The sequence below is a fragment of the Stutzerimonas sp. LR2 genome (assembly GCF_055755175.1).
Genome location: NZ_JBVTRR010000001.1, coordinates 731,339 through 786,487, shown reverse-complemented (window position 1 = coordinate 786,487; position 55,149 = coordinate 731,339). Strand labels below are relative to the sequence as shown.

Here is a 55,149-nt window from a genome sequence, read left to right as displayed (position 1 = left end):
GGCGAGCGCCCGGCGCTCTTGACCCATGACGAGGTCACCACGCTGTTCCACGAATTCGGCCACGGCCTGCACCACCTGCTGACCCAGGTCGAGCACGCTGGTGCGTCGGGCATCAACGGCGTGGCCTGGGATGCGGTGGAGCTGCCCAGCCAGTTCATGGAGAACTGGTGCTGGGACCCCGAAGGCCTGGCACTGATCTCCGGTCACTACCAGACCGGCGAAGCCCTGCCACAGGACAAGCTGGACATGATGCTGGCGGCGAAGAACTTCCAGTCCGGCATGATGATGGCGCGCCAGCTGGAGTTCTCCCTGTTCGACTTCGAACTGCACGCCACCCACGGTGACGGTCGCAGCGTGCTGGAGGTGCTCGAACACATCCGCGATGAGGTTTCGGTGATGCGGCCGCCGGCCTACAACCGCTTCCCCAACAGCTTCGCGCACATCTTCTCCGGCGGTTACGCCGCCGGTTACTACAGCTACAAGTGGGCCGAGGTGCTGTCGTCCGACGCCTTCTCGCGCTTCGAGGAGGAAGGGGTGTTCAACGCCGAGACCGGCCGCGCCTTCCGCGAGGCCATCCTGGCGCGTGGCGGCTCCCAGGAGCCGATGGTACTGTTCGTCGATTTCCGAGGCCGCGAGCCGTCTATCGACGCCCTGCTGCGCCACCTCGGGCTGGTAGCGGAGGCCGCGGCATGAGCAACGAAGTATCCCGAGTCACCACCAAGCGCTTCATCGCCGGGGCCGTATGCCCGGCGTGCAGCGGCACGGACTGCATCAAGATGTGGGATGTCGACGGTGTCCCGCACCGCGAATGCATCGACTGCGGCTATGCCGACACCCTCAACGCCCAGGGCCAGTCGGTACCCATGGAGCTGGGCACACGAGTGAACAAGGTCCAGCCCAAGCCGGCCAACCCGCAGGTGCAGTCGGTGCAGTTTTTTCCTAATCCGAAGTTGAAGAAGCCGGAGTAAGGGTGCTGCACCTGACCTGCGGTGACCTGGCCGGCGATGGTGTTCGCAACCTGCTGGCCGACCGCGAACCGGGTGCGGAGGTCCGGGTGCTGCGCGATGACCTGGCAGTCGGCCCGCTGAGCGATGTGGACAGCCCGCCGTGCGCCGCCCGTGTCGCCTTCTGGGAGCAGCTGTGGCCTGACGAGCTGACGCCGCGCCCACTGTTCGCCCACGACCTGGCCGCCGATGCGCGCTGGCTGGCAGAGCTCGCCGGACAAGCCGACAACGTGATCGTCTGGCATGGCGACAGCGCGTCCGAACAGCTGCTGCTGGCACGGGTCTGCGCGGCGTTGCAGGGCTGCCGGTTGCAAGAAGTGGCCTGCGGTACAGGCGACAGCCGCGCCGGCCGGCGCAAAGCGGTATCCATGCATTCGCCCGAGGCGCTGGCGGCGCTCTACCGGCCACAGGCCGTTTCGGTGTCCCGCCAGACCGAGCTTGCCGCGCTCTGGCATCAGCAATGCGCCGGCACCTATGGCATTCGGCGCTGGGACAATGGGACCTTTAGCGGCGAAGACTATCAATTGATCGACGCGGCGCTGATCGCCGCCAGCCCGGATGAATTCGCACCGCTGGCGCGTGCGATGGCCGAGGTCATGGGCCATTGCGACGGTTTCTTCGCCACCGATCTCTTCCTCTACTGGCGCGCCCGCGAGCTGGCTACCGCGGGGCATCTGGAAGTACGGGGCGACCCCGCCGCCGGTTATCGTGATCTGCAGGTGCGCCGGAGGTGAAGGCGCACGCCGAACGATTCTGCTTCGCGGCCTCACGACAGACCGCGGTCACCGCCACGCCAGCGCTTACGCAGCCGCACCGCTGATAAAAAAGAACCCGCCGAGTGGCGGGTTCTTTTTCGGTGCAAGGCTCGCTCAGCCCTCAACCTTCGGCGTCGCCCGTCCCGGCTGCGGTGGCGAGGCAAACAGGCGCTTGAGCTTCATCGCCGGCGCTTCGATCAGGTGCCAGGACAGCGCGGCGAGGATCAGCGTCGGCACGAAGGCGATCAGCGTCAGGCCGAGCACGCCGACCTGCGGGCCGAACAGGTAGACGGTGAGCTGCTGGAACGGGAAGGCGTAGATATACAGGCCGTAGGAGAAGTCGCCGTACTTGCCGAAACGCGACACCCAGGGCAGCGGCGCGTAGGCCAGGTAGAGCACCAGGTACGGCAGCGCGACGAAGTACACCAACGGGCCGATGTCGGTGCGGAAGGTCGCCACCAGCGCGGCGAACAGCAGCGCCGCGATCCAGCCGCGCCAGGGAATGTCGTCGCGATAGAGGAACAGTGCCGAGCCGCTGTAATACAGCAGACCGAGCTTGAAGATGTTCTTGATGAAGTAGGACTCGATACCCAGCTTGCCCAGCAGCCAGAAGTGCCCGACCGCCAGCACCACGATCGGCAGGAAGATCAGGCGGCGCTTGAGAAAGCCGGTCAGGCCGAGAATCATCACGCCGATGTACATCAGCACTTCCAGCGGCAACGTCCACAGCGAACCGTTGACCACATCGGGATAGATGTTGCCGGTGAACACGCCAGGCAGTTCGTAGCGCGTCACCAGCAGGATGTTCTGCAGGTAGGTCCAGGTACCGTCGGCGGCCAGATAGCGACCGAGGCTGAACTGCGTGACCATCGGTCCGATGACGAAGACCGACAGCAGCACCGCGACGATCAGCGCCGGGAAGATGCGCAGTGCACGCTTGATCAGGAAGCTCTTCGGGCTGCTGCTGGCCAGCCAGGACGAGGCGATCAGGTAGCCGCTCATGACGAAGAAGATGCCGACGGCGATCGAGCCGCCCTTCTCATAGCCGGTCAGCAGCGTCAGTGGTTCGTCTTCGCGACGGCCGACCAGCGGGTAGCTGTGGGCGAACAGCACCAGAGCGGCGGCGAAGAAGCGCAGGAAATCGAAGTTGTTTTCCCGGGTGTGGAAGGAACCGGTGGGATGCATGGTCTGCTCCTGACTGTCGGCAGTGGCTGGAAGCTGGAGTGCACGGGAGTGCAATGCCGGTACTGCCGGATCGGTCGCCGGAGGCGCCCTGATCATCCTTTTGTTTGTTTGCCGGCCGGCTCCAATTCGGGAAGCGCGGAAACCACAGCGCTCACCCGATCAGCCTCCTTTGTCCGGACCTGTAAGCAAATGTTCCCGAGGCAACCGACGGGCGGTAGCGGTTGCCATCGATCAGTTGGGCTGGCGCGCGGTCGACGAGCTGTTTACTGTATATATAAACAGCATTTGGCCAAAAACATGACCCTGCCCATTTCCACACCACGCGGCCGCGGTACGGCGGTGAACCCGGACAACCGCTTCGCGCCCACGCGCAGCGAGGCCTACGACGATGGCTGGGAACAGGACGTCCCGCCGACCCGGGCCACAGAGGTGCGCCGCGAGATCGCCAAGTCGGTACTGACGCGCAACCAGTCGCCGGACGTCGGTTTCGATCGCTCGGTCAACCCTTACCGCGGTTGCGAACATGGCTGCATCTACTGCTTTGCGCGGCCATCGCACGCGTACTGGGATCTTTCGCCGGGCATCGATTTCGAGACCCGGCTGATCGCCAAGACCAACCTTGCCGAACGGCTGGAGGCCGAGCTGAGCAAGCCGGGCTACGTGCCGCAGCCCATCGCCCTGGGGGTGAACACCGACGCCTATCAGCCGCTGGAGCGCGAGCAGCGGCTGACGCGCCAGGCACTGGAGATCCTGCTGCGCTTCAGGCATCCGGTGCACATCATCACCAAGGGGTCGCTGGTGCTGCGCGACCTGGACCTGCTGGTGCCGCTGGCCGAGCAGCGGCTGGTGAGCGTGTCGGTCAGCCTCACGACCCTGGACGATGAACTCAAACGCATCATGGAGCCGCGCGCAGCCTCGCCTTCGGCGCGCCTGCGGGTATTGCGCACACTGCACGAGGCCGGCGTGCCGGTCAGCGTGATGTGCGCGCCGATGATCCCGATGATCAACGACATGGAGCTGGAGCGCCTGCTGGAAGCCGCCCGCGAAGCCGGTGCGCGTTCGGCCGGCTACGTGCTGCTGCGCCTGCCTCATGAGGTGGCCGGGCTGTTCGAGGGCTGGCTCGAGGAACACTTTGCGCAGCGCGCCGCCCATGTCATGAGCCTGGTGCGCCAGTCGCGCGGCGGCAAGGATTACGACAGCCGTTTCGGCAGCCGCATGCGCGGCGAAGGCCAGTTCGCCCAACTGCTCGCCCAGCGTTTCCAGCTGGCCTGCAAGCGGCTGGGCTTCAATCGGCGGGATCAGAATTACGGCCTGGATTGCAGCCGTTTCGTCGTGCCGGGACGGCAGATGCCGTTGCTCTGATTTCGCCGCGCCGGGATGCCAGTGCCATCATTGCGCTAGCGGGGCAATCGTCGCAAAGGCTCGTCCTAGAGCGGCTCGTTCAGTTTCAGTTAAGTCTCGCTGACTAGCCTCGAGGCAAATGTGACCAGCCAGTCACGCGGACCGCCTGCGGTCTGCGCGGCGCTGGCACGCCTTGCCCCTGCCCCAGGAGACCCAAGCCCATGCGTGAAATATTCACCGCCCGCGTCGAGCCCAGCAAAGCATCCGCCCAAGGCGGCCGGCATGCCCGAGACGAGAGCGCCGACGAATCCTTCGCCCACCTGGTCGATGGCTTTCGCCGCTTCCGTGCCGAGGTCTACCCCGAACAGCAGGCGTTGTTCGCCCGTCTGGCCAAGGCCCAGCAGCCGCGCGCGATGTTTATCACCTGTGCCGACTCGCGGATCGTTCCCGAGCTGATCACCCAGAGTTCGCCCGGCGACCTGTTCGTCACCCGCAACGTGGGCAACGTGGTGCCACCCTATGGCCAGATGAACGGCGGGGTTTCCAGCGCCATCGAGTACGCGGTGATGGCCCTCGACGTGCAACACATCATTGTCTGCGGGCATTCCGACTGCGGTGCGATGAAAGCGGTGCTCGACCCGGCCGGGCTGCAGCGCATGCCCACGGTGAAGGCCTGGCTGCGCCATTGCGAGGTGGCGCGCAGCCTGGTCGAGCAGAACTGCAGCTGCACGGCCGGCGAGGCCCTGGGCGTGCTTACCGAGGAGAACGTGGTGGCGCAGCTCGACCACCTGCGCACCCACCCTTCGGTCGCCGCCCGCCTCGCCGGCGGTCAGCTGTCGATCCATGGCTGGGTCTACTGCATCGAAACCAGCGAAATCCTCGCCTACGACGCCGGCACCGGCCGCTTCGCGCCGCTGGACGGCGACGGCCCGCTGCCGGTGGCAACGCCCGCACCGCGCTACCTGCAAGCCTGAACCAGCGGCCGCAAAGGCATTGGCTGTCACTCCCGGCGGCGCCGCTGGGCGTCGCCGCGTTGTCGAGGATTTCGAATGAATGCAGAAACGATCAAAGCAACATTGCCACGCGACCTGATGGCGTCCGTGGTGGTCTTCCTGGTGGCGCTGCCGCTGTGCATGGGCATTGCCATCGCTTCGGGCCTACCGCCCGCCAAGGGCGTCATCACCGGTATCGTCGGCGGGCTGGTGGTGGGCTGGCTGGCCGGCGCGCCGCTGCAGGTCAGTGGCCCGGCCGCGGGCCTCACGGTGCTGGTCTTCGAACTGGTACAGCAATATGGCGCCGCGATGCTCGGCCCGATCCTGCTGCTGGCCGGCGCGCTGCAGCTGCTGGCCGGGCGGCTGAAGCTGGGTTGCTGGTTCCGCGTTACCGCGCCGGCCGTGGTCTACGGCATGTTGGCAGGCATCGGCATTCTCATCGTGCTGTCGCAGTTGCACGTGATGATGGATGCGCAGCCGGAAGCCTCCGGACTGGACAATCTCGGCGCCTTTCCCGCCGCGCTGTGGGCGGCCCTGCCGTTCTCCGGCGGCAATGGCATGGCCGCCGCCTCCCTCGGCCTGCTGACCATCGCCTGCATGTGGACATGGGATCGGCTCAGGCCGCAGCGTCTGCGTCTGCTGCCCGGCGCGCTGCTCGGTGTCGCGGCGGCGACGCTGGTGGGGCTGTGGCTGGGGCTCGACGTGCGCCGTGTCGAGGTGCCGGACAACCTTGCCGACGCCATCAGCTGGCTGCAGCCGGCCGATCTGCTGGCGTTCGCCGATCCCGGCCTGCTGGTCGCGGCGCTGGCCGTGGCCTTTATCGCCAGCGCCGAAACCCTGCTGTCCGCCGCCGCGGTCGATCGGATGCACCAGGGCCCGCGTGCCGATTTCGACCGCGAGCTCACCGCGCAGGGCGTCGGCAACATGCTCTGCGGCGTGCTCGGCGCGCTGCCGATGACCGGCGTGATCGTGCGCAGCTCGGCCAACGTGCAGGCCGGCGCGCGTACACGGCTGTCGGCCATGCTGCATGCGCTCTGGCTGCTGGCCGCGGTGGTGCTGCTGGCCGCGCTGCTGGAGCAGATTCCGGTGGCGAGCCTGGCCGGTGTGCTGGTCTACACCGGGCTCAAGCTGATCGACCTGGACGCGCTGCGCCAGCTCGGCCGTTACGGCCGTATGGCCATGCTGATTCATGTCGCCACCGCGCTGACCATCGTCGCCACCGACCTGCTGACCGGCGTGCTGCTGGGCTTCGCGCTGACACTCGCGCAGCTGGCCTGGCAGGCGTCGCGACTGAAGATCGGCGTGGTGCGCGACGGCCGCCGGGTCGAGCTGCGCATGCAGGGTGCGGCGACCTTTCTTCGCGTGCCGCAGCTCGCCCGCGCACTGCAGGGCGTGCCGCAGGATGCCTGGCTGCATGTACCGATGGCGCACCTGCGCTACATCGATCACGCCTGCATGGAGCTGCTGGAGGAATGGCAGCGCGCCAACCAGGGCAGCGGCGCGCGGCTGATCATCGAAGCGCGAGCGCTGACCCGGCGGGTCGAAGGCCGGCGTCGACAGGCCGCACATCTCGCCGCAGCCGCCGCCGGGAACTAATCGGGGCGGCCAAGCCCTCATCCTTCAGGCATCAACATGTGCACCTTGCAGGCAGCGCATCGGGCGAACCGATGCGCTGCCTGCGCTTGCGGAGGATGAATTGGACGTCTTTATCGATCTGCTGCAATGGCCGGCCATGGCGGTCACGGTGATCGCCGCCTGGCTGATCGGCTCGCTGCGACCCGGCCGGCGCTTCGTCGGCTTCTGCTGTTTTCTGCTGAGCAACCTGCTCTGGGTGATCTGGGGCTGGCACGCCGAGGCCTGGGCGCTGATCGTCCTGCAGGTCTGCCTGGCGGCGATGAACATTCGCGGCGTGAAGAAGAACGACGACCCCGCACAGCCCGAGCCAGACACGCCCCGCGCTTAAATTGCGAGAGTGGGATCGCTGTCTATACTCCGAATCGTAGGCGTACCTGATTGAGTTCCGACTGCGCGTGCAAGCGTCCAGTCGGCCACCGGGCCTTCCGGTGGTCGTGCTGGGCAGAATCGGACTGATCGAGAACGTAGCTGGCATGACGGGAATGGTTTCCCCGGCCAGCCGATTCTCGGCGGTGCGATGGCGGTCGGCGGGATAACAAGAATCATAAGGGGAACCCGCAATGTCTCGACATCCATGCATCTGGATGGGGCTTGGGCTTTCGGCAGTATTTGGCCAGGCCCAGGCGGCCTGGGACGTGAACATGCGCTCCGGCGCCACCGACGTCAGTCGGTCGGTGTTCGATCTGCACATGACCATCTTCTGGATCTGCGTGGTCATCGGCGTGCTGGTGTTCGGCGTCATGATCTATTCGATGATCGCGCACCGCCGCTCCAAGCGTCAGCAATCGGCCAACTTCCACGAAAACACCCGCGTCGAGGTGCTCTGGACGGTCATCCCGCTGCTGATCCTGGTGGGCATGGCGATCCCGGCGACGCGCACGCTGATCCACATCTACGACTCCAGCGAATCGGACGTGGATGTGCAGATCACCGGCTACCAGTGGAAGTGGCACTACAAGTATCTGGGCGAGGACGTGGAGTTCTTCAGCAACCTCACCACGCCGCGCGAGCAGATCAACAACCAGTCGCCCAAGGGCGAGCATTACCTGCTGGAAGTCGACGAGCCGCTGGTGATCCCAGCCGGTGCCAAGGTCCGCTTCCTGATCACCGCGGCGGACGTGATCCACTCCTGGTGGGTACCGGATCTGGCGGTGAAGAAGGACGCCATTCCCGGTTTCATCAATGAATCCTGGACCCGCGTCGAGCAGCCGGGCATCTACCGCGGCCAGTGCACCGAACTCTGCGGCAAGGACCACGGCTTCATGCCGGTGGTGGTGGAGGTCAAGTCGCAGGAGGATTACGCCAGCTGGCTCGGCGAGAAGAAGGCCGAGGCCGCCAAGCTGGCTGAACTGACCAGCAAGGAATGGACGCTGGAAGAGCTCTCCGAGCGCGGCCAGAAGGTCTACCAGACCGCCTGCGCCTCGTGCCACCAGGCCGGGGGTGAAGGCATCCCGCCGATGTTCCCGGCCCTCAAGGGCTCGGCCATCGCCACCGGCGACGTCGAGGCGCACATCGACATCGTCGTCAACGGCAAGCCGGGCACCGCCATGGCGGCGTTCGGCAAGCAGCTGTCGGAGGTCGATCTGGCTGCCGTCATCACCTACGAGCGCAACGCCTGGGGCAACAACACGGGCGACATGGTCACGCCGAAAGACGTGCTCGACTTCAAACAGGCCGAAGAAGCCACCCAGTAAGAGGATCAGGTGATGAGTGCAGTGATCGACGACCATGGTCATGTCGGGCATGACCACCACCACGGCCCGGCGAAGGGGCTCTCGCGCTGGCTGCTGACCACCAATCACAAGGACATCGGCTCGATGTACCTGTGGTTCAGCTTCTGCGCCTTCCTGCTCGGCGGATCGATGGCCATGGTGATCCGCGCCGAGCTGTTCCAGCCGGGTCTGCAGATCGTGCAGCCGGAATTCTTCAACCAGATGACCACCATGCACGGCCTGATCATGGTGTTCGGCGCGGTGATGCCGGCCTTCGTCGGCCTGGCCAACTGGATGATCCCGCTGATGATCGGCGCACCGGACATGGCGCTGCCGCGGATGAACAACTTCAGTTTCTGGCTGCTGCCGGCGGCCTTCGGCCTGCTGGTTTCGACCCTGTTCATGGAAGGCGGCGGGCCGAACTTCGGCTGGACCTTCTATGCGCCGCTGTCGACGACCTACGCGCCGGAGTCGGTGACCTTCTTCATCTTCGCCATCCACCTGATGGGCATCAGCTCGATCATGGGTGCGATCAACGTGATCGCCACCATCCTCAACCTCCGCGCGCCAGGCATGACGCTGATGAAGATGCCGCTGTTCGTCTGGACCTGGCTGATCACCGCCTTCCTCCTGATCGCGGTGATGCCGGTGCTGGCGGGCGTGGTGACCATGATGCTGATGGACATCCACTTCGGCACCAGCTTCTTCAGCGCAGCCGGTGGCGGCGACCCGGTGCTGTTCCAGCACGTGTTCTGGTTCTTCGGCCATCCCGAGGTGTACATCATGATCCTGCCGGCCTTTGGCGCGGTCAGCTCGATCATCCCGGCGTTCAGCCGCAAGCCGCTGTTCGGCTACACCTCGATGGTTTACGCCACCGGCGCGATCGCCTTCCTCTCCTTCATCGTCTGGGCGCACCACATGTTCACCGTCGGCATCCCGCTGACCGGCGAGCTGTTCTTCATGTACGCCACCATGCTGATCGCCGTACCCACCGGGGTGAAGGTGTTCAACTGGGTGTCGACGATGTGGCGCGGCTCGCTGACCTTCGAGGCGCCGATGCTGTTCGCCGTGGCCTTCGTCATCCTCTTCACCATCGGCGGCTTCTCCGGGCTGATGCTGGCCATCGCCCCGGCGGACTTCCAGTACCACGACACCTACTTCGTGGTGGCGCACTTCCACTACGTGCTGGTGCCGGGGGCGATTTTCGGCATCTTCGCCTCGGCCTACTACTGGCTGCCGAAGTGGACCGGGCACATGTATGACGAGACCCTGGCCAAGCTGCATTTCTGGATGAGCTTCATCGGCATGAACCTGGCGTTCTTCCCGATGCACTTCGTTGGCCTGGCCGGCATGCCGCGACGCATCCCCGACTACAACATGATGTTCGCCAACTTCAACATGGTCTCCAGCGTCGGCGCCTTCATGTTCGGCGCCACCCAGCTGCTGTTCCTGTTCATCGTCATCAAGTGCATCCGCGGCGGCGCACCCGCACCGGCCAAGCCATGGGACGGCGCAGAGGGACTGGAATGGAGCGTGCCCTCGCCGGCGCCTTACCACACCTTCCAGGTGCCGCCGGACATGAGCGATGTGCACGAGCACCGCAAGGGCACCGGCGGGGAGCTGACGCCGTGAGCATGCATCGGGGTGTGACCGGAGGTTGCCGGGCCGCCCGCAACCCTCGATCGGGGAGGCTGCCATGAACGAGGCCCTGTCCACTCGGCGGCTGGTCCGCCGCCTGGTGTTCGTCGTGATCGCCATGTTCGGCTTCGGCTTCCTGCTGGTGCCGATCTATGACGTGATGTGCCAGGCCTTCGGCATCAACGGCAAGACGGCTGGCGCCTACACAGGCGTGCAGAGCGCCGACGAGGCGCGTGCGGTGCGGGTGCAGTTCCTTGCCACCAACGCCGCCGGCATGCAGTGGCAGTTCGGCCCGCAGGCCGACCAGATCAGCGTGCACCCCGGCGCCACCCAGGAGATCCGCTTCGTCGCCTACAACCCCACCGACAAGCCGATGACCGCCCAGGCGATTCCCAGCGTCTCGCCGTCACGGGCGGCCGCCTACTTCCACAAGACCGAGTGCTTCTGCTTCACCCAGCAGGTGCTGCAGCCGGGCGAGCGCATCGAGATGCCGGTGCGCTTCATCGTCGATCGCGACCTGCCCGCCGACGTGCATCACCTGACCCTCGCCTACACGCTGTTCGACATCACGTCCCGCCAGCCGCCGGTGGCCGTCAACGCCGCATCGGCCCCGGCCAAGGAGAGTCTGCAATGAGCCAACAGACCACCCACGAGCAGTACTACGTTCCCGATCAGAGCAAATGGCCGATCATTGCCACCATCGCCCTGCTGGTCACCTTCTATGGCCTGGGCAGCTGGTTCAACGACCTCAAGGCCGCCCGTGATTCGTCCAACGGGCCGCTGATCTTCTTCGTCGGCGCGCTGCTGATCGCCTACATGATGTTCGGCTGGTTCGGCGCCGTGGTGAAGGAAAGCCGCGCGGGGCTGTACAGCGCACAGATGGATCGCTCGTTCCGCTGGGGCATGAGCTGGTTCATCTTCTCGGAGGTGATGTTCTTCCTCGCCTTCTTCGGCGCGCTCTTCTACATCCGCTACTGGACCGGCCCCTGGCTCGCCGGCGAGGGCGACAAGGGCATCAGCAACATGCTCTGGCCCGGCTTCGAGTACAGCTGGCCGCTGCTGAACAACCCCGACCCGAAGCTCTACCCGGCGCCGGAGGGCACCATCAGCGCCTGGGGCCTGCCGCTGATCAACACCATCCTGCTGGTCAGCTCCAGCTTCACCCTGACCTGGGCGCACCATGCGCTGCGCAAGAACAACCGCCAGCACCTGAAGATCGGCCTGGGCCTGACCGTGCTGCTCGGCGTGGCATTCCTGATCCTGCAGATCGAGGAGTATGTGCACGCCTACACCGAACTCGGGCTGACGCTGGGCTCGGGCATCTATGGCGCGACCTTCTTCATGCTCACCGGCTTTCACGGCGCCCACGTGACCATGGGCGCGATCATCCTCACGGTGATGCTGGTGCGCATCCTGCGCGGGCACTTCAGCCCGGAGCAGCACTTCGGTTTCGAGGCGGCGGCCTGGTACTGGCACTTCGTCGACGTGGTGTGGATCGCGCTGTTCGTGTTCGTCTACGTGATCTAGGGAGCTCTCAGAAACCGAAGGCGGGGCGTAGCTGCCCCGTATAGAAACCCCAGCCGATCAGCGCGACGGTCAGCGCGCTGAGGGTGACGCGGATGAACAGGGCCGTGATCACGCGGGAGGTACGCCCCTCATCCCTGACCAGGAAGAACAACCCACTGAACAGACTGACCAGCGTGGCCACTAACAACAGAACGATCGCCGCCTTGAGCATGAGCGATTCCACGACAGGGGTATTGGGGGTGGAGTATAGCCAGCCGTATCGACGCATCAGGGTGCCGGCCATGAGCGGCTTCAGGCCGGGGCTGCTGCCGACCCTGCTGGTACTGGCCATGCTGCCGGTACTGGTGTGGCTGGGTTTCTGGCAGCTGGAACGCGGTGAGCACAAGCGCGAGCTGCTGGAGCGCCAGCAAGCCCGTCAGCAGGCCGCACCGCTGGCGCCACACGAGATCGAACAGCTGAACGATCCGGCCTTCGCCCGGGTGTTCCTGCAGGGTCGCTTCGATGCCGAGCACAGCTTCCTGCTCGACAGCCGCACCCGCGACGGCCAGGTCGGCGTCGAACTGCTGCAACCCTTCCATGACGAACTCAGCGGCCGCTGGGTGATGGTCAACCGGGGCTGGATTCCCTGGCCGGACCGCCGCGTGCCGCCGGCCTTCGACACGCCGACGCAGCCGTTGAAGCTCGCCGCCTGGGTCTACGTTCCGCCGGGCAAGCCGTTCGTATTCAGCCATCGAGCGGCCGAGGGCTGGCCGCGGTTGATCAACCATGTGGACATCGAGGCGATGTGGCAGCAGGCGGGGCGCGAGGGGGTGATCCACGAGCTGCGCCTGGAGCCGGGTCCGAGCGCCTATCGTGCCGACTGGGCGATCACCAGCATGAGCCCGTCGCAGCACCTGGGTTACGCCGTGCAGTGGTTCGCCCTCGCAGCGGCACTGCTGGCGCTGTTCATCTATTTCGGTGTGCATCAGGCACGGGGGAAGCGCAGTGAGCACGATGAATCCAACCCTCTCCAGCGGTGAAGGGAAACGCGGCCGCGGTCGGCTGCAACTGCTGCTGATCATCGGCGTGGTGCTCGGCCCGATGCTGCTGGCTTCGGCCATGTACCGTTTCGGCTTCTGGGTGCCGGAAAGCCGCAGCTATGACGGCGTGCTGATCGCCAACGGCCAGGACCGTGCGGCCATCGGCGTCAGCGCTACAGCGCCCGAGCGGCGCTGGGAGCTGCTGGTCACCGCGCCGCAGGGTTGCGAGGCCCAATGCCAGCAACTGGTCTACCTGGCCCGCCAGATCAATATCGGCCTGGCCCGCGAAGCGGCCCGCGCCGGCCATGCACTGGCCAGCGCGACGGCGCTGGACGAAGCCTACGAACAGCGCCTGCGTCGCGAATACCCGCAGCTGCAACGCCATACGCTGGACGCCGCCGTCTATGCCCGCAACCCCGAGGCACCCGCCACCCCCCAACTGTGGATCGTCGACCCCCACGGCAATCTGGTGCTGCGCTACGACGTCGGCGCCGACGGCAAGGCGATTCTCGACGACCTGAAATACCTGCTGAAGATCTCGCAGATCGGCTGAGGCACTGCGCCGCTGCGCTGCGGTCCCAAACAGGCCGCCCCAAGGAGAACCCGATGGCCAGACCCGGATACCGCCTCGCCCTGATCGCCACCGCGCTGGCCGTGGTGGTCGTGCTGCTCGGTGCCTACACGCGGCTGACCCACGCCGGCCTCGGCTGCCCGGACTGGCCCGGCTGCTACGGTTTCCTTGCCGTGCCCATGAGCGAACACAAGCAGAACCTTGCCGCGCTGCGCTTTCCCGATGCACCGCTGGAGGTGCGCAAGGGCTGGAACGAGATGGTTCATCGCTATTTCGCCGGCGCCCTCGGGCTGGTGATCCTCGCCCTTGCCGTACAGGCGATACGCCGTCGCGGCCAACCTGGGCAACCGCTGAAGTTGCCGCTGCTGCTGCTCGCGGTGGTCATCGCCCAGGCGATCTTCGGCATGTGGACGGTGACCCTGCAGCTCTGGCCGCAGGTAGTCACCGCGCACCTGCTCGGGGGGTTCACCACGCTCAGCCTGCTGTTTCTGCTGTGCCTGCGGCTGTCCGGCGCGCTTGCTCCCTTGCCGGCCGTGGACGGTCGTCTGCGTAGATTCGCCGGCATCGCCCTGCTCGCGGTGGTGGCGCAGATCACCCTGGGCGGTTGGGTCAGCAGCAACTATGCGGCGGTGGCCTGCACCGATTTCCCCACCTGCCACGGCGAATGGTGGCCGCGGATGGACTTCGCCAACGCCTTCAACCTGACCCACCACGACATCGGCCCCAACTACCTCGGCGGTCTGCTCTACGGCGAGGCGCGCACGGCGATCCACGTCAGCCACCGCATCGGTGCGCTGCTGGTGACGCTGGTGTTGCTGCTGCTCGCCGCCATGCTCATGCGCCGCGGCCTCAGCCGGCTGGCCGGGCTGCTCATCGCCGCGCTGGCGCTGCAGGTCGGCCTGGGTATCAGCAACGTGGTGTTCAACCTGCCGCTGGCGGTGGCCGTCGCGCACAACGGCGGCGGTGCCGCGCTGCTGCTGGTGCTGGTACTGGTCAATTACCGGCTGCGCCAGCCTGCACATGCCACCCGGCAAACCGAGCCTGCATCGATTTCGAACACGACGGGGCAGCTCGATCTGCCCCGCGCATGACCACAAGGAGAACCCCAATGGCGACTCTACTCAGCGAACGCGGCGCCCAGGCCAGCTGGCGCGACTACCTGGAGCTGACCAAGCCGAAGGTGGTGCTGCTGATGCTCATCACCTCGCTGGTGGGCATGTTCCTCGCCACCCGCGCCGGTGTGCCCTGGACGGTGCTGCTGTTCGGCAACCTCGGCATCGCCCTGTGCGCCGGCGGCGCGGCGGCGGTGAACCATGTGGTGGACCGGCAGATCGATTCGGTGATGGCCCGCACCCACAAGCGGCCACTGGTCGAAGGCCGGGTCTCGCCGGCGGCGGCACTGACCTTCGCCTTCGTCCTCGGCGTCAGCGGGCTGGCCCTGCTGCTGACCTTCACCAACGCCCTCGCCGCCTGGCTGACGCTGGCCTCGCTGATCGGTTACGCGGTGATCTATACCGGCTTTCTCAAGCGCGCCACACCGCAGAACATCGTCATCGGCGGCCTGGCCGGCGCCGCGCCGCCCCTGCTCGGCTGGGTCGCGGTAACCGGCCAGGTCACCGCCGAGCCGCTGCTCTTGGTGCTGATCATCTTCGCCTGGACGCCGCCGCACTTCTGGGCCCTGGCGATCCACCGCAAGGACGAGTACGCCAAGGTCAACGTGCCGATGCTGCCGGTGACCCATGGCGTGCACTACACCAAGGTGCACATCCTGCTCTACACCGCCATGCTGCTGGCGGTCAGCTTCATGCCCTTCGCCATTCACATGAGCGGCCCGCTATACCTGGCCGCCGCGGTGCTGCTGGGCGCGCGCTTCCTCTACTGGACCATCGCGCTGTACCGCGACAGCCGGCCACATGCGGCAATCAAGACGTTCAAATTCAGCATCTGGTACCTGTTCGCGCTGTTCATCGCGCTGCTGGTTGATCATTATCTGCTACTCGATTTCTAGTGGCCTGTGCGGTGAGCGGGTTGAGGCAAGTTCGGATGAACATGGCTCCGAGACAAGGCGCTGCGACGAGTCATAGCGAGCTATGGCAAGGAGCAGCAACGCAGTGTCGGGGCCATGGGCGCCGAAATTGACCAACTGAGCTCACCAAACAGGCCACCCAGTCGCCCAAAGGACGTTCATGACCCGCATCCAGAAAACCGTCTTCATTCTCGTGGCGCTGATCGCGCTGGTCGTCGGGCTGACGGTTTCCAAGGTGCTCAACAGCCAGCGCCAGCTCGATCCCACCCAGCTGCTGGACGCCGGCATCGTCCTGCTGCCGCAGAGCCGCCCGGTGCCGGCGCTGAGCCTGACGGATCAGGACGGCGAAGCGGTGCAGCTGGACGCGTTGAAGGGGCAATGGACGCTGCTGTTCTTCGGCTACACCTTCTGCCCGGACATCTGCCCCACCACGCTGGCCGAGCTGCGCCAGCTCAACGGCATGCTGCCGGAGACGGTGCGCGGCCAGTTGCGCACCATACTGGTCAGTGTCGATCCGGACCGCGACACGCCCGCGCAGCTCAAGGAATACCTCGGCTATTTCAACGCCGGCTTCCAGGGCCTGACCGGCCCGCTGGACGATATCCAGACCCTGGCCAACGGCGTCGGCATTCCCTTCATTCCGGGGGATACCAGCAAGGAGAACTACACCGTCGACCACAGCGGCAACCTGGTCCTGATCGGCCCGGACGGCCGCCAGCGCGGCTTTATCCGTTCGCCCTTGCGGGTGCAGAAACTGGCCGAGCAGTTGCCTGAGCTGGTCAACCGGGCGGAGTGAGAAACACGAGCCTGTTGGCCATCATGGCTCACCGACCGGATTTGCCGACGCTGCATTCCCCCTGCGTGGTTCACGCAGCGACGCGCTGATGCGTGCGCGTCGCTTGCGCCACCAGATCACCACCCCGGTCACCGACAGCACCGCGATCGCCACGCCTAGCACGGCGATCAGGATGCGACCCGGCAAGCCGAGAATGCGCCCGCCGTGGATCGCCGGTTGCAGCAGGTGGAACTGCTGCCCCAGCGTGCCCTGGCCAGGAATCTCCTGGCCGAGCAGGCGCCCGTCGGTGCCGTGGAAGAACAGCCAGGCATTGCCCTGATTGCTGTCGTGCTCGCCGAAACCGGCGCCATAGAAGTTGTACTCGAAGCTGTAGTACAGCTCGGTGATCGCCTCGGTCAGGCCGAGCTCGGCAGCGTGCTGCATGGCGTAGTCGTACGCCTGGTGGAAGTCGTAGGCGGTAGTGCCCAACTGCTCGGCCGGCATCCGCCCGCGGGCCTCGTAGACGCTCGGCTCTACGGGCGAGAACAGTGAGACCACCGGCTTGAACACCTGCTCCGGCAGGTTCATCGCCACGCTGCTGACCGCCACTGGCGTGAGCAGCAGCCACAGCCACAGGCCGCCGGCGCGGTGCACGTCGTGGTTCATCCGCTGGCGCTTGATCTTCCAGGCCGTCCACCACTTGGAAAAGAACGGCCGGCCGCGAGGGAAGGTCAGCACCAGCGAGACGAAGCAATCGATTACCCAGGCGATCGCCACGATGCCCATCAACCACAGCCCCCAGTTGCCCGGCAGCGACAGGTTGTAATGGAACTCGAGAATGAAGGGCACGAAGTTCTTGCGCGAGAAGCAGCACTCGCCCCAATAGCGCGTCCCCACCGGCTCGCCAGTCACCGCATCGAGGTAATGCACCACGGGTCGTTCGTCATAGGGCTTGCCGGTCGCCGGATCGTCGCGCGGCACCAGCGCCATCAGCGCGGCGTGGCCGGGTTCGCTGGGAAACTCCATGTACCAGACCTGCATGCGCGGGTTGGCCTGCTCGACACGCTCCACCAGCGTCCCCGGCGACAGCACCGGCCCCTCACTGGTGGTGTGGTAGAACTCCGGGTTGAGCCATTCATCCAGCTCGTGATGGAAGGCCAGGATGCTGCCGGTAATGCCGGCGAGAAACAGGAAGATCGCCGTGGCCAGGCCGATGTAGCGGTGCAGGAGCACAAGAATCGAACGCATCGTCGGTTGTCCGTCTTTCAGAAAGCACAAAGCCGCCGGCCTTTGGGGACCGGCGGCGGCTCAGCGTTATCAGAAGTCGTAGGTCACGGTAGCCATGACATTGCGCGACTCGCCGTAATAGCACTGGCTCAGGCTGTTGCACGCAGCGACGTATTTTTCGTCGGTGAGGTTGTTCAGGTTCAGGCGCACGCCAACCCCCTGCAGCCCCACGCGGGACAGGTCGTAGCCGAGCATCGCGTCATACAGGGTGTAGGACGGGATGCGCAGGGTGTTCTCCGCGTCCGCCCAGCTCTTGCCGAAGTAGCGCGCCCCACCGCCCACCTGAAGACCGGCCAGCGGCCCCTGATCGAAGGTGTAGTCGGTCCACAGCGAAGCCATGTTGCGCGCCACCGCATTCGGCGTGTTGCCGCGGTTGTTGACGCCAGCAGCGCCGGTGAAGTCCTTGGAGTATTCGACGTCCATGTAGGTGTAGCTGGCGATCAGGTTGACCTGCTCGATGGGCCGCAGGCGCGCTTCGACTTCCACGCCCTTCGAGGTGAGCTCACCCACTGCGCGGTAGAAGTTCTCGTTGGAGTCCTTGTTCGCCAGGTTGGACTGCTTCAGGTCGAAATAGGAGATGGTGTAGAGATCATCGGTACCCAGCGGCTGGTACTTCAGACCAACCTCGTACTGCTCACCCTCGGTAGGTTCGAGCAAGGTGATGTCGAAGCCGCCGCTGCCGTTGGCGTTGTAGGCTGCAGTGGCATTGGGGTTGAACGACTCGGAATAGCTGGCGTAGGGCGACAGGCCGTTGTCGAAGGCATAGAGCACGCCGACGCGACCGGTGAACTGCTCCAGCTTGGCGCTATCGGACTGATCGCCGTAAGTTGCATCGTTGGTGTGATCGAAGGACACATCCACCCAGTCCTGGCGCACGCCCAACGAGAAGCGCCAGTTGTCGAGGCTGATCAGGTCCTGCACATAGAGGCCGGTCTGCTCCAGCTTGCGCGTTTCGTCGTATTGGTAATAGAACACCGGGCTGCCAGCGCTAACGGCACCCGTGTAGGGATTGATCGATGGCAAACCGGCGGCCGCGTCGTAATTGACCCTCGCCTTGCGCCGCTGGTAGTCGAGGCCGGTGACCAGGGTGTGGCTGAGTGCGCCGGTATCGAAGAGAAACTGCAGCTGGTTGTCGATGGTCCAGGCGTGCAGCGCTTCGTCGGCCCCGGTGTAGTAGCGCACCAGCTCATCGGAACCCGGGGCCACATAGCCGTACTGATACACCTGCCCCGAGTCCACGGTGGAGTCCAGGTACTGGAAGTTTTGCCGCGCTGACACGACATCGTTGAAACGATGCTCGAGCTGATAGCCGATCATCTGCTGGTCGCGCTCGAACTTCTCGTAATCCCTGTCACCCTCGAAGAAGCTGCGCGAGATGCGCTGACCGTTGTGCGACGTCACCGTGCCGTCGGCCGGCAACCCACCGTGGTAGCCGCTTTCCGGATCGCGTTGCAGCATCGCCAGCAGGGTCAGGCGGGTGTCGTCGGTGAAGTCGATGCTCACCGAGGGCATCACCGCATAGCGCTGCTCCTCGATGCCATCGACCTGGTTGTCGGCATCCTTGGCCACGCCCACCAGGCGATAGGCGATGCGCTCGTCGTCCAGCGGGCCGGTGAAGTCGAACGCAGCCTGCTTGTAATCGTGGCTGCCGTAGGAGAACTGCAGCTGGCGGCTGGCTTCCTTCTGCGGCTTCTTGCTGGTCATCGCCACCAGGCCACCCGGCAGGCTACGGCCATAGAGCACCGAGGACGGTCCCTTGAGAATGTCGATGCGCTCGATGAAGTACGGATCGACCTGCAGAGTGCTGTAGGTGCCGCTGTCGCCCAGCAGCTTCTGGCCGTCGAGGTAAAGGTTGTCCACCGAGCCGTCGGTGATGCCGCGCATGGCGACATAGTCGTAGCGGGTGGTGGCGCCATAGGGCGTGCTCATCAGGCCCGGCGTGTAGCGCACCGCCTGAGCGATGGAGCGCGAGCCCTGATCCTCGATCTGCTGGCGGGTGACCACCGAGACGGTTTGCGAGGTCTCTACCAGCGGCATGCTTGTCTTGGTCGCCACGCTGCTATGCGTCGCGTTGTAGCCTTCCATCGAACCCAGCGCATTGCCCAGAGCGAAGCCTTCGACGGTCATCGATTGCAGCTCGACGGCATCGCTCTGTGCCGTACGGCGGCTCAGCGAGTAGTTGCCCTGGCCGTCGCGCACGGCTTGCAGGCCGCTGCCCTGCAGCAGTGCGGCAAACCCGTCGTCGACGCCGTACTGGCCGCGCAGCCCGTTCGTTTCCAGGCCTTGCAGCAAGCTGCCGTCCACCGATAGCAGCACCCCGGCCTCGCCGGCGAAGCGGCTCAGTGCGCTGGACAGCGGGCCAGCGGGGATGTCGTAGCTGCGCACCGCCTGCTGGGTCGTCGACTGGGCGTTGGCCAGGCCGGGAGCGATGCTCAGGGGCAGGCACAGCAGCGCGGCGCGGATACCCAGCGCCAGGGCACGGGAACGGTCGGGAAGGAAGGGCAAGGCGGTCGAGCGCATGGGAAGTCCTGTTCGAATGACGGGTTTCGTCCTATGCCCGGCGAGAATCCGGAAAGGGAACTGCAGATGCGAATATTTTTTATTCGCGTAAGCGTTGGCTCAGACACCTGCCTGCTTGGGCAACGGTTCCAGGCTGACCCACCAGGCCATGCGCCGCTCGATGCGCACAGGCAACGTAGCGGCAAGGGCTTGCAGTACACGGTCGGTATCGGCCAGCGGGAACGCCCCGACCACACGCAGATCGGCGATCCGTGGATCGCAACCGAGGTAGCCGTGGCGATAGCGCGACAGTTCGGCGAGGAAGTCCTCGAGACGCTGGTTGTCGGCCAGCAGCACCCCGGTCGCCCAAGCCTGGTGCTCGGCGCGCGCAGCAGCCAGCGGCCCGACATGGCGACGGTCGAACGCAGCCTGCTGGCCGGCAGGCACGCTGGTCACGCCGAAACCCTCGAGTTGAATGTCCACGACGCCAGCGAACACGCTGAGACGCGTGCGCCCTTCTTCCTGGCGCAGCGAAAAGCGCGCGGCTTGCTCGCTGCGCACATGCCCCTCGCGACTGCTCAACACCAACGGTCGTCCGCGCCGGCTGGCGGGCGCGTCGATCAGCAGTTCGCCATGCTGCAGCGCCAGCCTCCGCTCCTTCGCGTCGAAGCGGACATCCAGCGCCGAGTCGGTGTTCAGCCATAACCGGGTGCCATCGGCCAGGCGCAGATCACGAACCTCACCGACGGCGGTGCGCTCATCGGCCGCCCACCGCCGCCAGGGCAGCGCACCGCCGGCGACGGTCAGGACTGCGCCACCGCAGAGCACCGAGAGCACCTTCAACGCCTGCCGCCGGGTCGACTGCCGTTGCTGCAGCATGGCCCCGGCGGCTCGGCCGATGGCATCACTGGTCAGCGGCTGGAACTGGCCGCTGATGCGCTCGACCTTCGCCCACGCCTGGGCGTGTTCCGGCTGCTCCAGCCATGCCGCCCACGCGCGGCGCTCGCTGGCGCTGACCGAGCCGGACTGCAGCAGGGCGAACCATTCGGCAGCCTGCTGCAACACGCGGTAGTCGCTGCCCATCAGTCCTCCGCTACCAGCATCAGGCAATGCAGCATGGCCTGCGCCATGTACTTCTTCACCATGCGCTCGGATACACCCAGTTCGGTGGCGATAGCCGCGTAGGTCATGCCATGCAGCTGCGACATGAGGAAAGCGCTGCGCACCCTGGTGGGCAGCTGCGTCAGCATGGCATCGATCCGCAGCAGGGTTTCGACGATCAGCGCCTGGGACTCCGGCGACGGTGTCACCGGCTCCGGTTGCAGTGCCAATGCATCCAGATAGGCCTGCTCAATCTGCCGGCGGCGCCAATGGTTGATCAACAGGCCCTTGGCGATGGTGTGCAGATAGGCCCGGGGTTCGCGGATCGCGGCCATGTCGTCGTCCTTGCTCAGCACCCGCACGAAGGTGTCCTGCGCGAGGTCGGCCGCACGCTGACTACAGCCGAGCTGACGGCGCAGCCAGCCATTCAACCAGCCGTGGTGATCAGCGTAGAACCGATGCAGCATCTGCTGCCGAAGCATACCTTCTGTTGCCATGCGGCCTCCCATGAGCGCTGCAGCGGTGAATGCTAACGCTTCTCAACAACATAAATCCACGGGTAACCGCTGCACGGCGCCATTCAGCCGTCGAAGGTGGATCAGGCTACCGTCTGGTTCAGGCTCGACTAGGCTGAAAAGCATCACCGAATCGGAGCTCGAACCATGACCTACCTGCCGCGCCTGGCCGCCCTCTCCCTCCTGTCGCTGACGCTGCTGCCGGCGCATGCGCAACCGAAGATCCTCCCCGGCCTGTGGGAATTCAGCAGTGGCGATATCCAGGTCGATGGCCAGCAGATGCCCGGTATGGACGCGATGCTGGAGCAGATGCAGAACCTGCCGGCGGACCAGCGGCGGATGATGGAAGAGATGCTCGCCGCCCAGGGAGTAAAGCTCGGCGGCAAGGGCGTGCAGATCTGCCTGAGCAAGGCCCAGGTCGAGGCGGACGAGTTGCCCTTCAAGGACGATCCGGCGTGCACTCAGGAAATCACCGAGCGTGGCGACAAGCTCTGGAAGTTCCGTTTCGAATGCCCCGACGCCCGTGGCCAGGGCGAGACACGCTTTATCAGCGACAAGGAGTTCGTCAGCACCGTGGACAGCGAATACCGCCAGGGCACTGAAACCGGCAGCTCACGGATTGAGTCCCATGCGCGCTGGATTGCCGACGATTGCGGCACGCTGAAGCCGGCACGCTGACTCGAGGTTCCACGTGAAACCCCCATGCCTGCTGGGCTGCGCTTATTGCGCCTGCCAACGGCCCTGACTGTTCTGCTCGCAGGCCGGTTGCAGAAAGCGCGCATCGCTGGCCACGCCGTAATAGTGAATGTCCTGCCGGTACGGCATGTTTGACACCTGAGCGTCGCGGCAGATGCCGAAGGCGCCGTCCGGGCATTGCTCGACGAACTCCACCTCGACCTGCTGGCCTTTCAGCTCCGGCTGGCAGAAGCCGCTGCGAAACAGCTCGTTGGGTATGTTGCCGTTGGCCTGGCAGAGCGTTACCGCCACCCGATCGTCATGGCTGCGGATGACGCAGGCTTCGGCCATGGCTTGCTGCGCAACGCCAGCGCTGCACAGCAGGGTCAGCAAGATCGGTAATCGCATGTCGGCATCCTCCGGAAAACGGCGCCGACTTTAGCACGCGGCGACGCTGCCTCTTTCAGCGGCGTCGCAAAATGCGCACCATAGCCGCCATGCTCGAACAGATCCCCACTCATCTGGTCGGCGGCCCGCTGGGCGCCGGCAAGACCAGCCTGATCCACCAACTGCTGACGCAAAAGCCGGCCGACGAGCGCTGGGCGGTGCTGATCAACGAATTCGGCCAGATCGGCCTGGACGCTGCGCTGCTCGGTCCTGACACGGACGGCGTGACAATGGCGGAAATTCCGGGCGGCTGCCTGTGCTGTGTCAACGGTCTGCCCTTTCAGGTCGGCCTGGCGCGCCTGCTGCGCAAGGCCCGGCCGGATCGCCTGCTGATCGAACCGTCCGGGCTGGGCCATCCAGCCGAACTGCTGCGCCAGCTGCGTCAACCACCCTGGCAGCGCGTGCTGGCGGTGCAGCCCAGCGTACTGGTGCTCGATGCCGCCGCGCTGCATCGCGGTGAGGCGCTGCCCGACAGCCAGCGGCAAGCCCTGCCCGATGCCGGCCTGTTGCTGCTGAACAAGAGCGAGGGGCTCGACGATCCAAGCCGCCAGGCGCTGGTCCGCCAGCTACCGGAGCGCCCGCTGTACTGGACGACCCAGGGCCAGCTGCCAATCGATCGACTGCCAGGCATCGGTGCACGCGCCAGCGAATCCGGGCAACCGATCAGCCTGCCGAATGGGGCGCCTGCGCTGAACCAGGTCTGGCTCGATACGAGCAAGGCGATTTGCCAGGTACAGGCGACGCCAAACGCCTGGAGCATCGGCTGGCGCTGGCACCCGAGCCAGCGACTGGACCTCGACCGTATCGCGCAATGGCTGGCGCAATGGCCCTGGCAGCGCGCCAAGCTGGTGATCCACGGCGGCAACGGCTGGCAGTCGGCCAATGCCGTCGAGGGTCAGACACTGGCGTTTCGCCCCAGCGAGTGGCGGCGCGATTCCCGACTCGAACTGATCTTCAGCGAACCGCAGGATCAGCTGGAACTGGAACGCGGCCTGCAGGCCTGCCGGATCGCCGATTGAGGCGCTCAGTCGCGCGAGCGACGCCAGTCATCGAGCTGGATCACGCGGCCCGGCTCGTCGGCCGGCCGGAACGGATGAGCCGCCAGCTCGATACGGCCGACCTGTGCCCCGAACATGACGATGCTGCCGGGATGGCGCTGCTCGCCGGTGACGGTGAACTCGAAGCCATAGATCCGCGCGAGCCTGCGGCGGCCGCGGGCATCCGGCAGCAGCGTCAGCTTGCGAAAGGCGACGTTGCCATCGAGCAGCTCGACATCCAGCTTGTCGCAATGCCGACGCACCGCCTGCAGGGCACGCTCGCGAATGCCATGGGAATGCCAGAGCCAGGCGCCTGCGGCGGCCAGCAACATGAACAGGAACAGATTACCCAGCGTCAGCATGGTGCGCGCCCGTGTGGCCAGCGGGCGCCCAGCTTAGCAGGTCGCCGCCCGGCTACCCTGTGGATGCCGTCGTACATCCGTCAGCTTTCCAGCCAGACATCGCGCGCCCAGTGCCAGACCGATTCCCAGCTCTCCTCGGTCAGCTCGCCATCGTCGCCATCCCACAGGGTGACCTGCCCGTCCAGATCGACCACGTAATAGTCGCGTCCATCCTGGCAGATCGGGATGAGATCGCGCGGCACGCCGGCGTCCCAGGCGTTGGCGGCGACTTCCGGCAGATAGGTATGCGACTGCGGGTCGGTAGCGGTGACCGGCTCCAGGCGTCCATAGATGACATCGCTGACCTGCAGGAGGAATTCGCGCAGGCCGAACGGCAGGTTGATCAGCAACTGCTCCTCGATCTCCACCAGCAGATCGTCGTCCGGCAGCTCCAGCGGCACCGGAACCGGCTCGTTGAGTTCGCGCAGCTGTTCGATGACCTCTTCCATCTCCACCTCCTGTCGTAATGCCCCAGCGCCAGGCTCCGTTTATACAGCCCGCCGGATTGGCGAGCCAGTTCTGTCGGGTTAAAGTGCCTGACCGAGCAATACGCTCTGCTATTTGCGTTTCCCACTGATTCAGCGCGATCAACCGCATAGTCGCCGACATTAGGTAGCAACTTGCATTGGTGCCTGCCCGTCACCTCCGGTCCGGACGAGACCAGAACAAGGACACACACAATGAGCACTACCGAAGCCCAGGACCTGCTCGAGGCGATCGACCGATGTGCCGATGAGCCCATCCATATTCCGGGCAGCATCCAGCCGCACGGCTTCCTGCTGGTGGTCAGCGAGCCCGACTTGCGCATTCAGCAGGCCAGCGAGAACGTGCGCGACTGGCTGGACGTCGAGGCGCGTCAGCTGCTCGGGCAACCGCTGTCGGCCCTGCTGCCGATTGAGCGTATCCAGGCCGGCCTGCCGGCGCTGCAGGATGGCGATCACAACCCGTTCCACCTGAGCGACGTACAGCTCACCCTGCCGGGCGCGGGCGACCTGCTCCTGGCGCTGATGGCGCACCGGCACCAGGGCCAGCTGATCCTCGAGTTCGAGCGCGCCGGCAACTCTGGCCAGGCCTACCAGGCGCTGTATCCGTTGATGCGCACCTTCGTGTCCCGCCTGCAGGAAGCCCGCGAACTCGAAGCGCTGTGTCAGCATGCGGTCGAAGAGGTCAAGCGCATCACCGGCTTCGGGCGCGTCAAGGCGTACCGTTTCGATGCCGAAGACAACGGCCTGGTCTTGGCCGAAATCGCCGACCCCGGCTACCCGTCCTATCTGGGCCTGTGCTTCCCGGCGGCGGACATTCCGCAGCAGGCCCGGCGCCTGTACCGCGACAACCTGATTCGCGTGATCCAGGACGCCAACTACCAGCCGTCGCCCCTGGTGCCGACCCTTAACCCGACTTCCGGCACGCCACTGGACCTGAGTTTTTCCGCCTTGCGCAGCGTCTCTCCGGTGCACCTGCAGTACATGCGCAACATGGGCACGCTGGCGTCGATGTCCATTTCCATCGTCATCCGCGACCGCCTGTGGGGATTGATCTCCTGCCACGATGCCCAGCCACGGCAGGTCAGCTACCAGACCCGTACCGCCTGCGAGCTGCTCGGCCGCATCCTTGCCCTGCAGATCGAGGCCAGGGAAACCGAGACCCTGGCGCAGCGCAAGCTGCAACTGCGTCAGCAGATCGTCCACCTGCTGTCGGCCATGGCCGACCGCGACAGCGTGGTGGAGGGCTTTCGCCAGGCGCCCGAGGTGGTGCTCGGCTTCGCCAAGGCCGAAGGCGCGGCCGTGATTTCCGCTGACAACTGCGAGACCGTTGGCGATGCGCCGGACAGCGAACTGATCATGCAGCTCGCCCACTGGCTGGGCCAACGGCATGACCAGCTGGTCTTCCAGAGCGACTGCGTCAGCCGCGACATTCCGCACCTGCCCGCGCTGGCCGAGCATTGTGCCGGCGTCATGGCCATCTCCATTTCCCGGCTGCACGCCCATTATCTGATCTGGTTCCGCCGCGAGCAGGTCAAGACCGTGAACTGGGCCGGCCAGCCGGAGAAGCAGATCGATCGCATCAGCGGTGCGCTCAGCCCCCGCCACAGTTTCGAACGCTGGCAGGAGACGCTGCGCGGTTACTCGCATGCCTGGGATCAGGTCGAAATCGAAGGCGCGCTGGAGTTGCGCAACGCGGTGCTCGGCATCGTGCTGCGCAAGGCCGAGGAAATGGCCCAGCTGGCCGGCGAGCTGCGTGCCAGCAACAAGGAGCTGGAGGCCTTCTCCTACAGCGTGTCCCACGACCTGCGGGCGCCACTGCGGCATATCGCCGGCTATACCGAACTGCTCGGAGAAATGGAAAGCAGCCAGCTCAGCGAGCGCGGCATGCGCTTTCTCGACAATATCGCCGACGCCGCACGTTTCGCCGGCACACTGGTCGACAACCTGCTGAGCTTCTCGCAGATGGGCCGCGCCGCCCTGCGCCTGTCGGACGTCGACCTCGGTGCGCTGGTCGCCTCGATTCGCGAGGAGCTGGCGCCGGACTGCGAGGGGCGACAGATCGAATGGCACCTGCTGCCGATGCCGATCGTCGTCGCCGATGCCGCCTTCATTCACATGGTGCTACGCAACCTCATCGACAACGCGGTGAAGTACAGCCGGACCCGCGACGTCGCGGTCATCGAGGTCGGCGCAGAACAGCGCTCGGGCGAGGTCGTGGTCTACGTGCGGGACAACGGTGTCGGCTTCGACATGCAGTATGCCGGCAAGCTGTTCGGCGTATTCCAGCGCCTGCATCGCATGGAAGAGTTCGAGGGCACCGGCATCGGCCTGGCCAGCGTGCGGCGCATCGTCGAGCGCCACGATGGCCGCGTGTGGGCCGAGGGCCAGCTGGACAAGGGCGCCACCTTCTATTTCGCACTGCCTAAACTGACTTACACATCGTCCCTCCTGGACCGAGACAACTGATGCTGAAACCGATACTGCTGGTGGAGGACAACCCCCACGACCTGGAACTGACGCTGATCGCCCTGGAGCGCAGCCAGCTGGCCAACGACGTGGTGGTGATGCGAGACGGCGCCGAGGCGCTGAGCTATCTGCAGCGCACCGGCGCCTACGCCGACCGCGCCGATGGAAACCCGGCCGTCCTGCTGCTGGACCTGAAACTGCCGAAGGTCGACGGACTGGAAGTGCTCAAGACCGTGCGCGAGACCACCGAGCTGCGCAGTATTCCGGTGGTCATGCTGACCTCCTCGAGGGAAGAGCCCGACCTGATGAAGGCTTACGAGCTCGGGGTGAACGCTTACGTGGTCAAACCGGTCGAATTCAAGGATTTTGTCGCCGCAATCTCCGATCTCGGCATCTTCTGGGCCGTGCTCAACGAACCGCCGCCGGGCTCCCTGCGGCTCAAGCGTGCGCGCAACAAAGAAGAAAAGAACTCATAACGAAACGGTCCGCCTTGCCTGGCGGACCGTTTCGACGATCCCTGCTCCCTCGACAGGACGGATATGCCAGCGTCAAAGAACATCAGTGTCCTGTTCATCGAGGACAGCCGGCATGATGCCGAACTGGCCCAGCTGGCGCTGGAGCGCAGTGGCTACACCTTGCAGACGGAGCTGGTCTACAACCACGCCGGGGTGGTCGAAGCGTTACAGCGACGCCGCTTCGATCTGATCCTGGCGGATTTCATCCTGCCCGGTTTCTCCGGCAGCCAGGCGCTGCAGGAGGCCCGAAGGCTCGCCCCGCAGACCCCCTTCATTTTCCTTTCCGGCGTATTCGGCGAAGAGCACGCGGTAAACATGATGCGCTCCGGCGCCGTCGACTACGTGCTAAAGCAGAACCTCGGCTTTCTGCCCAAGGCTGTGGAACGGGCGTTGGGCGAGGTCAACGAGCGCCGCCGGCGTCTGCAGGCCGAACAGGCGCTGCGCGAGGTGGAAGTGCGCGCGCGCCTGGCGATCGATGCCGCGCGGCTGGGCATGTGGGACTACGAGCCGCAGAGCGGCACCCTGATCTGGGACGAACGCTGTCGCAGCATGCTCGGCCTGGATACGGAGGCGCCGGTGAGCATGGGGCTGTTCGAGCAACTCCTGCACCCCGAGGATCGCGAGCGGATTCACGACGAAGTGATCCGCGCCATCTCCGGCGAGGATGCCGGCGAGTTCTGTACCTGTTATCGCGTGGTGTTCGGCGACGGCAGCATTCGCTGGATGGAGACCCGCGGCCAGGCCTTCTTCGAGAGCGGTCAGTGCACGCGCTTCGTCGGTGTGGTCATGGACATCACCGAGCAGCAGCTGACTACCCAGAGTCTTAGACAGATCAACGAAACCCTGGGCGAGCGGGTCGAGGAGCGCACCCGCGAACGCGACCGGACCTGGGAGCTCTCCCGCGACCTGCTCGCCGTCACCGAGCTGGACATGCTGCCGGTGGCGCTCAATCCGTTCTGGGAGAACGCGCTCGGCTGGTCATACAGCGAACTGATGCAACGGCCTTTGACCCAGCTGGTGCATCCCGACGATCTGCAGGCGACGCTGGAAGAGAACGCCAATGTCGGCCGCGGCAAGGTCACCAACCGCTTCGTCAACCGCATGCGCCACCGCGACGGCAGCTACCGCTGGCTGTCGTGGTCGGCCGTGGCCGATGGCGGACGCATCTATTCGGCGGCGCGTGACATCACCAGCGAAATCGCCGCGGTGGACAAGCTGGCCGAGGCCAACCGCGAGCTGCGTGCGCAGATTCAGGAGCGCGAGCGGGTCGAAGCCACCCTGCAGCAGATGCAGCGCCTGGAAGCGGTGGGTCAGCTGACCGCCGGGGTCGCCCACGATTTCAACAACCTGCTCACCGTCATTCTCACCAGTGCCAGCTTCCTGAAGAACGATCTGGAGCAGGGTGCACCACTTGAACGCAGCCTGCGCCGATTGCAGTACATCCGCGAATCCGGCGAACGCGGCGCCACCCTCACCGGCCAGCTGCTTGCCTTCGCCCGCCGCCAGCAGCTGGCACCCACCGCCATCGACCTCAACGACACCCTGGTCAGCCTGCTCAGCCTGCTGAAGAGCACGCTCGGCGGCAGCGTCAGCATCGAGACCGATACCCAGGCGCACATCTGGCATGCGCTGGTCGACCCGACCCAGATCGAGATGATCATTCTCAACCTGGCGATCAACGCCCGCGATGCCATGGGCGACGGTGGCCGGCTGACGCTGGGTACGCGCAACGTGGTGGTCACCGAGCCGGCGCTGCGGGCTGAAGATCCGGCGCCGGGCGAGTACGTGGTGCTCTCGGTCACCGACACCGGTACCGGTATGAGCGAGGAAGTGCTGAGCAAGGCGTTCGAACCTTTCTTCACCACCAAGGAAGTCGGCAAGGGCTCCGGCCTCGGCCTGGCGCAGGTGTTCGGCTTCGCCAAGCAGTCCGGTGGCGGCGCGCGCATCGAAAGCCGTGTGGGGGTCGGCACCACCGTGAAGGTGTTCTTGCCGCGCACCGCGGCGCCGGAGCAGCCGGAACAGGCTACGGCGCTGAGTGCGGGCAGCCACGACGAGAATAGCCAGCACAGTATCCTGCTGGTGGACGATGACCACAGCGTGCGCGAGGTGACGGCGCAGATGCTGGAAAACCTCGGCTTCGCCGTCACCGAGGCGGAAAGCGGCGACCATGCGCTGCAGCTGCTCCGCGACGGAGCGGCGGTGGACCTGCTGCTGGCGGATTTCGCCATGCCGGGGATGAACGGCGGTGAACTGGCCCGCGCGGTGCGCGTTCGCCGCCCGCAGCTGCCGGTGGTTTTCGTCACCGGCTATGCCGAGCTCTGCGAGCTTGGCCTGGACGGCTATTCGATCATCCAGAAGCCGTTTCGCGAGGAACAACTGGCCAACAAGATCCACCTCGCCCTGCGCGAAGGCAGCCTGGCCGATGGCTGAATTGCGCATACGCCTGCGGCAGGCTACGGCGCCGCTGCACGATCGGGTCGACAGCGCCTTCTCGGGCTTCGATCTGCACGACCCGGACGATTACTGCCGCTTTCTGCGGGCCCACTATCGAGTGCTCTGCGCCGCAGAACGAGCCCTCGAGCAGGCTGCCATCGGCGATGTGCTGGACGACTGGCCCGCGCGGGTCCGGCGTCACGCCCTGGGCAAGGACCTCGCTCAACTCGGCTGTGCGTTGCCCTCGCCCGCACCGCTGGCAAAACCCAGCGACAACGCAGCCTGCTGGGGCATCGCCTATGTGCTCGAAGGATCGCGTCTGGGCGGCCGGGTGCTGGCGCGACGCCTGCGTGAGGCGAATCCGCAGGCTCCGACCCGCTACCTCGAACATGGCGATGTCGCCGTGCTCTGGCCAGGCTTTCTCGCCCGCCTCGAACGTGACGCCGCCCGTTGTGCCTGGGAATCGATGCTGGCGGCGGCAGAGACCACCTTCGCCCTGTTCGCCGAAGCCGCCACGCAGGAGCGGGCCTGCGAACCCGGTTAAGCAAAAAGGCCCCGCGGGGCCTTTCTACTTTCTACACACCTATCGCAGCCTGCTGGTGCCTTACTCCACGGTAACCGACTTGGCCAGGTTGCGCGGCTGGTCGACGTCGGTGCCGCGCAGCACGGCGACGTAGTACGACAGCAGCTGCAGCGGCAGGGTGTAGAGAATCGGCGCCAGCGCATCGTGGATATGCGGCATGTTCACCAGGAAGATGCCCTCGCCGTTTTCGAAACCCGCCTCGCGATCAGCGAAGACGATCAGCTCGCCGCCACGGGCGCGCACTTCCTGCAGGTTGGACTTGAGCTTCTCCAGCAGTTCGTTGTTCGGCGCCACGGTCACCACCGGCATGTCGGCGTCGACCAATGCCAGCGGGCCGTGCTTGAGCTCACCGGCCGGATAGGCCTCGGCGTGTATGTAGGAGATCTCCTTGAGCTTGAGCGCGCCTTCCATCGCCACCGGATACTGCGCGCCGCGGCCGAGGAACAGCGTGTGGTGCTTCTCGGCGAAATGCTCGGCGATCTTCTCCACCGTGGCATCCATGGCCAGCGCCTCACCCAGGCGCGTCGGCAGGCGCCGCAGCTCGTCGACCAGCTCCGCTTCGCGCGCCACGCTCAGCGTGCCGCGTACATGCCCCAGTGCCAGGGTCAGCAGCATCAGCCCGACCAGCTGAGTGGTGAAAGCCTTGGTCGAGGCGACGCCGATCTCCGGCCCGGCCTGGGTCAGCAGGGTCAGGTCCGACTCGCGCACCAGCGAGCTGATGCCAACGTTGCAGATAGCCAAGCTGGCCAGATAGCCGCCGTCTCCACTGGCCAGCTGCTTGGCATTGCGCAGGGCCGCCAGGGTGTCGGCCGTCTCGCCGGACTGGGAAATGGTGACGAACAGCGTGTCCGGCTGCACCACCACCTTGCGGTAGCGGAACTCGCTGGCGACCTCCACCTGGCAAGGGATACCGGCCAGCTCTTCCAGCCAGTAACGCGCCACCATGCCGGCGTGATAGCTGGTGCCGCAGGCAACGATCTGCACGTTGCGCACCTTGGCGAACAGCTCGCCGGCCTGCGGACCGAAGGCCTCCACCAGCACCTGGCGATCGCCCAGACGGCCTTCCAGGGTGCGCTGCACGACCTTGGGTTGCTCGTGGATTTCCTTGAGCATGAAGTGGCGATACTCGCCCTTGTCAGCCGCCTCGGCGCCTTCGTGATACTGCACGGCCTCGCGCTGCACCGGCTGGCCATTGACGTCCCAGACCTGCACGGCGTCGCGGCGAATCTCGGCGATATCGCCTTCTTCCAGATACATGAAACGGTCGGTCACCTGCCGCAACGCGAGCTGGTCGGAGGCGAGGAAGTTCTCGCCGAGGCCCAGGCCGATCACCAGCGGGCTGCCGCTGCGCGCAGCGAGCAGGCGATCCGGTTGTTTGGCGCTGATCACTGCCAGGCCATAGGCGCCGTGCAGTTCCTTGACCGCTTCCTTCAGCGCGGCGGTCAGGTCGCCCAGCGCATCGAGCTTGTGGTGCAACAGGTGGACGATGACCTCGGTGTCGGTATCGGAGAGGAACACGTACCCCAGCGCCTTCAGCCGGGCGCGCAGTGCCTCGTGGTTCTCGATGATGCCGTTGTGCACCACCGCCAGGTCGTCACCGGAGAAATGCGGATGAGCGTTGCGCTCGCAGGGCGCGCCGTGGGTCGCCCAGCGGGTGTGCGCGATACCCAGGCGACCGACCAGCTGGGTCTGCTGCTGAGCCGTTTCCAGTTCGGCCACCTTGCCGTTGCGACGCAGCCGTTCGAGCCTTCCGCTGTCGCTCAGCACGGCGACACCGGCGCTGTCATAGCCACGGTATTCCAGGCGCTTGAGGCCTTCGAGAAGAATTGCGGTGATGTTGCGTTCGGCGACAGCGCCAACGATGCCACACATACTCAGGTCTCCGGATGGGGTTCGACGGCCACGCAGATCAGTTTGACGCCGCGGGCCAGGATGCTGGTGCGCGCCTCGTCGCTGAGGCGCTCATCGGTAATCAGGGTGTGTACGCTGCTCCAGGGCAGCTCGAGATTGGGGATGCGCCGGCCGATCTTGTCGGCCTCGGCGAGCACGATGACCTCCCGCGCGACATCGGCCATGACCCGGGATAACCCTAGCAGCTCGTTGAAGGTGGTGGTGCCACGCTCCAGATCGATGCCGTCGGCCCCGATGAACAGCTGATCGAAGTCGTAGGAACGCAGTACCTGTTCGGCCACCTGGCCCTGGAAGGACTCCGAGTGCGGGTCCCAGGTGCCACCGGTCATCAGCAGTACCGGCTCATGCTCCAGTTCGCGCAGGGCATTGACCACGTTCAGCGAGTTGGTCATTACCACCAGCCCGTGCTTGTGGCCGAGTTGGGGAATCATCGCCGCGGTAGTGGTGCCGCTGTCGATGATGATCCGCGCGTGCTCGCGGATGCAGCCGACCGCGGCACGGGCGATGGCCTGCTTGTAGGGCGAGACGGGCTGCACGCTGTCGCCGATCAGCTCCTGGGGCAGTGGCACCGCACCGCCGTAGCGACGCAGCAGCAGGCCGTTCTTTTCCAGAGCGGCGAGGTCCTTGCGGATCGTGACTTCGGAAGTTTCGAAGCGCCGCGACAGCTCGTCGACACTGACCTCGCCGCGCTCGTTGAGCAGGGCGAGGATGGCATGACGGCGTTGCGGTGTGTTGCGCTTCGACATTGCTATGTTTCGATTCGAAAGATAATGGTGCGAATCAAAACATAAGGATTCGCTGCCTGCAAGCGTGGCATCGGCCGAAGCGAAAAGCGGTGCGTCCGCTCAGTTGAGCGTGAGCTTTACGCCGAAGCCGACCAGGAACAGCCCGGCGAGCTTCTCCAGCCCGCGCGCGATTCGCGGATTGGCCCGCATGCGCTCGGCGAGACGATGGGTCAGCAGGACCACCAGCAAGCCGTAAAGAAAGGTCAGCAGCATGATGGTGACCGCCATGAAGGCGAAGGTGACCAACCCCTGATGGCGCTGGGGATCGATGAACAGCGGGAAGAATGCCATGTAGAAGACGATGGCCTTGGGATTGAACAGGGTGATCACCAGCGTCTGCCAGAGGTACTGGCGCGGCCGGATGGTCAGCGTCGGTGCGGCGCCCGGCTTGGCCAGCAGCATGCGCGCACCGAGCCAGATCAGGTAGGCGGCTCCCAGCCACTGCACCAGATGGAAAGCCGTCGGATAGGCCTTGAGCAACGCGGCAACGCCGGCAACCGCAAGCCACATCAACACCTGGTCGCCGAAGATGATGCCGAAGGTGGAGGCCAGCCCGCCGCGAACGCCACCCTTGCCGGTCGAGAGGATCAGCGCGAGATTGCCCGGCCCGGGAATGGCGAGAAGGATGATGAAAGCCACCACGAAGGCGCCGTAGTCGGTCACACCGAACATTCCATTCCCCTTCTGCCGAACCACTGCGGGGCGCCGCAAGCCCCTTGCTTGGCGGCGGCGAGTCCGACAGCCGGCTCGCCGGGCCGGCCCTGTTTCACTTCTTGGTCGGCCGCTGCCAGCCGTCGATATTGCGCTGGCGCCCGCGGCCGAGCGCGAGGGTATGCGCCGGCACGTCGTCGGTGATAGTCGAGCCTGCACCGGTAGTCGCGCCGTCGCCCAGATTCAGCGGTGCCACCAGCGAGCTGTTGGAGCCGATGAAGACGTCCTCGCCCATCACCGTGCGGAACTTGTTGGCACCGTCGTAATTGCAGGTAATGGTGCCGGCGCCGATGTTGCTCCGCGCGCCGATCTCGGCGTCACCCAGATAACTCAGGTGGCCGGCCTTGGCTCCATCGCCGAGGCTCGCATTCTTCATCTCGACGAAGTTGCCCACATGCGCCTTGGCGCCCAGCAGACTGCCGGGTCGCAGCCGGGCGAAAGGCCCGCAATCGGCGCCCTCGCCCATCACGGCCCCCTCGAGATGGGAGTTGGCCTTGACGACCGCGCCACGGCGCAGGGTACTGTCCTTGATCACGCAGTTAGGGCCGATCTGCACATCGTCCTCGATAACCACCCTGCCCTCGAGCACCACGTTGACGTCGATCAGCACGTCACGGCCCACGCTGACCTCGCCACGCAGATCGAAGCGCGCCGGGTCGCGCAGCGTCACGCCCTGCGCCATCAGGCGGCGCGCGGCACGCAGCTGGTAGTGACGTTCCAGCTCGGCGAGCTGGATGCGGTCGTTGGCGCCCTGCACTTCCATGGCGTCCGCCGGCTGCTCGGTAGCCACCCGCAGGCCATCGGCAACGGCCATGGCAATCACGTCGGTCAGGTAGTACTCACCCTGAGCATTGCTGTTCGACAGACGCCCCAGCCATTCGCCGATGCGGCTGCCGGGCACGGCAAGGATGCCGGTATTGCCTTCGCGGATGGCGCGCTGGTCGGCGCTGGCATCCTTGTGCTCGACGATCGCCTGCACCTCGCCACGCCCGTCACGGACGATCCGGCCGTAGCCGGTCGGGTCGTCCAGCGTCACCGTCAGCAGTGCCAGCTGCTCGGGCCCGACCTTTTGCAGCAGACGCTGCAGGGTCTCGGCTTCGATCAGCGGCACATCGCCATAGAGAATCAGCACGCGCTCGGCCGAGAGGTGCGGCAGCGCTTGCGCCACTGCATGACCGGTGCCCAGCTGTTCGGCCTGGACGACGAAATTGAGATCATCACCGGCCAGGCGCTGACGCACCTGCTCGGCGCCGTGGCCGATCACTACCTGGATGCTGCGCGGCTGCAGCGCGCGCGCAGTGGCGATGACGTGGCCAAGCATGGATTGGCCGGCGACCGGATGCAGCACCTTGGGCAGCGCCGAACGCATGCGGGTGCCCTGTCCGGCGGCGAGAATGACGATATCGAGGGACATGAAGCGATTCCTGAACGGGATCGGTGCGACCGCGCTTCGCCCGTTGCGAGCGGTACAAGGCGTCTTTACCGACGAATGACAGAAAAAGAAAAAGGGTAGCCAAGGCTACCCTTTTACTCGTGCGCGATGAAGTCGCTAGCCGATCAGTGCCGGCCGTACTTCTTGCGCATCTGCTCGATGGTACGCAGCTGAGCTGCGGCCTCGGCCAGACGTGCGGCCGCGGAACCGTAGTCGAAATCCGCGCCCTTCTCGTGCAGGGCCTTCTCGGCAGCCTTGACGGCGGCCTGAGCAGCAGCCTCGTCGATGTCCTTGGCGCGCGTAGCGGTATCGGCGAGGACCTTCACCATGTTCGGCTGCACTTCGATGAAGCCGCCGGAGATGTAGAAGATCTCTTCCTCGCCACCCTGCTTGATCACCCGCACCGGACCGGGCTTGAGATCGGTCAGCAGCGGCGCGTGACCCGGCAGGACGCCGATGTCACCAAGGTTTCCGTGGGCGATGACCATTTCCACCAGCCCCGAGAACAGCTCTTCTTCCGCACTGACGATGTCGCAATGGACTGTCATAGCCATGTTCATGCCTCGGTAATCAGCCCGACCAGCAGCGGCCGGCCAGGCTGGATTGGCGCCCGCGAGCGGGCGCGCCAGTTACAGTTTCTTGGCCTTCTCGATGGCTTCGTCGATGCTGCCGACCATGTAGAACGCCTGTTCCGGCAGATGGTCGTAGTCGCCATTGAGGATGCCGGAGAAACCACGGATGGTTTCCTTCAGCGGAACGTACTTGCCCGGCGAACCGGTGAAGACTTCGGCCACGAAGAACGGCTGGGACAGGAAGCGCTGGATCTTACGAGCGCGGGATACCAGCTGCTTGTCCTGCTCGGACAGTTCGTCCATACCCAGGATCGCGATGATGTCCTTCAGCTCCTTGTAGCGCTGCAGCACGTACTGAACGCCGCGAGCGGTGTCGTAGTGCTCCTGGCCGATGACCAGCGGATCCAGCTGACGGGAAGTCGAGTCGAGCGGATCGACCGCCGGGTAGATACCCAGGGAAGCGATGTCACGCGACAGTACGACGGTAGCGTCGAGGTGGGCGAAGGTGGTCGCCGGGCTCGGGTCGGTCAGGTCGTCCGCGGGAACGTATACGGCCTGCACGGAGGTGATCGAACCGTTCTTGGTGGAGGTGATGCGCTCCTGCAGAACGCCCATCTCTTCGGCCAGCGTCGGCTGATAACCTACCGCCGAAGGCATACGGCCCAGCAGGGCGGATACTTCGGTACCGGCGAGGGTGTAACGGTAGATGTTGTCGACGAACAGCAGAACGTCACGACCTTCGTCACGGAACTTCTCGGCCATGGTCAGACCGGTCAGCGCAACGCGCAGACGGTTTCCTGGCGGCTCGTTCATCTGGCCGTAGACCAGGGCCACCTTGTCCAGAACGTTGGAGTCCTTCATCTCGTGATAGAAGTCGTTACCTTCACGAGTACGCTCACCCACACCGGCGAACACGGAGTAACCGCTGTGCTCCATCGCGATGTTACGGATCAGCTCCATCATGTTTACGGTCTTGCCTACACCGGCACCACCGAACAGACCGACCTTACCGCCCTTGGCGAACGGGCAGACCAGGTCGATAACCTTGATGCCGGTTTCCAGCAGCTCGTTGCCGCCAGCCTGTTCGGAATAGGACGGCGCAGCGCGGTGGATGGTCCAGCGCTCTTCTTCGCCGATCGGGCCGGCTTCGTCGATGGGGTTACCCAGGACGTCCATGATGCGACCCAGGGTCTGCTTGCCGACCGGTACGGAGATACCGGTGCCGGTGTTGACGACGTCCAGGCCACGCTTGAGGCCTTCGGTCGAACCCATGGCGATGGTACGGACAATGCCGTCGCCCAGCTGCTGCTGGACTTCCAGGGTGGTCTCGGCGCCCTGAACTTTCAGTGCGTCATAGACGTTCGGTACCAGATCGCGCGGAAATTCCACGTCGATAACGGCGCCGATGATTTGAACGATACGTCCGCTACTCATGTTTGGTTCCTCTGAATATTTGAACCGTTCTTAAACCGCGGCAGCGCCGCCGACGATTTCCGAAATTTCCTGAGTGATCGCAGCCTGACGGGCCTTGTTGTAGACCAGTTGCAGGTCGCTGATCAGCTCACCGGCGTTGTCGGTTGCGTTCTTCATGGCAATCATCCGCGCGGCCTGTTCGGCTGCGCCGTTCTCAACCACGGCCTGATAGACCTGGGACTCGATGAAACGAACCAGCAGGGCATCCAGCAGCTGCTGGGCGTCCGGCTCGTAAAGGTAGTCCCACTGACCTTTCTTCACCGGCTCGGCACTGTCGTCTGCAGCCAGGGGCAGCAGCTGATCGAGCGTCGGCTTCTGGGTCATGGTGTTGATGAACTTGTTGGATACCAGGTACAAGCGATCGATACGGCCCTCGTGGAAGCCGTCCAGCATGACCTTGACGCTGCCGATCAGATCGTTGATCGATGGCTCTTCGCCGAGGTTGCCGATCGCTGCTACGACGTTGCCGCCGAAGCTGCGGAAGAAGCTCGCGCCCTTGTTGCCGATCACGCAGAGGTCGACTTCGACCTTCTGGTCGTGCCACTCCTTCATGTTCTTGATCAGGACCTTGAACAGGTTGATGTTCAGGCCACCGCACAGACCACGATCAGTAGACACGACGATATAGCCGACACGCTTGACCGGACGCTCCACCATGAACGGGTGACGGTATTCCGGGTTGGCGTAGGCCAGATGGCCGATTACCTGCCGGATCCGCTCCGCATAAGGGCGGCTGGCAGCCATGCGCATCTGTGCCTTGCGCATCTTGCTGACCGCCACCTTTTCCATGGCGCTGGTGATCTTCTGCGTGCTTTTGATGCTCGCAATCTTGCTGCGAATCTCTTTTGCGCCTGCCATTTGACACCTATCGGGTTAGCAGGCGGGAGCCTTGCGGCTCCCGCTGCGGCTTACCAGCTCTGCGTGGCCTTGAACTTCTCGATACCAGCCTTCAGGCCAGCGTCGATTTCGTCGTTGAAGTCGCCCTTCACGTTGATCCTCGCCATCAGGTCGGCGAACTCGCGGTTGAAGAAGGCGATCAGGGCCTGCTCGAAGGCGCCAACCTTGGCCACTTCCACGTCCGCCAAATAGCCACGCTCGGCGGCATACAGGGACAGGGACATATCGGCGATGGACATCGGCGCGTACTGCTTCTGCTTCATCAGCTCGGTAACGCGCTGACCATGCTCCAGCTGCTTGCGGGTCGCTTCGTCCAGGTCGGAAGCGAACTGTGCGAATGCAGCCAGTTCACGGTACTGAGCCAGTGCGGTACGGATACCACCGGACAGCTTCTTGACGATCTTGGTCTGCGCCGCACCACCCACGCGGGATACCGAAATACCGGCGTTGACGGCCGGACGGATGCCTGCGTTGAACATGGCCGATTCCAGGAAGATCTGACCGTCGGTGATGGAGATCACGTTGGTCGGAACGAACGCGGAAACGTCGCCAGCCTGGGTTTCAATGATCGGCAGAGCGGTCAGGGAACCAGTCTTGCCAGTCACAGCACCGTTGGTGAACTTCTCGACGTACTCTTCGGAAACGCGAGAAGCGCGCTCCAGCAGACGGCTGTGGAGATAGAACACGTCGCCCGGGTAGGCTTCACGTCCCGGCGGACGGCGCAGCAGAAGGGAAATCTGGCGGTAGGCCACGGCCTGCTTGGACAGATCGTCATAGACGATCAGTGCGTCTTCGCCGCGGTCGCGGAAGTATTCGCCCATGGTGCAGCCGGCGTACGGAGCCAGGTACTGCAGCGCAGCGGACTCGGAAGCCGAAGCAGCCACCACGATGGTGTTCTGCAGGGCACCGTGCTCTTCCAGCTTGCGCACTACGTTGGCGATGGTCGACTGCTTCTGACCGATAGCCACGTAGACGCAGCGGATGCCGCTGTTCTTCTGGTTGATGATGGCGTCGATAGCCAGGGCGGTCTTACCGATCTGACGGTCACCGATGATCAGCTCACGCTGGCCACGGCCTACCGGGATCATCGCGTCGACCGACTTGTAACCGGTCTGCACCGGCTGGTCGACCGACTTACGCCAGATCACGCCAGGCGCGACTTTCTCGACCGCGTCGGTGGCCTGGGCATTGATCGGGCCCTTGCCATCGATCGGGTTGCCCAGCGCATCGACCACGCGACCCAGCAGTTCCGGACCAACAGGAACTTCGAGGATACGGCCGGTGCACTTGGCGCTCATGCCTTCGGTCAGGCCCAGGTAGTTACCCAGAACCACGGCACCTACGGAGTCTTGCTCCAGGTTCAGTGCCATGCCGAAGATACCGCCAGGGAACTCGATCATCTCGCCGTACATGACGTCGGCCAGACCGTAGATGCGTACGATACCGTCAGAAACGCTGACGACGGTGCCCTCGTTACGGGCTTGAGCAGCGACATTCGATTTCTCGATGCGCTGCTTGATGATTTCACTAATCTCGGAAGGATTCAGTTGCTGCATGCCATGACCCTCAAATCAGGATTTCAACGATTCGGCCAACTGGCTCAGTTTGCCGCGGACCGAACCGTCGACAACCACGTCACCGGCGCGAATCAACACGCCGCCGATCAGAGCAGGATTCACGACCTGCTGGAGGTTGACGGTGCGATCTAGCCGCTTCGACAGGGCGGCAGCCAAAGTTTGGAGTTGCGCGTTGCTGAGCTCGAAGGCGGTTTCAACTTCTGCCTCGAGCGTTTTCTCGGCTTGCGCCTTGATGTCCTCGTACAGCTCCCATACGGTCGGCAGGACCGACAGGCGATCGTTTTCGCCAAGGGTCTGAACGTAGTTGCGGAACGCTTCGTCGGCATCGTCACCAAGTACGCGTACCAGCGCCTGGACCTTGCTCTCGCTGGTCAGACGGGGATCGTTCAGCAACGCTGCGACTTCTGGGACTTCAACAGCGACGGCGGCCAGGTTCAGCATTTTCGACCAGGAATCGGTCTGTCCTGCGGCGCTGGCAAACTCGAAAGCGGCTTTCGCGTAAGGCCGAGCAAGCGTCTGGGTATTGATCATCGCTTGCCTCGCTTAGAGTTGGGAGGCCAGTTTTTCGACCAGTTCGTTGTGTACCTTGGCGTCCACCTGGGACTCCAGGATCTTCTCTGCACCGGCGACGGCAAGAGCCGCTACCTGGCTGCGCAGTTGGTCCCTGGCACGGTTCACTTCCTGTTCGATCTCGGCGCGGGCGCCGGCGACCAGTCGCTCGCCTTCCACACGTGCCTGCTGCTTGGCTTCCTCGATGATCGCGTTGGCGTGCTTGTTCGCCTGCTCGATGATCTGGGCTGCCTGCTCCTTGGTCTCGCGGAGGGTGTGGGACACCTTGTCCTGAGCCAGTTTCAGGTCCTGCTGCGCACGGCCTGCCGCATCCAGTCCTTCGGCGATCTTCTTCTGGCGCGCTGCCATGGCTGCCGTGATTGGCGGCCAGACGAGCTTCATACAGAACCAGACGAAGATAGCGAAGGCGAGCGTTTGACCGAACAGCGTCAAGTTAATGTTCACAGCGATTTACCTCGTGCTATCTCGTTCAACGCGGGAGTCAATCCACGGCGACGGGGCTCGCCCGGCGAACCCCATCTCAAACCGGAAAGTGATTAACCGGCGACAACGAAGATGAGGTACATCGCGATACCAACGCCGATCATCGGTACGGCGTCGAGCAGACCGGCCATCAGGAAGGTCTTGGTTTGCAGCTGAGGAGCCAGCTCGGGCTGACGAGCAGTGGATTCCAGCAGTTTGCCACCCAGCAGGGCGAAGCCGATGCCGGTACCCAGGGCACCCAGACCGATCATGATAGAGGCGGCGATGTAGACGAGTTCCATGTAAAGCTCCTGAAGCTAAGGGGGGTTAAGGTTTTGGGTAAAACGAAACGGTTGTAACGGTTCAGCTGTTACGGCGTGAGCTCGGCGTGCCCATGGTCTTCATGGGCAGAACTCAGGTACACCACGGTCAGAACCATGAAAATGAACGCCTGAAGCGGGATCACCAGGATGTGGAAGATCGCCCAGGGCACATTCAGGGTCCACTGCACGTAGAACGGCAGCAGCGCGATGAGGATGAACACCACCTCACCGGCGTACATGTTGCCGAACAGACGCAGCGCGAGGCTGAGCGGCTTGGTCAGCAAACCGAGGATTTCCAGGAACAGGTTGAACGGCACCAGCGACCAGTGGTTGAACGGGGTGAACGCCAGTTCTTTGGTGAAACCGCCGAAGCCCTTGACCTTGAAGCTGTAGAACAGGATCAGGATGAACACGCCGAGCGACAGACCGAAGGTACCATTCGGGTCGGCGGTCGGGACGATCTTGAACGCCGGCAGGCCCAGCAGATGAGCGATGCCCGGAATGTAGTCCACTGGAATCCACTTCAGGCTGTTCATCAGGAACACCCAGACGAAGATGGTCAGTGCCAGCGGAGCGATCAGCGGGTTGCGCCCGTGGAAGGTGTCCTTGACCACGCCTTCGACGAACTCGACGCACATTTCGACCAGATTCTGCAGCTTGCCCGGTACGCCGGCAGTGGCGGCCTTGGCAGCGCTGCGGAACAACAGGATGAAGATGGCGCCCATCAGCAGCGACCAGCCGAGGGTATCCAGGTGGACGGCCATGAAGCCCATGTCGCGCGCTTCGGCGCCGGTCTGGGCGATGGTCCAGGTGGCCTGATCGAGAATGGAGCCATCAGCACGCTCGTAACCCGCTGGCAGCTTGCCGTAGGTGAGGTTTTGCAGGTGATGCTGGATATATTCAGCGGGGGTACTCGCCATAAACGCCTCAATGCTCAATGCTTCGGATTGTTTTTCATCAGCAGGAGCGCGCTTGCTCCAACACCCAGCACCAGCAGATAGCCGGCAAACAAGGCGATCGGTTCCAGCGGTTTCACTCCCACGAACACCAACGCAAACAGCGCTGCTGCCAGAATCTGTTTACCCATCTCGCCAGACCAGAAGGACTGGATGATTGCCCGGGTCGAACGTGCGCCAAAGTAACGAAAGGCCTTGTACGCGAAATACACGTTCGCCGACAGTGCAATCAGACCGCCGCAAAGCGCGGAGTAGCCGGCGACCATACCAAATACCAGGCCACATGACACAGCGGTCACTACCACGACCATCGCCTGCATCAGCAATACGCGGAAAGCCGGGAGGCGATGGAAGGGTGTCTTGTTGCGTATGTTCACCTGAATTCCATCACTGCAGCGGGCCGCGTAAATAATTGTCCGCAGTCAAAAAAGCGCGGCGAGTATAGGAGCAGGCCAGCCGGGGTTCAACTCTCCGGTAGTATTTTCCGACCGGCACTACAAACATTTTGTATCAACGAATGTGCGCCAGAACGCCCTGCAATTCATCCAGGGAACTGTAGCGAATCACCAGCTGGCCTTTGCCCTTCTGCCCATGCTTGATCTGCACCGGCGAGCCCAGGCGTTCCGCCAGACGCTGTTCCAGACGGCTGATATCGGGATCGACCTTGACCTCGGCCTTCGGCTTTTCCTTGCTGCTCAGCCACTGGCGTACCAGGGCTTCGGTCTGGCGGACCGTCAGCCCACGTGCGACAACATGCCGCGCGCCCTCGACCTGCTGGTCAGCCGGCAAACCAAGCAAGGCGCGGGCGTGCCCCATTTCCAGATCGCCATGGGACAACAGCGTCTTGATTTCCTCGGGTAGGGCGATCAGGCGCAGCAGGTTGCTCACCGAGACCCGCGACTTGCCGACGGCATCGGCCACCTGCTGTTGAGTGAGCTGGAATTCCTGCTGCAGCCGCTGCAAGGCCACCGCTTCTTCGATCGGGTTGAGATCCTCGCGCTGGATGTTCTCGATCAGCGCCATGGCGATGGCGGCTTCGTCCGGAACCTCGCGAACCAGCGCCGGCACACGTTCCAGACCGGCCTGCTGGCTGGCGCGCCAGCGTCGCTCGCCGGCGATGATCTCGTAGCGGCCGCCCTCGACCGGACGCACGACGATGGGCTGCATCACGCCGTGATTGCGGATCGACTGCGCCAGTTCTTCCAGCGCCTGCGGATCCATGTCGCGACGGGGCTGATACTTGCCGCGCTGAACCAGCTCCAGCGGTAACTGTTGCAGTTCGCGGGTGTCGACCTTGGCGGCCTCTTCCTGCATCGCCGAGACACTGGCGCCGCCGAGCAGGGCATCGAGTCCCCGTCCTAGACCTCTTTTCTTGGTCGCCATGAGTAGTCCTTATGCGAGAGCGCCACGAGCCGACTGGCGCTGGCGTCGCGACAGTTCGCCGGCCAGGGCCAGATAGGCCAGGGCACCCTTGGATTGCTTGTCGTAGACCAGCGCCGGCATGCCGTGGCTGGGGGCTTCGGCGAGCCGTACGTTGCGCGGAATCACGGTGTCGTACAGCTTGTCGCCGAAATGCGCCTTGAGCTGTTCGGAAACGTCGTTGGTCAGGCTGCTGCGCGGGTCGTACATGGTGCGCAGCAGACCTTCGATCTTCAGACTCGGATTGAGTGCCTGACCGATGCGCTGGATCGAGTTGACCAGATCGGACAAACCCTCGAGCGCGTAGTACTCGCACTGCATGGGGATGATCACGCCATCGGCTGCCGCCAGCGCGTTGATGGTCAGCATCGACAGCGACGGCGGACAGTCGATGAGAATGTAGTCGTAGTTCTCGCGTACCGGGGCCAGCGCTTCGCGCAGGCGCTTTTCCTTCGCCGGCAGATTGAGCAGGGCCACCTCGGCCGCCGTCAGGTCGCGGTTGGCCGGCAGCAGCTGGTAGCCGCCATGCTCGGAGAACTGCATGGCATCAACCAGGCTGCATTCGCCGATCAGCACATCGTAGATCGAGTATTCCAGGCCGAGCTTGTCCACACCGCTGCCGGTGGTGGCATTGCCCTGGGGATCGAGGTCGATCAGCAGCACCCGACGGCGCGTGGCGACCAGCGAAGCGGCCAGATTGATGCAGGTGGTGGTCTTGGCGACACCGCCTTTCTGGTTGGCAATGGCGAAGACTTTAGCCATGGTCAGTGTCTGTCCGGGTCATGAAGTGCGGCGCAGTATCAACAGATGGCGCTGGCCTTGGCAACCGGGAACCTTGAGCACGTGACAGGCATCGAGACGGAAGTCCTCGGGCAGGCGCTGTAACTCGTCATCTGGCTGCACGCCCTTCATGGCCAGCCAGCGGGTTTCGGCATTGCCCAGATGGCGGGTCCAGCTGGCGAAGTCCTCCAGCGAGCTGAAGGCGCGCGAGGTAATGCCGTCAAAGGCGATGGAGGGCTGGAACTGCTCGACGCGAGCGTGCACCACCTCAAGATTGGCCAGTTTCAGCTCCAGCTTCACCTGGGTGAGGAAACGTGTCTTCTTGCCGTTCGAGTCCAGCAGGGTGAACGCCCGTTCGGGAAACATGATCGCCAGCGGCACGCCGGGCATGCCGCCGCCGCTGCCGACGTCCAGCCAATTGCGCCCCCCTTCGGCCACGAAAGGCACCACGCTCAGGCTGTCGAGCAGATGGCGCGAGACCATCTCGTCCGGATCGCGCACGGCGGTCAGGTTATAGGCCTTGTTCCACTTGATCAGCAGCGCCAGGTAGGCCAGCAGCAGTCGTTGCTGGCGGTCGTCCAGGGGAATGCCGAGCTGCCCGGCCCCGCGTACGAGTTCTTCCGCATGGGATTCACTGACCAGACTCATCAGGCGCTCTGCTCCAGCTGCTGACCGGCGCTGCGCTTCTTCAGGTGGATCATCAGCAGGGACACGGCCGCCGGCGTGACGCCGGGGATTCGCGAGGCCTGACCGAGGGTCTGCGGGCGCGCCTGGCCGAGCTTGTGCTGGATCTCCTTGGACAGGCCGGAAATCGTCGCGTAGTCGAGGTCCGCAGGCAGTGCCACGTTCTCGCTGGCACGCAGCTTCTCGATCTCGTCCTGCTGCCGCTCGATGTAACCGGCGTACTTGGTCTTGATCTCGACCTGCTCGGCGACCTGCGGATCCGGTTCGCCCGGCCCGGTCAGTTCGATCAGGCTCTGATAATCGATTTCGGGACGAGCGAGCAGATTGAGCAGGTTGTACTCGCGGGCCAGCGGGCTGCCGAAGCGCTCGGCGATGGCATCGCCTTGCGGCGTGCCCGGGCGCACCCAGCTGTTCTTCAGACGCTGTTCCTCGCGCTCGATGCCCTCGCGCTTGGCGCAGAACGCCGCCCAGCGGGCGTCGTCCACAAGGCCGAGCTCGCGGCCCTTTTCGGTCAGGCGCAGGTCGGCATTGTCCTCGCGCAGGATCAGCCGGTACTCGGCGCGCGAGGTGAACATGCGATACGGCTCCTGCGTGCCAAGGGTGATCAAGTCATCGACCAGCACGCCGAGGTAGGCCTCATCACGCCGCGGGCACCAGCTGTCCTTGCCCTGTGCGCGCAAGGCGGCGTTGGCGCCGGCGAGCAGCCCCTGGGCGCCGGCCTCTTCGTAACCGGTGGTGCCATTGATCTGCCCGGCAAAGAACAGCCCGCCAATGACCTTGGTCTCCAGGCTGTACTTGAGATCACGCGGATCGAAATAGTCGTATTCGATGGCGTAGCCCGGCCGCACGATGTGCGCATTCTCCATGCCACGGATGCTCTGCACGATCTGCAACTGCACGTCGAACGGCAGCGAGGTGGAGATGCCGTTGGGGTACAGCTCATGGGTGGTCAGGCCTTCCGGCTCGAGAAACACCTGATGGCTGTCCTTGTCGGCGAAGCGATGGATCTTGTCCTCGATGGACGGGCAATAGCGAGGCCCCACGCCTTCGATGACGCCGGAATACATCGGCGAGCGATCGAGGTTGGCGGCGATGATCTCGTGGGTGCGCGCGTTGGTGTGGGTGATCCAGCAGCTGACCTGCGGCGGATGCTGCTCTCGGCTGCCGAGAAAGGACATCACCGGCAGCGGCGTGTCGCCGGGCTGCTCGGTCATCTGCGAGAAGTCCACCGAACGGCCGTCGATGCGCGGCGGCGTGCCGGTCTTCAGCCGGCCGACGCGCAGCGGCAACTCGCGCAGACGCTTGGCGAGTGTGATCGAAGGCGGATCGCCAGCACGGCCCCCTGAATAATTCTGCAGCCCAATGTGGATAAGTCCGCCGAGGAAGGTTCCAGTGGTCAACACCACGGACGTTGCAAGAAAGCGCAGCCCCATTTGGGTAACGACGCCGCGCACCTCGTTCTGCTCAACGATCAGGTCATCAGCGGCCTGCTGAAATATCCACAGGTTCGGCTGGTTTTCCAGTAGCTCTCGGATGGCCGCCTTGTAAAGCACGCGATCAGCTTGTGCCCGGGTTGCCCGTACAGCTGGGCCCTTGCGGCTGTTGAGCACTCGGAACTGGATGCCGCCCTTGTCGGTAGCAACGGCCATGGCGCCACCCAGGGCGTCGATTTCCTTGACCAGATGACTTTTGCCGATGCCGCCGATGGCCGGGTTGCAGCTCATCTGGCCCAGGGTTTCCACATTGTGGGTGAGCAGCAGGGTCTTGACCCCCATGCGTGCTGCAGCCAGTGCCGCTTCGGTACCGGCATGGCCGCCGCCGATCACGATCACATCGAAACGGGATGGGAAATCCACGTGCACCTCGTGCCTTGTGGGCTGGTCTGGAAAAACGGCCAAGTATAGAGACTTACCCAGGCTGAAAGAAGCGCCTTGGGCAAAATTTGATCAACGGAGGGTTGGCAGCCGAATAGAACAGAAAAAAGAAAAGAAAATATAAAAGAGCTTGTAGATATGTTTACTAATGGTGAAGCAGTTATCTGTGGATAAACATACAGAGCCCACTGTTCTCAAGGGCTCCAACGATGGATAAGGCTGTGCTCCGCCTGCGCGATACCGGTGTGGATCAAGTGTGCGGGCTGTTGATAACAGAGCGAACTGTGCACAGGGGACGTTATCCAGAGGGTATGCCCCGCGCTTATCTACCGAGCCGAAGGAGGGTTATCAACAGACCTTAGGAAGTCCGTGGCCAACAGTGAATCGACCTCAGGGTTCTTTGTCGGCTCTGGGCGGAGCGCTTCTTTCAAGCCACTCATCCAGCGTTACCGGGCTGCGATCGAGCACGCCATGCAGGGCATCTTCCCCGTGTAGGCCGTCGAGCCGCGCGCCCGACATATAGGCGGCACGGCCGAGCAGGTGGCCGGCGATGGGAATGGTCAGCATGAGGAAGATCAATGTGGCCGAGCCAATGAACACGGCCTGTGCGTCGCCCATGTGTATAATCACGCCGAGCAGAATCAGCCCGGCGCCCACCGTGCCGGACTTGGTGGTGGCGTGAATGCGTTGCAGCGGGTCGGCAAAGCGCAGCAGCCCGAGCATGGCAGCGAACAGGAAGACCACGCCGGCGAGCATGACCACCACGGCGATAAAGTCGATCATTGTTCTTTTTTCCCCTTGCGCATGATGAATACGGCGAAGGCACAGGTGCCGACGAATCCGATCAGGCCGAGGCCGAACCCCACATCGAGAAACTCACGGCGCCCGGTCATGGCCGCCACCAGCGCGGCGATGGCCACGCCCACGCCGGTGAGCATGTCCAGTGCAACCACCCGATCGACCAGTGTGCGGGCGACGATCATCCGCCAGAGCGTCACTCCTAGTGGCAGCATGACGAGAACCAACAGTGTATCGATCATGCTCACCACCTCTCGATACGGGCGATGCGGCGTTCGAAGACCTGCTGGATCGACGCGATGATCTGCTCCGGCGTCCGCCCATCCAGGGCGTGCACGTAGAGCAGACGGCGATCGGCACTGACGTGCAGCGCGCAGTTGCCCGGCGTCAGCGAGACCAGGCTGGCCAGCACGGCGATGCCCATATCGGTTCGCAGCGCGATTGGCACGGCGATGATCGAGCTGTGCATGCGCGGCTCCCGAGCGAAGGCCGCGCGAGCCACCGTCACGGAGGACACGATCAGCTCGTAGAAATAGATGCCGAGCAATTCGACGACATCCACCACACGACGCAGCAAGCCGGTATTCATGGGCGGGCCTCCGGAATCGACGCGGACGGCAGCACTGCCGACAGGTACGCGGCCGGCTCCAGCAGCGCCGCCGCCGCGGTTTGCGAAAAGAGGATCAGCGGTTGCGGCATGAAGCCGATCGCCAGGGTCAGCGTGCCGAGCGCGGCGATCGCCAGCAGCATCGGCAAGGGCACCCGGCGGGCCTCGGTCCTTGGCAGCACTGGCTTCTTCCAGAACGCCTCCATCCAGATCTTGGTCATCGAATAGAGCGTCAGCAGGCCGACGAACAGGGCCAGCCCCGCCAGCCAGTGCTCGCCAGCGCGGAAGGTGGCATCGATCACCAGGAACTTGGCCCAGAACCCCGACAGCGGCGGCAAGCCGGCCAGCGACAAGGCCGGGATCAGGAACAGTGCCGCCAGCAGCGGGTTGCGGTACATCAGCCCCCCGCTCTTGCGCAGGTCGAAGGTGCCGCTGGCGCGGTGGATCGCTCCGGCAAGGAGGAACAGGTTCGCCTTCACGATGATGTGATGCAGGATGTAGAAGATCGCTCCGGTCAGGGCCGCCTGGGTGGAGATCGCCAGCCCGAGCAGCATGTAGCCGATCTGGCTGACGATGTGGAACGAGAGAATGCGCCTGACGTCCCACTGCACCGCCGCGCCGAACACGCCGAACAGCATGGTGCCGGCGGCCAGCACGGCGACGATCTCGCGGATGCCGCTGTCCTCGACGCTGAAGATCAGGGTGAACACGCGTAGGCAGGCGTACACCCCTACCTTGGTCAGCAGCCCGGCGAAGATCGCCGAAACGGTGCTCGACGCGGTGTGGTAGGACGCCGGCAACCAGAAGAACAGCGGAAAGTAACCGGCCTTGATGCCGAAGCCGCAGAGCAGCAGCAGGGCCGACAGGGTCAGGTTGATCGAGGGTTCGGTCTGCGGCAGCACCCGCGCGAGATCCGCCATGTTCAGCGTGCCGGTCGCCCCGTAGAGCAGTGCCACGCCGGTGAGGAAAAGCAGCGTGGAGAACAGGTTGAGGATCGCGTAGCGCACCGTCGCATCGAGCTGCGCGCGGTTGCGGCCGATGGCCAGGAGGCCCATCGCGGTGATCAGCATTACCTCGAACCACACATAGAGGTTGAAGATGTCGCCGGTGAGGAAGGCCCCGTTGACGCCGGCGAGCATGCCCAGCAGCAGGGGGTGGAAGCCGGCCCGCTCCTCGCGACGGCGGATGTCAGCCAGACCGAAGGTCATCACCGCGGCGGCCAGAATTCCGGTGATCGCCACCATCGCTGCCGCCAGGGCATCGGCGACGAAGACTATGCCGAACGGCGCCGCCCAGTCGCCGAAGCGGATCGCCAGAATCCCCTCGCGATACACCGCAACGAGCAACAGCAGCGAAGCAGCCAGCAGCAGGGTTATGCACAGGGCGCTGACCAGACGCTGGGCGCGACGACTTTTCCACAGGCAGGCTGCCAGCCCAGCACCGAGAATCGGCAGCAGGACCGGCCAGAGTGGTGCGTGCAGCGTCAGAAATCCTGTCATGGGCGATCCTTGCCTGCGGAGGTGGGCGAACCCAGCCGTTCAGCCGCATCGATCTGCCTCAGGTCCACGCTGCCCAGGCGACGATAGGTCTGCAGCGCCAGGGCGGCGAAGAAAGCAGTCAGCGAGAAGCCGATGACGATGGCCGTGAGTACCAGCGCCTGCGGCAGCGGATTGGCCGCATCGGCGGGCAGGCTGCTCTCCCCGGCGCGGATCACAGCCGGCGTGTTGGTGACGATGCGGCCGGCGAAGAAGATCACCAGGTTGATCGCCGCCGAGAGCATGGTCACGCCCAGCAGCACACGGACGATGTGCCGCGACAGGATGAGGTAGAGGCTGCAGCCGGCGAGCACGGCAATGCTCAGTGCGAAGAGCAGGTGCATGTCAGAGGTCCTCGTAGAAGCGCAGGATCAGGGAAAGGATGCCGCCGAGCACCACCAGGTACACGCCGATATCGAACAGCAGCGTGGTGCCCAGGTGGAAATTGCCAAGGACCAGCCACTGGTGGGTCAGGAAGGAGCCGTCCAGCCACAGCCCCGGCAGGCCGCTGAGCAGCGCGGCGAGGATGCCGAAGCCGATCACCGTCATGGGCTCGAAGCGCAGCGTCGCGCGCGCCACCTCGACCCCGCGGGCGAGCGCCAGGGTGGCGAAGCCGGCGGCGGCGATCAGCCCGCCTACGAAGCCGCCACCCGGCTCGTTGTGTCCGCGGTAGAGCACATAGACCGAGACCACCAGCATCACGCCGAAGAGAATCCGCGAGAAGGCGGCGAAGATCAGTGAATTCATCGTGAGTCCCTCCGCCGTGGCAGCGCGCGCAACAGGCCCCACACGCTAATGGCGGCGAACGCCACCACCACCACCTCGCCGAGGGTGTCGATGGCGCGGTAGTCCACCAGCACCACGTTGACCACGTTGCGACCGTGCGCCTCCAGGTAGCTGGTGGCGGCATAGAATTCGGAGATGCGTCCGTCCAGCGGCAGCGCCACGGTGGCAGCCAGGGCGACGAACACCACCAGCGCAAAACTCACCGAGAGCAGGATATCCAGGCGTTTCTCCCGCGGCCGGCGGGTCGAAGCCGTACGCTCCGGCACCCGGAGCAGCAGCGCCACCAGGATCAGTACCAGCAGCACCTCCACCGAAAACTGAGTGAGTGCCACGTCCGGCGCGCCGTTGAGCAGGAAGATCAGCGCCGAGCCGAAGCCCACCACACCGACCGCGATCATCGCGCGCAGCAACGACGGTGTGCGCGTGGCGGCCAGCGCACCCAGGCACATCATCAGGAGCACCACGGCGGTAGGCAGGTCGAATCGTCCGCCGCTCAGGCTGAAGACCGGCCGCGTGCCGCTGGCCAGCACGCCGTAGCCGATGATCAGCAGGACGGCCGTTGCGACCGTGGCGGTGTAGCGATGCTGGTCGCCGTTCTGCAGGAGCCGCGTACAGCGTTCGGCCAGGCGCAAGGTACCGGTGAACACGGCGTTGTAGCCGGCATCGCCGAGGCTGCGCTTCAGCCCCGTGTTCAACGACAGCGCATAGTGGATGCGATGCCAGTAGGCGAGCAGACCGCCGGCGAAGGCGACCACGGTCGCGCTCAGTGCGAGCATCGGCGTAAAGCCGTGCCAGAGCGAGAACGACAGGTCTACCGTATGACCGACGAGCACATCGTTGGCCGGCTGGATCAGCCCGGTGAGCAGGAAATCCGGCGCCAGGCCGAACAGAAAACCCAGGCCGCCGAGCACCAGCGGGCCGAGGTACAGGCCTGGGGTCTCCGGATGGTGCACCTCGCTGCGCGCCTTGCCCAGGTAATAGGGCCGAATCGCTGCCACCCCGGCGATCGCCGCGAACACCGCATTGACCAGCACCGCCACGGCCACCACCACCCAGCCGAAGGAGGCATTGAGCTGGCTCTCGAACAGGTATTCCTTGGTGATGAAGCCCAGCGTCGGCGGCAGTCCGGCCATGGAGATCGCTGCCATGCCGGCCGCCAGGGTGGTCATCGGCAGACGCCGGGCCAGCCCGCCGATCAGGCTAAGGCGCCCCTCGCCCACGGCATGGATGGTGGTGCCGGCGCAGAAGAACAGGGCCGCCTTGTACAGCGCGTGCGCAATGATGAAGGCGATCATCGCGGTCACCGAGTAGTCGCCATCCAGACCGATCAGCATCACCAGCACCCCCAGCGACCCCACGGTGGAGTGCGCCAGGACTTCCTTGAAGCCATCGGTGGACAGTGCTCGCACCGCCGCCACCAGCATGGTCAGGCTGCCGACGATGACCAGCGTGGTGCCGAATGCCGGTATGCCGCCAAAGACCAGGTCGAAGCGCGCCAGCAGATACACGCCAAGCTTGACCATGGTCGCCGAGTGCAGGAAGGCCGAGGCAGGCGCCGGGGCCTCCATCGCCTGGGGCAGCCAGAAATGGAAGGGCAGCTGCGCCGACTTGGTGAAGGCACCGAGCATGATCAGGATCATCGCCGGTACGGCCAGCGGGCTGGCCAGCAGCTCCGGTGCACGCTCGGCCACTTCCGACAGCGAGAAAGTGCCCAGGGTGATGCCGATCAGCAGGATACCGGCGAACAGCGCCAGCCCTCCACCGCCGGTTACCACCAGTGACTGCAGGGCGGCCTTGCGCGCCTCCGGCCGGCTGGAATTGAAACCGATCAGCATGAACGACAGCAGGCTGGTGGCTTCCCAGAAAACGAACATCACCACAAGATTGTCGGACAGCACCGTACCGAGCATGGCCGTCATGAACAGCAGGATCAGCGTCAGAAAGCGTGCGGCTTCGGAAGGCGAGGAGTGCGAAAAATAGGCGCCCGCGTAGATCGTCACCAGCGTCCCGATGCCGGTGATCAGCAGAACGAACAGCAGGGCGAAGCCATCCAGGCGGAGGCTCAGCGAAATGCCCAGCGCCGGTACCCATTCAAGGGTCTCGCTGATGGCGCCGGTCTCGCCGAGGTTCGCCCCCAGTGCCAGGAAGTAGAGGAACAGGCCGGCCGGCAGCAGCGCAGCGACCCATCCTCCATAGGGATAGGTGCGGCTGACGATGAACCTGGCGAGGATCGCTCCCAGGAATGAAACGAGCAGTGCAGCAAGCACGGCGCCATCCTCTTGTCGTGGATTGCTGGAAACGGCTGAGCTGGTAGCGCGTGTTTTGATAGCAAAGGTAGTTCAAACGATGCGTCGGGCGCTGTTACCAGCTATGTCAGGCGCAGCGGCAAGCCCCAGGCCAGACGCAGGCCAAGAGATAGGAGGGCGATGGGAGGGCACCGGCGAAGGCTGCGCAAGCGCCGTCTGCCGCGGGCCAGACGGCTGCCGGCGGTTCGTCGCGAAGGCGATGGAGCGACCGTGTGGGCGAGGCGCCGCACACGCTCATGCAATTGTTACTTGCCTATGCAGAAGCTCGAGAAGATGCGGCCGAGCAGGTCGTCGGAGCTGAAGGCGCCGGTGATTTCGCCAAGCGCCTGCTGGGCCAGACGCAGGTCCTCAGCCAGCAACTCGCCGGCTCCGGCCAGCGTCAGCTGGTCATGCCCGTGCCGCAGATGCTCGTCGGCCAGACGCAGCGCGTCGAGGTGCCGACGACGCGCGCTGAAGCTGCTTTCGGCGGTCTGCTCGTAGCCCATGCAGTGCTTGAGATGCTCGCGCAGCAGTTCCAGCCCTTCCCCACTGCGCGCGCACAGGCTGAGCGTGGCCTGGCCGTCGTTATCGCAGCGCAGCACGATGGCCTCCCCGGTCAGATCGGCCTTGTTGCGGATCAGCGTGACCTTGCCCGGCTCTGGACTGAAATCGAGAAATTCCGGCCACAGCGCCGAAGGATCGCTGGCTTCGGGGGCGCTGGCATCGACCACCAGAAGGATGCGATCGGCTTCGCCGATGGCGCTCAGGGCACGTTGTACGCCGATACGTTCGACCTGATCCTCGGTGTCGCGCAGGCCGGCGGTATCCACCACGTGCAGCGGCATGCCGTCGATGAGGATGTGCTCGCGCAGAACGTCACGGGTCGTACCGGCAATATCGGTGACGATGGCCGCCTCGCGCCCCGCTAATGCGTTGAGCAGACTTGATTTGCCAGCGTTGGGACGACCCGCGATGACCACGGTCATGCCATCGCGCAACAGGGCGCCCTGCCCCGCCTCGCGCAATACTGTGGATAACTCCGTGCGGACCCCGTCCAGTTGCGCCAGCACATGACCGTCGGCGAGGAAGTCGATCTCCTCCTCCGGAAAATCGATCGCCGCCTCGACGTAGATGCGTAGCTGGATCAGCCGTTCGGTCAGCTGGTGCACGCGCCGTGAGAATTCGCCCTGCAGCGAGCGGACCGCGTTGCGTGCAGCCTGGGCAGAGCTGGCCTCGATCAGATCGGCAATGGCCTCGGCCTGAGCCAGGTCGAGCTTGTCGTTGAGGAATGCACGCTCGCTGAATTCGCCAGGTCTGGCCAGGCGCACACCCAGCTCGACACAGCGCTGCAGCAGCATGTCCAGCACCACCGGGCCGCCATGGCCGTGCAGTTCCAGCACATCCTCGCCGGTGAACGAATGAGGGCCGGGGAAAAACAGCAGCAGCCCCTCGTCGATGACTTCGCCATCGTCCGCATGGAATGGGCCGTAATGAGCATGACGCGGCGTCGGTTCGCGACCGCTGAGGGTGATGGCGATTGCCCTGGCGCGAGGGCCGGATACACGGACGATGCCCACGCCTCCCCGGCCGGGAGCGGTGGCGACGGCGGCGATGGTGTCGCGAGCTGGGATCATGCGGCCTCCTTTCTGGGCGACGGATAGCAAAACGCCCCAATCAAGGGGCGTTCTGCATGGGCGGGCAAGGCGTCAGGCGGGTTTCGCCCCGGCCTCGATCTGCCGCGTAATGTACCACTGCTGGGCGATGGACAGGATGTTGTTGACCACCCAGTACAGCACCAGACCGGCAGGGAACCAGAGGAAGAAGAAGGTGAAGATGATCGGCAACAGCTTCATCACCCGAGCCTGCATGGGGTCCGGCGGAGTCGGGTTGAGCTGCTGCTGAATGAACATGGTCACGCCCATGATGATCGGCAGGATGAAGTACGGATCCTTGATCGACAGGTCGGTGATCCAGAACATCCAGGGCGCCTGGCGCATCTCCACGCTTTCCAGCAGCACCCAGTACAGGGCCAGGAACACCGGCATCTGCACCAGGATCGGCAGGCAGCCACCCAGCGGATTGATTTTC

Annotated in this window: 57 protein-coding genes (2 of these 57 only partly in view); 22 read left to right on the top strand and 35 right to left on the bottom strand. The window is 64.6% G+C overall.

The features are described 5' to 3' along the window. The 3 genes in view from prlC to ACVRRC_RS03645 are tightly spaced (at most 2 nt apart) and all read left to right on the top strand, a layout consistent with a single transcriptional unit that may run on beyond the window. Window positions 1–693, top strand: the final stretch of a protein-coding gene (prlC, locus tag ACVRRC_RS03655) for an oligopeptidase A (protein ID WP_045159505.1). Its footprint begins 1,359 nt before the window's first position; 693 of the gene's 2,052 nt are visible here — the last part of the coding sequence; its start codon lies off the left edge, out of view; the stop codon is at window positions 691–693. Beyond that, window positions 690–968, top strand: a complete 279-nt coding sequence (locus ACVRRC_RS03650; RefSeq protein ID WP_013984497.1) for a YheV family putative zinc ribbon protein — start codon at window positions 690–692, stop codon at window positions 966–968. The genes prlC and ACVRRC_RS03650 overlap by 4 nt, the downstream gene beginning before the upstream one ends. A gap of 2 nt (window positions 969–970) precedes the next feature. Further along, entirely contained in the window at window positions 971–1,738 is a 768-nt protein-coding gene (locus ACVRRC_RS03645; RefSeq protein WP_472996633.1) for a DUF1835 domain-containing protein, read from the top strand. A gap of 135 nt (window positions 1,739–1,873) precedes the next feature. On the opposite strand, the gene ACVRRC_RS03640 is transcribed toward ACVRRC_RS03645, so the two are convergent. Then, window positions 1,874–2,944, bottom strand: coding sequence for an acyltransferase family protein (locus tag ACVRRC_RS03640; RefSeq protein ID WP_011915159.1), 1,071 nt, complete (start codon window positions 2,942–2,944; stop codon window positions 1,874–1,876). Window positions 2,945–3,241: 297 nt separating this feature from the next. Between ACVRRC_RS03640 and ACVRRC_RS03635 the strand changes: the two genes are divergently transcribed. From ACVRRC_RS03635 to ACVRRC_RS03600, 8 genes are all read left to right on the top strand, one after another. After that, a complete protein-coding gene (locus tag ACVRRC_RS03635; protein WP_026006531.1) occupies window positions 3,242–4,306 on the top strand; it encodes a PA0069 family radical SAM protein in 1,065 nt (354 codons plus the stop codon). Between the two features lie 200 nt (window positions 4,307–4,506). After that, the gene (locus tag ACVRRC_RS03630) at window positions 4,507–5,259 is read left to right on the top strand and encodes a carbonic anhydrase (protein WP_011915161.1); all 753 of its coding nucleotides are present in this window, start codon (window positions 4,507–4,509) and stop codon (window positions 5,257–5,259) included. 75 nt (window positions 5,260–5,334) lie between these two features. After that, on the top strand, window positions 5,335–6,873 hold the full coding sequence (locus ACVRRC_RS03625) for a SulP family inorganic anion transporter (RefSeq protein ID WP_472996632.1): 1,539 nt from the start codon (window positions 5,335–5,337) through the stop codon (window positions 6,871–6,873). A gap of 100 nt (window positions 6,874–6,973) precedes the next feature. Then, entirely contained in the window at window positions 6,974–7,240 is a 267-nt protein-coding gene (locus ACVRRC_RS03620; RefSeq protein ID WP_013984504.1) for a hypothetical protein, read from the top strand. 232 nt (window positions 7,241–7,472) lie between these two features. Then, window positions 7,473–8,606: a cytochrome c oxidase subunit II gene (gene coxB / locus ACVRRC_RS03615; RefSeq protein WP_017244940.1), complete on the top strand. Its 1,134-nt coding sequence runs from the start codon at window positions 7,473–7,475 to the stop codon at window positions 8,604–8,606. A gap of 12 nt (window positions 8,607–8,618) precedes the next feature. Continuing rightward, window positions 8,619–10,256 (top strand): cytochrome c oxidase subunit I, encoded by a 1,638-nt coding sequence (ctaD, locus tag ACVRRC_RS03610; protein ID WP_017244939.1) that lies wholly within the window; start codon window positions 8,619–8,621, stop codon window positions 10,254–10,256. Window positions 10,257–10,320: 64 nt separating this feature from the next. Further along, complete coding sequence (locus ACVRRC_RS03605) at window positions 10,321–10,896, top strand: cytochrome c oxidase assembly protein (RefSeq protein WP_011915166.1); 576 nt, start codon at window positions 10,321–10,323, stop codon at window positions 10,894–10,896. Then, window positions 10,893–11,789, top strand: coding sequence for a cytochrome c oxidase subunit 3 (locus ACVRRC_RS03600; RefSeq protein ID WP_011915167.1), 897 nt, complete (start codon window positions 10,893–10,895; stop codon window positions 11,787–11,789). The genes ACVRRC_RS03605 and ACVRRC_RS03600 overlap by 4 nt, the downstream gene beginning before the upstream one ends. 7 nt (window positions 11,790–11,796) lie before the next feature. On the opposite strand, the gene ACVRRC_RS03595 is transcribed toward ACVRRC_RS03600, so the two are convergent. Then, window positions 11,797–12,000, bottom strand: a complete 204-nt coding sequence (locus ACVRRC_RS03595) for a twin transmembrane helix small protein (protein WP_013984507.1) — start codon at window positions 11,998–12,000, stop codon at window positions 11,797–11,799. A gap of 70 nt (window positions 12,001–12,070) precedes the next feature. On the opposite strand from ACVRRC_RS03595, the gene ACVRRC_RS03590 reads away from it, so the two are divergent. The 5 genes from ACVRRC_RS03590 (at window position 12,071) to ACVRRC_RS03570 (ending at window position 16,201) form a co-directional block, all read left to right on the top strand. Further along, window positions 12,071–12,808, top strand: a complete 738-nt coding sequence (locus ACVRRC_RS03590; protein WP_013984508.1) for an SURF1 family protein — start codon at window positions 12,071–12,073, stop codon at window positions 12,806–12,808. After that, a complete protein-coding gene (locus ACVRRC_RS03585; RefSeq protein ID WP_020308372.1) occupies window positions 12,783–13,361 on the top strand; it encodes a hypothetical protein in 579 nt (192 codons plus the stop codon). Before ACVRRC_RS03590 ends, ACVRRC_RS03585 begins: the two co-directional genes overlap by 26 nt. A 53-nt stretch (window positions 13,362–13,414) precedes the next feature. Next, window positions 13,415–14,470, top strand: a complete 1,056-nt coding sequence (locus ACVRRC_RS03580) for a COX15/CtaA family protein (RefSeq protein WP_011915171.1) — start codon at window positions 13,415–13,417, stop codon at window positions 14,468–14,470. Window positions 14,471–14,487: 17 nt separating this feature from the next. Then, window positions 14,488–15,387 carry a heme o synthase gene (cyoE, locus tag ACVRRC_RS03575; protein WP_079327909.1) on the top strand — a complete coding sequence of 300 codons (900 nt, stop codon included), beginning with the start codon at window positions 14,488–14,490 and terminating at the stop codon, window positions 15,385–15,387. Window positions 15,388–15,565: 178 nt separating this feature from the next. Further along, window positions 15,566–16,201 carry an SCO family protein gene (locus tag ACVRRC_RS03570; protein WP_011915173.1) on the top strand — a complete coding sequence of 212 codons (636 nt, stop codon included), beginning with the start codon at window positions 15,566–15,568 and terminating at the stop codon, window positions 16,199–16,201. Window positions 16,202–16,222: 21 nt separating this feature from the next. Here ACVRRC_RS03570 and ACVRRC_RS03565 read toward each other — a convergent pair whose 3' ends face one another. The 4 genes from ACVRRC_RS03565 to ACVRRC_RS03550 all read right to left on the bottom strand — a co-directional run bounded on the left by ACVRRC_RS03565 (window position 16,223) and on the right by ACVRRC_RS03550 (window position 21,564). Continuing rightward, window positions 16,223–17,428: a PepSY-associated TM helix domain-containing protein gene (locus ACVRRC_RS03565; RefSeq protein WP_068506073.1), complete on the bottom strand. Its 1,206-nt coding sequence runs from the start codon at window positions 17,426–17,428 to the stop codon at window positions 16,223–16,225. 69 nt (window positions 17,429–17,497) lie between these two features. Next, the gene (locus ACVRRC_RS03560) at window positions 17,498–19,987 is read right to left on the bottom strand and encodes a TonB-dependent siderophore receptor (RefSeq protein WP_472996631.1); all 2,490 of its coding nucleotides are present in this window, start codon (window positions 19,985–19,987) and stop codon (window positions 17,498–17,500) included. Between the two features lie 99 nt (window positions 19,988–20,086). Beyond that, on the bottom strand, window positions 20,087–21,049 hold the full coding sequence (locus tag ACVRRC_RS03555) for a FecR domain-containing protein (RefSeq protein WP_045633648.1): 963 nt from the start codon (window positions 21,047–21,049) through the stop codon (window positions 20,087–20,089). After that, window positions 21,049–21,564, bottom strand: coding sequence for a sigma-70 family RNA polymerase sigma factor (locus ACVRRC_RS03550; RefSeq protein ID WP_472996630.1), 516 nt, complete (start codon window positions 21,562–21,564; stop codon window positions 21,049–21,051). The genes ACVRRC_RS03555 and ACVRRC_RS03550 overlap by 1 nt, the downstream gene beginning before the upstream one ends. A gap of 165 nt (window positions 21,565–21,729) precedes the next feature. Between ACVRRC_RS03550 and ACVRRC_RS03545 the strand changes: the two genes are divergently transcribed. Beyond that, window positions 21,730–22,260: a DUF3617 domain-containing protein gene (locus tag ACVRRC_RS03545; RefSeq protein WP_014598134.1), complete on the top strand. Its 531-nt coding sequence runs from the start codon at window positions 21,730–21,732 to the stop codon at window positions 22,258–22,260. 42 nt (window positions 22,261–22,302) lie between these two features. Here the strand turns inward: ACVRRC_RS03545 and ACVRRC_RS03540 are convergent, their stop codons facing one another. Continuing rightward, the gene (locus tag ACVRRC_RS03540; RefSeq protein WP_014598135.1) at window positions 22,303–22,665 is read right to left on the bottom strand and encodes a hypothetical protein; all 363 of its coding nucleotides are present in this window, start codon (window positions 22,663–22,665) and stop codon (window positions 22,303–22,305) included. An 89-nt stretch (window positions 22,666–22,754) separates the two neighbouring features. Here ACVRRC_RS03540 and ACVRRC_RS03535 point away from each other — a divergent pair, with 89 nt between their 5' ends. Then, entirely contained in the window at window positions 22,755–23,723 is a 969-nt protein-coding gene (locus ACVRRC_RS03535; protein ID WP_472996759.1) for a CobW family GTP-binding protein, read from the top strand. A gap of 5 nt (window positions 23,724–23,728) precedes the next feature. Here ACVRRC_RS03535 and ACVRRC_RS03530 read toward each other — a convergent pair whose 3' ends face one another. Next, window positions 23,729–24,103 carry a DUF3301 domain-containing protein gene (locus ACVRRC_RS03530; RefSeq protein WP_011915181.1) on the bottom strand — a complete coding sequence of 125 codons (375 nt, stop codon included), beginning with the start codon at window positions 24,101–24,103 and terminating at the stop codon, window positions 23,729–23,731. Window positions 24,104–24,183: 80 nt separating this feature from the next. Further along, window positions 24,184–24,591: an SMI1/KNR4 family protein gene (locus tag ACVRRC_RS03525; protein WP_003291809.1), complete on the bottom strand. Its 408-nt coding sequence runs from the start codon at window positions 24,589–24,591 to the stop codon at window positions 24,184–24,186. A gap of 231 nt (window positions 24,592–24,822) precedes the next feature. Between ACVRRC_RS03525 and ACVRRC_RS03520 the strand changes: the two genes are divergently transcribed. The 4 genes from ACVRRC_RS03520 to ACVRRC_RS03505 all read left to right on the top strand — a co-directional run bounded on the left by ACVRRC_RS03520 (window position 24,823) and on the right by ACVRRC_RS03505 (window position 30,585). After that, entirely contained in the window at window positions 24,823–27,093 is a 2,271-nt protein-coding gene (locus ACVRRC_RS03520; protein WP_472996629.1) for an ATP-binding protein, read from the top strand. Continuing rightward, a complete protein-coding gene (locus tag ACVRRC_RS03515) occupies window positions 27,093–27,569 on the top strand; it encodes a response regulator (protein ID WP_013984520.1) in 477 nt (158 codons plus the stop codon). The genes ACVRRC_RS03520 and ACVRRC_RS03515 overlap by 1 nt, the downstream gene beginning before the upstream one ends. Before the next feature lie 63 nt (window positions 27,570–27,632). Next, window positions 27,633–30,038, top strand: a complete 2,406-nt coding sequence (locus tag ACVRRC_RS03510; protein ID WP_014598139.1) for a response regulator — start codon at window positions 27,633–27,635, stop codon at window positions 30,036–30,038. Then, window positions 30,031–30,585 carry a biliverdin-producing heme oxygenase gene (locus ACVRRC_RS03505; RefSeq protein WP_014598140.1) on the top strand — a complete coding sequence of 185 codons (555 nt, stop codon included), beginning with the start codon at window positions 30,031–30,033 and terminating at the stop codon, window positions 30,583–30,585. The genes ACVRRC_RS03510 and ACVRRC_RS03505 overlap by 8 nt, the downstream gene beginning before the upstream one ends. A 60-nt stretch (window positions 30,586–30,645) precedes the next feature. On the opposite strand, the gene glmS is transcribed toward ACVRRC_RS03505, so the two are convergent. From glmS to yidC, 26 genes are all read right to left on the bottom strand, one after another. Then, window positions 30,646–32,496: a glutamine--fructose-6-phosphate transaminase (isomerizing) gene (glmS, locus tag ACVRRC_RS03500; protein WP_011915186.1), complete on the bottom strand. Its 1,851-nt coding sequence runs from the start codon at window positions 32,494–32,496 to the stop codon at window positions 30,646–30,648. A gap of 2 nt (window positions 32,497–32,498) precedes the next feature. Next, complete coding sequence (locus tag ACVRRC_RS03495; RefSeq protein WP_011915187.1) at window positions 32,499–33,281, bottom strand: DeoR/GlpR family DNA-binding transcription regulator; 783 nt, start codon at window positions 33,279–33,281, stop codon at window positions 32,499–32,501. Between the two features lie 99 nt (window positions 33,282–33,380). Beyond that, window positions 33,381–33,992 (bottom strand): LysE family transporter, encoded by a 612-nt coding sequence (locus ACVRRC_RS03490; RefSeq protein WP_106442563.1) that lies wholly within the window; start codon window positions 33,990–33,992, stop codon window positions 33,381–33,383. Between the two features lie 94 nt (window positions 33,993–34,086). Beyond that, window positions 34,087–35,445, bottom strand: a complete 1,359-nt coding sequence (gene glmU, locus ACVRRC_RS03485) for a bifunctional UDP-N-acetylglucosamine diphosphorylase/glucosamine-1-phosphate N-acetyltransferase GlmU (protein WP_011915189.1) — start codon at window positions 35,443–35,445, stop codon at window positions 34,087–34,089. Between the two features lie 143 nt (window positions 35,446–35,588). Next, window positions 35,589–36,017 (bottom strand): F0F1 ATP synthase subunit epsilon, encoded by a 429-nt coding sequence (locus ACVRRC_RS03480; protein WP_020308359.1) that lies wholly within the window; start codon window positions 36,015–36,017, stop codon window positions 35,589–35,591. 75 nt (window positions 36,018–36,092) lie between these two features. Next, window positions 36,093–37,469 carry a F0F1 ATP synthase subunit beta gene (gene atpD / locus ACVRRC_RS03475; RefSeq protein ID WP_011915191.1) on the bottom strand — a complete coding sequence of 459 codons (1,377 nt, stop codon included), beginning with the start codon at window positions 37,467–37,469 and terminating at the stop codon, window positions 36,093–36,095. Window positions 37,470–37,499: 30 nt separating this feature from the next. Then, window positions 37,500–38,366 carry a F0F1 ATP synthase subunit gamma gene (gene atpG, locus ACVRRC_RS03470; RefSeq protein WP_011915192.1) on the bottom strand — a complete coding sequence of 289 codons (867 nt, stop codon included), beginning with the start codon at window positions 38,364–38,366 and terminating at the stop codon, window positions 37,500–37,502. Between the two features lie 50 nt (window positions 38,367–38,416). Next, entirely contained in the window at window positions 38,417–39,961 is a 1,545-nt protein-coding gene (gene atpA / locus ACVRRC_RS03465) for a F0F1 ATP synthase subunit alpha (RefSeq protein ID WP_011915193.1), read from the bottom strand. Window positions 39,962–39,976: 15 nt separating this feature from the next. Then, on the bottom strand, window positions 39,977–40,513 hold the full coding sequence (locus ACVRRC_RS03460; protein WP_011915194.1) for a F0F1 ATP synthase subunit delta: 537 nt from the start codon (window positions 40,511–40,513) through the stop codon (window positions 39,977–39,979). 12 nt (window positions 40,514–40,525) lie between these two features. Further along, a complete protein-coding gene (locus tag ACVRRC_RS03455; RefSeq protein ID WP_011915195.1) occupies window positions 40,526–40,996 on the bottom strand; it encodes a F0F1 ATP synthase subunit B in 471 nt (156 codons plus the stop codon). Window positions 40,997–41,088: 92 nt separating this feature from the next. Next, window positions 41,089–41,316, bottom strand: a complete 228-nt coding sequence (atpE, locus tag ACVRRC_RS03450) for a F0F1 ATP synthase subunit C (RefSeq protein WP_003290909.1) — start codon at window positions 41,314–41,316, stop codon at window positions 41,089–41,091. A gap of 68 nt (window positions 41,317–41,384) precedes the next feature. Then, window positions 41,385–42,257 carry a F0F1 ATP synthase subunit A gene (gene atpB, locus ACVRRC_RS03445; protein ID WP_011915196.1) on the bottom strand — a complete coding sequence of 291 codons (873 nt, stop codon included), beginning with the start codon at window positions 42,255–42,257 and terminating at the stop codon, window positions 41,385–41,387. A gap of 14 nt (window positions 42,258–42,271) precedes the next feature. Next, window positions 42,272–42,676, bottom strand: coding sequence for a F0F1 ATP synthase subunit I (locus tag ACVRRC_RS03440; protein WP_407042694.1), 405 nt, complete (start codon window positions 42,674–42,676; stop codon window positions 42,272–42,274). Between the two features lie 127 nt (window positions 42,677–42,803). Continuing rightward, a complete protein-coding gene (locus tag ACVRRC_RS03435) occupies window positions 42,804–43,676 on the bottom strand; it encodes a ParB/RepB/Spo0J family partition protein (RefSeq protein WP_011915198.1) in 873 nt (290 codons plus the stop codon). A gap of 9 nt (window positions 43,677–43,685) precedes the next feature. Next, window positions 43,686–44,474: a ParA family protein gene (locus ACVRRC_RS03430; protein ID WP_011915199.1), complete on the bottom strand. Its 789-nt coding sequence runs from the start codon at window positions 44,472–44,474 to the stop codon at window positions 43,686–43,688. A gap of 18 nt (window positions 44,475–44,492) precedes the next feature. Next, entirely contained in the window at window positions 44,493–45,140 is a 648-nt protein-coding gene (gene rsmG, locus ACVRRC_RS03425) for a 16S rRNA (guanine(527)-N(7))-methyltransferase RsmG (protein ID WP_013984549.1), read from the bottom strand. After that, on the bottom strand, window positions 45,140–47,032 hold the full coding sequence (gene mnmG, locus ACVRRC_RS03420; protein WP_108242486.1) for a tRNA uridine-5-carboxymethylaminomethyl(34) synthesis enzyme MnmG: 1,893 nt from the start codon (window positions 47,030–47,032) through the stop codon (window positions 45,140–45,142). Before mnmG ends, rsmG begins: the two co-directional genes overlap by 1 nt. Window positions 47,033–47,440: 408 nt before the next feature. After that, window positions 47,441–47,833, bottom strand: a complete 393-nt coding sequence (mnhG, locus tag ACVRRC_RS03415; RefSeq protein WP_472996628.1) for a monovalent cation/H(+) antiporter subunit G — start codon at window positions 47,831–47,833, stop codon at window positions 47,441–47,443. Further along, window positions 47,830–48,090: an MrpF/PhaF family protein gene (locus ACVRRC_RS03410; protein WP_472996627.1), complete on the bottom strand. Its 261-nt coding sequence runs from the start codon at window positions 48,088–48,090 to the stop codon at window positions 47,830–47,832. Before ACVRRC_RS03410 ends, mnhG begins: the two co-directional genes overlap by 4 nt. 2 nt (window positions 48,091–48,092) lie before the next feature. Beyond that, the gene (locus ACVRRC_RS03405; RefSeq protein WP_011915204.1) at window positions 48,093–48,437 is read right to left on the bottom strand and encodes a Na+/H+ antiporter subunit E; all 345 of its coding nucleotides are present in this window, start codon (window positions 48,435–48,437) and stop codon (window positions 48,093–48,095) included. Further along, a complete protein-coding gene (locus ACVRRC_RS03400; protein WP_061374449.1) occupies window positions 48,434–49,954 on the bottom strand; it encodes a Na+/H+ antiporter subunit D in 1,521 nt (506 codons plus the stop codon). The genes ACVRRC_RS03405 and ACVRRC_RS03400 overlap by 4 nt, the downstream gene beginning before the upstream one ends. Then, a complete protein-coding gene (locus tag ACVRRC_RS03395) occupies window positions 49,951–50,334 on the bottom strand; it encodes a sodium:proton antiporter (RefSeq protein ID WP_011915206.1) in 384 nt (127 codons plus the stop codon). Before ACVRRC_RS03395 ends, ACVRRC_RS03400 begins: the two co-directional genes overlap by 4 nt. Before the next feature lies 1 nt (window position 50,335). Next, the gene (locus ACVRRC_RS03390; protein WP_013984552.1) at window positions 50,336–50,737 is read right to left on the bottom strand and encodes a Na(+)/H(+) antiporter subunit B; all 402 of its coding nucleotides are present in this window, start codon (window positions 50,735–50,737) and stop codon (window positions 50,336–50,338) included. After that, complete coding sequence (gene mbhE / locus ACVRRC_RS03385) at window positions 50,734–53,043, bottom strand: hydrogen gas-evolving membrane-bound hydrogenase subunit E (protein ID WP_019405944.1); 2,310 nt, start codon at window positions 53,041–53,043, stop codon at window positions 50,734–50,736. The genes ACVRRC_RS03390 and mbhE overlap by 4 nt, the downstream gene beginning before the upstream one ends. A gap of 284 nt (window positions 53,044–53,327) precedes the next feature. Beyond that, window positions 53,328–54,695 (bottom strand): tRNA uridine-5-carboxymethylaminomethyl(34) synthesis GTPase MnmE, encoded by a 1,368-nt coding sequence (mnmE, locus tag ACVRRC_RS03380; protein ID WP_017244919.1) that lies wholly within the window; start codon window positions 54,693–54,695, stop codon window positions 53,328–53,330. 72 nt (window positions 54,696–54,767) lie between these two features. Next, window positions 54,768–55,149 carry the 3' end of a membrane protein insertase YidC gene (gene yidC, locus ACVRRC_RS03375; protein WP_011915210.1) on the bottom strand. The gene runs 1,289 nt beyond the window's last position, so the window shows 382 of its 1,671 coding nt (coding positions 1,290–1,671); its start codon lies beyond the right edge, outside the window — the gene reads right to left on this strand; the stop codon is at window positions 54,768–54,770.

What these genes read in the sequence shown, in the direction of transcription:
- ACVRRC_RS03600 (WP_011915167.1), top strand. Translation starts at nt 10,893, where the DNA reads ATGAGCCAACAGACCACCCACGAGCAGTACTACGTTCCCGATCAGAGC.
- ACVRRC_RS03430 (WP_011915199.1), bottom strand. Translation starts at nt 44,474, where the DNA reads ATGGCTAAAGTCTTCGCCATTGCCAACCAGAAAGGCGGTGTCGCCAAG.
- ACVRRC_RS03560 (WP_472996631.1), bottom strand. Translation starts at nt 19,987, where the DNA reads ATGCGCTCGACCGCCTTGCCCTTCCTTCCCGACCGTTCCCGTGCCCTG.
- ACVRRC_RS03460 (WP_011915194.1), bottom strand. Translation starts at nt 40,513, where the DNA reads ATGATCAATACCCAGACGCTTGCTCGGCCTTACGCGAAAGCCGCTTTC.
- ACVRRC_RS03625 (WP_472996632.1), top strand. Translation starts at nt 5,335, where the DNA reads ATGAATGCAGAAACGATCAAAGCAACATTGCCACGCGACCTGATGGCG.
- atpD (WP_011915191.1), bottom strand. Translation starts at nt 37,469, where the DNA reads ATGAGTAGCGGACGTATCGTTCAAATCATCGGCGCCGTTATCGACGTG.
- atpE (WP_003290909.1), bottom strand. Translation starts at nt 41,316, where the DNA reads ATGGAACTCGTCTACATCGCCGCCTCTATCATGATCGGTCTGGGTGCC.
- ACVRRC_RS03555 (WP_045633648.1), bottom strand. Translation starts at nt 21,049, where the DNA reads ATGGGCAGCGACTACCGCGTGTTGCAGCAGGCTGCCGAATGGTTCGCC.
- ACVRRC_RS03525 (WP_003291809.1), bottom strand. Translation starts at nt 24,591, where the DNA reads ATGGAAGAGGTCATCGAACAGCTGCGCGAACTCAACGAGCCGGTTCCG.
- glmU (WP_011915189.1), bottom strand. Translation starts at nt 35,445, where the DNA reads ATGTCCCTCGATATCGTCATTCTCGCCGCCGGACAGGGCACCCGCATG.
- ACVRRC_RS03530 (WP_011915181.1), bottom strand. Translation starts at nt 24,103, where the DNA reads ATGCTGACGCTGGGTAATCTGTTCCTGTTCATGTTGCTGGCCGCCGCA.
- coxB (WP_017244940.1), top strand. Translation starts at nt 7,473, where the DNA reads ATGTCTCGACATCCATGCATCTGGATGGGGCTTGGGCTTTCGGCAGTA.
- ACVRRC_RS03580 (WP_011915171.1), top strand. Translation starts at nt 13,415, where the DNA reads ATGGCCAGACCCGGATACCGCCTCGCCCTGATCGCCACCGCGCTGGCC.
- ACVRRC_RS03595 (WP_013984507.1), bottom strand. Translation starts at nt 12,000, where the DNA reads ATGCTCAAGGCGGCGATCGTTCTGTTGTTAGTGGCCACGCTGGTCAGT.
- ACVRRC_RS03650 (WP_013984497.1), top strand. Translation starts at nt 690, where the DNA reads ATGAGCAACGAAGTATCCCGAGTCACCACCAAGCGCTTCATCGCCGGG.
- ACVRRC_RS03435 (WP_011915198.1), bottom strand. Translation starts at nt 43,676, where the DNA reads ATGGCGACCAAGAAAAGAGGTCTAGGACGGGGACTCGATGCCCTGCTC.
- ACVRRC_RS03585 (WP_020308372.1), top strand. Translation starts at nt 12,783, where the DNA reads ATGAATCCAACCCTCTCCAGCGGTGAAGGGAAACGCGGCCGCGGTCGG.
- ACVRRC_RS03565 (WP_068506073.1), bottom strand. Translation starts at nt 17,428, where the DNA reads ATGCGTTCGATTCTTGTGCTCCTGCACCGCTACATCGGCCTGGCCACG.
- ACVRRC_RS03605 (WP_011915166.1), top strand. Translation starts at nt 10,321, where the DNA reads ATGAACGAGGCCCTGTCCACTCGGCGGCTGGTCCGCCGCCTGGTGTTC.
- rsmG (WP_013984549.1), bottom strand. Translation starts at nt 45,140, where the DNA reads ATGAGTCTGGTCAGTGAATCCCATGCGGAAGAACTCGTACGCGGGGCC.
- ACVRRC_RS03590 (WP_013984508.1), top strand. Translation starts at nt 12,071, where the DNA reads ATGAGCGGCTTCAGGCCGGGGCTGCTGCCGACCCTGCTGGTACTGGCC.
- ACVRRC_RS03480 (WP_020308359.1), bottom strand. Translation starts at nt 36,017, where the DNA reads ATGGCTATGACAGTCCATTGCGACATCGTCAGTGCGGAAGAAGAGCTG.
- atpA (WP_011915193.1), bottom strand. Translation starts at nt 39,961, where the DNA reads ATGCAGCAACTGAATCCTTCCGAGATTAGTGAAATCATCAAGCAGCGC.
- ACVRRC_RS03630 (WP_011915161.1), top strand. Translation starts at nt 4,507, where the DNA reads ATGCGTGAAATATTCACCGCCCGCGTCGAGCCCAGCAAAGCATCCGCC.
- ACVRRC_RS03635 (WP_026006531.1), top strand. Translation starts at nt 3,242, where the DNA reads ATGACCCTGCCCATTTCCACACCACGCGGCCGCGGTACGGCGGTGAAC.
- ACVRRC_RS03505 (WP_014598140.1), top strand. Translation starts at nt 30,031, where the DNA reads ATGGCTGAATTGCGCATACGCCTGCGGCAGGCTACGGCGCCGCTGCAC.
- ACVRRC_RS03550 (WP_472996630.1), bottom strand. Translation starts at nt 21,564, where the DNA reads ATGGCAACAGAAGGTATGCTTCGGCAGCAGATGCTGCATCGGTTCTAC.
- atpB (WP_011915196.1), bottom strand. Translation starts at nt 42,257, where the DNA reads ATGGCGAGTACCCCCGCTGAATATATCCAGCATCACCTGCAAAACCTC.
- ACVRRC_RS03540 (WP_014598135.1), bottom strand. Translation starts at nt 22,665, where the DNA reads ATGCGATTACCGATCTTGCTGACCCTGCTGTGCAGCGCTGGCGTTGCG.
- ctaD (WP_017244939.1), top strand. Translation starts at nt 8,619, where the DNA reads ATGAGTGCAGTGATCGACGACCATGGTCATGTCGGGCATGACCACCAC.
- ACVRRC_RS03495 (WP_011915187.1), bottom strand. Translation starts at nt 33,281, where the DNA reads ATGTCGAAGCGCAACACACCGCAACGCCGTCATGCCATCCTCGCCCTG.
- ACVRRC_RS03395 (WP_011915206.1), bottom strand. Translation starts at nt 50,334, where the DNA reads ATGCACCTGCTCTTCGCACTGAGCATTGCCGTGCTCGCCGGCTGCAGC.
- glmS (WP_011915186.1), bottom strand. Translation starts at nt 32,496, where the DNA reads ATGTGTGGCATCGTTGGCGCTGTCGCCGAACGCAACATCACCGCAATT.
- ACVRRC_RS03510 (WP_014598139.1), top strand. Translation starts at nt 27,633, where the DNA reads ATGCCAGCGTCAAAGAACATCAGTGTCCTGTTCATCGAGGACAGCCGG.
- mnmE (WP_017244919.1), bottom strand. Translation starts at nt 54,695, where the DNA reads ATGATCCCAGCTCGCGACACCATCGCCGCCGTCGCCACCGCTCCCGGC.
- ACVRRC_RS03410 (WP_472996627.1), bottom strand. Translation starts at nt 48,090, where the DNA reads ATGATCGATACACTGTTGGTTCTCGTCATGCTGCCACTAGGAGTGACG.
- ACVRRC_RS03400 (WP_061374449.1), bottom strand. Translation starts at nt 49,954, where the DNA reads ATGACAGGATTTCTGACGCTGCACGCACCACTCTGGCCGGTCCTGCTG.
- ACVRRC_RS03490 (WP_106442563.1), bottom strand. Translation starts at nt 33,992, where the DNA reads ATGTTCGGTGTGACCGACTACGGCGCCTTCGTGGTGGCTTTCATCATC.
- mnhG (WP_472996628.1), bottom strand. Translation starts at nt 47,833, where the DNA reads ATGATCGACTTTATCGCCGTGGTGGTCATGCTCGCCGGCGTGGTCTTC.
- atpG (WP_011915192.1), bottom strand. Translation starts at nt 38,366, where the DNA reads ATGGCAGGCGCAAAAGAGATTCGCAGCAAGATTGCGAGCATCAAAAGC.
- ACVRRC_RS03535 (WP_472996759.1), top strand. Translation starts at nt 22,755, where the DNA reads ATGCTCGAACAGATCCCCACTCATCTGGTCGGCGGCCCGCTGGGCGCC.
- ACVRRC_RS03520 (WP_472996629.1), top strand. Translation starts at nt 24,823, where the DNA reads ATGAGCACTACCGAAGCCCAGGACCTGCTCGAGGCGATCGACCGATGT.
- ACVRRC_RS03515 (WP_013984520.1), top strand. Translation starts at nt 27,093, where the DNA reads ATGCTGAAACCGATACTGCTGGTGGAGGACAACCCCCACGACCTGGAA.
- ACVRRC_RS03570 (WP_011915173.1), top strand. Translation starts at nt 15,566, where the DNA reads ATGACCCGCATCCAGAAAACCGTCTTCATTCTCGTGGCGCTGATCGCG.
- cyoE (WP_079327909.1), top strand. Translation starts at nt 14,488, where the DNA reads ATGGCGACTCTACTCAGCGAACGCGGCGCCCAGGCCAGCTGGCGCGAC.
- ACVRRC_RS03390 (WP_013984552.1), bottom strand. Translation starts at nt 50,737, where the DNA reads ATGAATTCACTGATCTTCGCCGCCTTCTCGCGGATTCTCTTCGGCGTG.
- ACVRRC_RS03405 (WP_011915204.1), bottom strand. Translation starts at nt 48,437, where the DNA reads ATGAATACCGGCTTGCTGCGTCGTGTGGTGGATGTCGTCGAATTGCTC.
- ACVRRC_RS03640 (WP_011915159.1), bottom strand. Translation starts at nt 2,944, where the DNA reads ATGCATCCCACCGGTTCCTTCCACACCCGGGAAAACAACTTCGATTTC.
- ACVRRC_RS03545 (WP_014598134.1), top strand. Translation starts at nt 21,730, where the DNA reads ATGACCTACCTGCCGCGCCTGGCCGCCCTCTCCCTCCTGTCGCTGACG.